This is a genomic window from Nostoc sp. JL31 (assembly GCF_017114965.1).
GTDB lineage: Bacteria > Cyanobacteriota > Cyanobacteriia > Cyanobacteriales > Nostocaceae > Nostoc > Nostoc punctiforme_A.
Genome location: NZ_JABXKO010000109.1, coordinates 1 through 41441 on the forward strand (window position 1 = coordinate 1; position 41441 = coordinate 41441).

General features: G+C 42.4%; 36 protein-coding genes. 16 read left to right on the forward strand and 20 right to left on the reverse strand.

From position 1 onward, the window contains the following. The first annotated feature begins 112 nt into the window (after positions 1 to 112). Positions 113 to 1150, forward strand: coding sequence for an isochorismatase (locus tag HWQ43_RS27330; RefSeq protein ID WP_292739504.1), 1038 nt, complete (start codon positions 113 to 115; stop codon positions 1148 to 1150). Positions 1151 to 1224: 74 nt separating this feature from the next. Here the strand turns inward: HWQ43_RS27330 and HWQ43_RS27335 are convergent, their stop codons facing one another. Further along, complete coding sequence (locus HWQ43_RS27335) at positions 1225 to 2124, reverse strand: M23 family metallopeptidase (RefSeq protein ID WP_292739506.1); 900 nt, start codon at positions 2122 to 2124, stop codon at positions 1225 to 1227. A gap of 419 nt (positions 2125 to 2543) precedes the next feature. Here HWQ43_RS27335 and HWQ43_RS27340 point away from each other — a divergent pair, with 419 nt between their 5' ends. Next, positions 2544 to 3752, forward strand: coding sequence for an HhoA/HhoB/HtrA family serine endopeptidase (locus tag HWQ43_RS27340; RefSeq protein ID WP_292739508.1), 1209 nt, complete (start codon positions 2544 to 2546; stop codon positions 3750 to 3752). Between the two features lie 97 nt (positions 3753 to 3849). Here HWQ43_RS27340 and HWQ43_RS27345 read toward each other — a convergent pair whose 3' ends face one another. From HWQ43_RS27345 to ispD, 3 genes are all read right to left on the reverse strand, one after another. Then, entirely contained in the window at positions 3850 to 4197 is a 348-nt protein-coding gene (locus HWQ43_RS27345) for a DUF760 domain-containing protein (RefSeq protein ID WP_094347414.1), read from the reverse strand. A gap of 170 nt (positions 4198 to 4367) precedes the next feature. Further along, positions 4368 to 4910 carry an SMC-Scp complex subunit ScpB gene (gene scpB, locus HWQ43_RS27350; RefSeq protein ID WP_094347413.1) on the reverse strand — a complete coding sequence of 181 codons (543 nt, stop codon included), beginning with the start codon at positions 4908 to 4910 and terminating at the stop codon, positions 4368 to 4370. A gap of 186 nt (positions 4911 to 5096) precedes the next feature. Continuing rightward, a complete protein-coding gene (ispD, locus tag HWQ43_RS27355; protein ID WP_292739511.1) occupies positions 5097 to 5780 on the reverse strand; it encodes a 2-C-methyl-D-erythritol 4-phosphate cytidylyltransferase in 684 nt (227 codons plus the stop codon). Positions 5781 to 5849: 69 nt separating this feature from the next. Between ispD and HWQ43_RS27360 the strand changes: the two genes are divergently transcribed. Next, positions 5850 to 6809: a glycosyltransferase family 9 protein gene (locus tag HWQ43_RS27360; RefSeq protein WP_292739513.1), complete on the forward strand. Its 960-nt coding sequence runs from the start codon at positions 5850 to 5852 to the stop codon at positions 6807 to 6809. 321 nt (positions 6810 to 7130) lie between these two features. Here the strand turns inward: HWQ43_RS27360 and HWQ43_RS27365 are convergent, their stop codons facing one another. Next, positions 7131 to 7601, reverse strand: a complete 471-nt coding sequence (locus HWQ43_RS27365; protein ID WP_292739561.1) for a CRR6 family NdhI maturation factor — start codon at positions 7599 to 7601, stop codon at positions 7131 to 7133. Positions 7602 to 8276: 675 nt separating this feature from the next. On the opposite strand from HWQ43_RS27365, the gene HWQ43_RS27370 reads away from it, so the two are divergent. Then, entirely contained in the window at positions 8277 to 8723 is a 447-nt protein-coding gene (locus tag HWQ43_RS27370; RefSeq protein ID WP_292739515.1) for a Fur family transcriptional regulator, read from the forward strand. 141 nt (positions 8724 to 8864) lie between these two features. Here the strand turns inward: HWQ43_RS27370 and HWQ43_RS27375 are convergent, their stop codons facing one another. Next, positions 8865 to 11864: a pentapeptide repeat-containing protein gene (locus tag HWQ43_RS27375; RefSeq protein ID WP_292739517.1), complete on the reverse strand. Its 3000-nt coding sequence runs from the start codon at positions 11862 to 11864 to the stop codon at positions 8865 to 8867. Positions 11865 to 12006: 142 nt separating this feature from the next. Here HWQ43_RS27375 and HWQ43_RS27380 point away from each other — a divergent pair, with 142 nt between their 5' ends. From HWQ43_RS27380 to HWQ43_RS27395, 4 genes are all read left to right on the forward strand, one after another. After that, complete coding sequence (locus HWQ43_RS27380; RefSeq protein ID WP_292739563.1) at positions 12007 to 13758, forward strand: DUF3685 domain-containing protein; 1752 nt, start codon at positions 12007 to 12009, stop codon at positions 13756 to 13758. Positions 13759 to 14006: 248 nt separating this feature from the next. Beyond that, complete coding sequence (locus HWQ43_RS27385) at positions 14007 to 14714, forward strand: phosphatidate cytidylyltransferase (RefSeq protein ID WP_292739519.1); 708 nt, start codon at positions 14007 to 14009, stop codon at positions 14712 to 14714. Positions 14715 to 15400: 686 nt separating this feature from the next. Further along, positions 15401 to 15994 (forward strand): DUF4360 domain-containing protein, encoded by a 594-nt coding sequence (locus tag HWQ43_RS27390; protein WP_292739521.1) that lies wholly within the window; start codon positions 15401 to 15403, stop codon positions 15992 to 15994. A 158-nt stretch (positions 15995 to 16152) separates the two neighbouring features. Further along, on the forward strand, positions 16153 to 16674 hold the full coding sequence (locus HWQ43_RS27395) for a hypothetical protein (protein WP_292739523.1): 522 nt from the start codon (positions 16153 to 16155) through the stop codon (positions 16672 to 16674). 275 nt (positions 16675 to 16949) lie between these two features. On the opposite strand, the gene HWQ43_RS27400 is transcribed toward HWQ43_RS27395, so the two are convergent. The 10 genes from HWQ43_RS27400 to HWQ43_RS27445 all read right to left on the reverse strand — a co-directional run bounded on the left by HWQ43_RS27400 (position 16950) and on the right by HWQ43_RS27445 (position 27426). Then, the gene (locus HWQ43_RS27400) at positions 16950 to 18401 is read right to left on the reverse strand and encodes an NAD(P)/FAD-dependent oxidoreductase (RefSeq protein WP_292739525.1); all 1452 of its coding nucleotides are present in this window, start codon (positions 18399 to 18401) and stop codon (positions 16950 to 16952) included. A 102-nt stretch (positions 18402 to 18503) separates the two neighbouring features. Next, the gene (gene cobD, locus HWQ43_RS27405) at positions 18504 to 19562 is read right to left on the reverse strand and encodes a threonine-phosphate decarboxylase CobD (protein ID WP_292739527.1); all 1059 of its coding nucleotides are present in this window, start codon (positions 19560 to 19562) and stop codon (positions 18504 to 18506) included. 26 nt (positions 19563 to 19588) lie between these two features. After that, entirely contained in the window at positions 19589 to 19873 is a 285-nt protein-coding gene (locus tag HWQ43_RS27410) for an HU family DNA-binding protein (RefSeq protein ID WP_010998076.1), read from the reverse strand. Between the two features lie 753 nt (positions 19874 to 20626). Further along, complete coding sequence (locus tag HWQ43_RS27415) at positions 20627 to 21268, reverse strand: Uma2 family endonuclease (protein ID WP_292739529.1); 642 nt, start codon at positions 21266 to 21268, stop codon at positions 20627 to 20629. A gap of 246 nt (positions 21269 to 21514) precedes the next feature. Then, positions 21515 to 21919 (reverse strand): PIN domain-containing protein, encoded by a 405-nt coding sequence (locus HWQ43_RS27420; RefSeq protein ID WP_292739531.1) that lies wholly within the window; start codon positions 21917 to 21919, stop codon positions 21515 to 21517. After that, positions 21916 to 22158: a hypothetical protein gene (locus tag HWQ43_RS27425; protein WP_292739533.1), complete on the reverse strand. Its 243-nt coding sequence runs from the start codon at positions 22156 to 22158 to the stop codon at positions 21916 to 21918. Before HWQ43_RS27425 ends, HWQ43_RS27420 begins: the two co-directional genes overlap by 4 nt. Before the next feature lie 163 nt (positions 22159 to 22321). Continuing rightward, positions 22322 to 24499, reverse strand: coding sequence for an AMIN domain-containing protein (locus tag HWQ43_RS27430; protein ID WP_292739535.1), 2178 nt, complete (start codon positions 24497 to 24499; stop codon positions 22322 to 22324). A gap of 275 nt (positions 24500 to 24774) precedes the next feature. Further along, entirely contained in the window at positions 24775 to 25542 is a 768-nt protein-coding gene (locus HWQ43_RS27435; RefSeq protein ID WP_292739537.1) for a pilus assembly protein PilO, read from the reverse strand. Beyond that, positions 25539 to 26315: a PilN domain-containing protein gene (locus HWQ43_RS27440; protein WP_292739539.1), complete on the reverse strand. Its 777-nt coding sequence runs from the start codon at positions 26313 to 26315 to the stop codon at positions 25539 to 25541. Before HWQ43_RS27440 ends, HWQ43_RS27435 begins: the two co-directional genes overlap by 4 nt. Before the next feature lie 4 nt (positions 26316 to 26319). Beyond that, positions 26320 to 27426 (reverse strand): type IV pilus assembly protein PilM, encoded by a 1107-nt coding sequence (locus tag HWQ43_RS27445; protein WP_292739541.1) that lies wholly within the window; start codon positions 27424 to 27426, stop codon positions 26320 to 26322. Between the two features lie 152 nt (positions 27427 to 27578). On the opposite strand from HWQ43_RS27445, the gene HWQ43_RS27450 reads away from it, so the two are divergent. Then, positions 27579 to 28877, forward strand: coding sequence for a sugar ABC transporter substrate-binding protein (locus HWQ43_RS27450; RefSeq protein WP_292739543.1), 1299 nt, complete (start codon positions 27579 to 27581; stop codon positions 28875 to 28877). A 29-nt stretch (positions 28878 to 28906) separates the two neighbouring features. Here the strand turns inward: HWQ43_RS27450 and HWQ43_RS27455 are convergent, their stop codons facing one another. The 3 genes from HWQ43_RS27455 to HWQ43_RS27465 all read right to left on the reverse strand — a co-directional run bounded on the left by HWQ43_RS27455 (position 28907) and on the right by HWQ43_RS27465 (position 31288). After that, positions 28907 to 30226 carry a folylpolyglutamate synthase/dihydrofolate synthase family protein gene (locus tag HWQ43_RS27455; RefSeq protein ID WP_292739565.1) on the reverse strand — a complete coding sequence of 440 codons (1320 nt, stop codon included), beginning with the start codon at positions 30224 to 30226 and terminating at the stop codon, positions 28907 to 28909. A gap of 175 nt (positions 30227 to 30401) precedes the next feature. Then, positions 30402 to 30527 (reverse strand): photosystem II protein Y, encoded by a 126-nt coding sequence (locus HWQ43_RS27460; RefSeq protein ID WP_099101230.1) that lies wholly within the window; start codon positions 30525 to 30527, stop codon positions 30402 to 30404. 233 nt (positions 30528 to 30760) lie between these two features. Further along, positions 30761 to 31288, reverse strand: a complete 528-nt coding sequence (locus tag HWQ43_RS27465) for a gamma carbonic anhydrase family protein (protein ID WP_292739545.1) — start codon at positions 31286 to 31288, stop codon at positions 30761 to 30763. Positions 31289 to 31527: 239 nt separating this feature from the next. Between HWQ43_RS27465 and HWQ43_RS27470 the strand changes: the two genes are divergently transcribed. From HWQ43_RS27470 to map, 5 genes are all read left to right on the forward strand, one after another. Then, positions 31528 to 32040, forward strand: coding sequence for a TIGR02652 family protein (locus HWQ43_RS27470; protein WP_094347390.1), 513 nt, complete (start codon positions 31528 to 31530; stop codon positions 32038 to 32040). A 78-nt stretch (positions 32041 to 32118) separates the two neighbouring features. Further along, on the forward strand, positions 32119 to 32562 hold the full coding sequence (locus HWQ43_RS27475) for a VOC family protein (RefSeq protein ID WP_292739547.1): 444 nt from the start codon (positions 32119 to 32121) through the stop codon (positions 32560 to 32562). Positions 32563 to 32704: 142 nt separating this feature from the next. Then, on the forward strand, positions 32705 to 35593 hold the full coding sequence (locus tag HWQ43_RS27480; protein ID WP_292739549.1) for a pitrilysin family protein: 2889 nt from the start codon (positions 32705 to 32707) through the stop codon (positions 35591 to 35593). 104 nt (positions 35594 to 35697) lie between these two features. Then, on the forward strand, positions 35698 to 36222 hold the full coding sequence (locus HWQ43_RS27485) for a plastocyanin/azurin family copper-binding protein (RefSeq protein WP_292739551.1): 525 nt from the start codon (positions 35698 to 35700) through the stop codon (positions 36220 to 36222). Positions 36223 to 36440: 218 nt separating this feature from the next. Beyond that, positions 36441 to 37268, forward strand: a complete 828-nt coding sequence (gene map / locus HWQ43_RS27490) for a type I methionyl aminopeptidase (protein ID WP_292739553.1) — start codon at positions 36441 to 36443, stop codon at positions 37266 to 37268. A gap of 114 nt (positions 37269 to 37382) precedes the next feature. On the opposite strand, the gene HWQ43_RS27495 is transcribed toward map, so the two are convergent. After that, positions 37383 to 38837: a hypothetical protein gene (locus HWQ43_RS27495; protein WP_292739555.1), complete on the reverse strand. Its 1455-nt coding sequence runs from the start codon at positions 38835 to 38837 to the stop codon at positions 37383 to 37385. Positions 38838 to 39045: 208 nt separating this feature from the next. On the opposite strand from HWQ43_RS27495, the gene HWQ43_RS27500 reads away from it, so the two are divergent. Together HWQ43_RS27500 and HWQ43_RS27505 are read left to right on the forward strand one after the other, a co-directional pair. Further along, entirely contained in the window at positions 39046 to 40449 is a 1404-nt protein-coding gene (locus tag HWQ43_RS27500; RefSeq protein ID WP_292739557.1) for an amidase, read from the forward strand. 2 nt (positions 40450 to 40451) lie between these two features. After that, positions 40452 to 41162, forward strand: a complete 711-nt coding sequence (locus HWQ43_RS27505) for a Crp/Fnr family transcriptional regulator (RefSeq protein ID WP_292739559.1) — start codon at positions 40452 to 40454, stop codon at positions 41160 to 41162. Positions 41163 to 41441 lie beyond the last annotated feature (279 nt).

Genomic DNA, 41441 nt, shown 5'->3' on the forward strand with positions numbered 1-41441 from the left:
AGTTTACTTTGACGCATTCATTGACCTTGCTACAATTCATATCTGGATTAACAAACTATTATTAGTGGGATAGGTTCATAGATGTTATTACAGAATAAAAGCGGCTGTAATTATGAACACCCAAGTAACACCTCAACTACCAATTCCCCCACATTTTAATCCTGAAGAAGTCGGCGAAGTCTGGCGCGTACCTTATCAAGAACGTGCCGCTGAAGCTGAAATGTGGGCAAAACAACACGATATCAAACCTGCATCTTTAGATAAAACTCGTATTTGCCTACTGTTAATTGATGTCCAAAACACCTTCTGCATCCCTGGATTTGAATTATTTGTAAGTGGTAAATCTGGTAATGCGGCGGTGGATGATAACGTCAGATTATCTGAGTTTATCTATCGAAACTTGGGAATAATCACGAAAATTGTACCAACTCTAGATACTCACACAGCAACGCAAATCTTCCATCCGATATTTTGGGTAAATGCTGCGGGAGAACATCCTACCCCAGCCGCGACTAGCATTACACCAGCAGATATTCAACAAGGTATTTGGAAAGTTAACCCAGCAGTTGCTAACAGTGTTACTAATGGGGATTATGAATTATTAGAAAAACACGCTTACCATTACATTAAGCAACTCAGTCAAGACGGTAAATATCCACTCACTGTTTGGCCTTATCATTCTATGTTGGGTGGTATTGGTCATGCTCTAGTTTCATCGGTAGAAGAAGCGATATTTTTCCACGGCATTGCGCGTCAGAGTCAAACGCAATTTGAAATCAAAGGTGAAAATCCTTTAACAGAAAACTATTCCATCTTACGTCCAGAAGTGTTGGAAGATTTTGAGCAACGTCCACTTGCTCAAAAGAACACGCGTCTGATTAAACAACTTTTAGAATATGATGCAGTAATTATTGGTGGTCAAGCTAAAAGTCACTGTGTCGCTTGGACAATTGACGATTTATTAACAGAAATTAAACAGGTAGATGCCACCCTTGCTCAAAAAATCTATCTGTTAGAAGATTCCACTTCCCCCGTTGTTGTCCCCGGTGTTGTGGACTACACAGAACAGGCAGATGCAGCATTTGCAAGGTTTGCAGAGGCAGGAATGCACATTGTAAAATCTAGCGAAAATATAGCATCCTTTATTTAACGCAAAGGATCGCAAAGGTTTCGCAGAGGAACACAGAGATTTCCTTTGCGTTCCTCTGCGTTTCAAAACAAACCTCATTTCTTCAAATAACCCTTTGGATCTTCTGCTACCCAACCCAGAGATGAGCTAGAACGCACTTCAAAATGGAGATGCGGTTGAGTGGATGTTGGTTTTCCACTAGTGCCTACTGTTCCCAGTAAGTCTCCTTTTTTTACCTGCTGTCCGACAGTAACTTTGATACTGTCAAGCTGGGCGTAGCGGCTTTGAAGTCCGCCACTGTGGTTAATAATGACCAACTTGCCATAAGAACCTTGATCACTGGCAAAGGCTACGGTTCCAGGTGCGATCGCTAGCACATTAGTACCAACTGGTGCTAATAAGTCAACACCACTGTGGAAGAAAACTTCACTTGTACCGGGATTAATTTGCCAGCCGTAAGCTAATCCTACAGTTGCCACTTCTCCCAAAGGATATCCAGACAAAGATGCACGGTTTGGTGTACCTGCATCAGTAGGTAAAGGCGACTTAGTTACAACACCATTAGGCGACCAATTTACCCCCGGAACAAACACGATTCTGGGGTTTTGTTGGCAGCCATTCACCTCAAACAGGCTATCAGCACGAACTTTGTATTGTGCCGCCACTTGTCGCCAAGTTTGACCGCGAGGCACTTCGACTACAATCCCATTGTAGGGAGGAATCTGAAGCACACTACCAACGGCGGCAGCTGCACCATTCTGCAAAGCTGGATTCATGCCAATAATAGTTGTCGGAATGAGATTGTAGCGCTGCGCTATGCTCTCCAAAGTTTCGCCACGAACAACTTTATGGCGTTGGAAGCGAGATAAGGCTGGAGTTGAGCAACCACCCACAGCAGCGTTAGCACTGTTTGAGCTTGAGTATGGCAGTATGCTTACTAGGCCCAAGGCGCTAACTAAGCTACAGAGAAACAGTTGACGAAATGGTAAAGTCATGTACACAGGTCAAGAGCGCATTAACTTTAAATTTTAGATGGGAAAAGTAGGGAGTTGCGAGGAAGTCGGGGAGCAGGGGCAGATTAACAATTCAAAATTCAAAATGACGCTCTCTACGAGACGCTGCGCGTAGCTTGCTTCTCTGTAAGAGTACGCGGACTCGCTAACAAAATTCAAAATTAAAGACATTTCAGACGGGGATTTAAACCCCGACTGAAATGGGTGCTACATATTAGATTGCAGGTTCTGAAACCCTTGAATTTACGATAGAAACTGCCCCTTTCCCCTCTGCTCCCTGCTTTGCGCCCCCTGCCTCTTTGCCCATTCCCTAATTTCTCGTAAATTGATCTGTCCACTTGCCGTTAGCTTGACTACACTTAGAAATTAGCAACTGCATTGCTGTTCTTGAGCAAAAGATTATGAAGTTATCCTTAAAGCAATTGGCGGTTTATGTGTTTTTACTGGTAATTGGCGGTGGTGCAGGTTTGTTTGGCAGTCGCTATTTCCTGCCACAAAATCGCTCGTTCCAACAGTTAAGAAATGTAACAATGGCTTCGCCTCCAGAATCCGTAGTTCCGAATTCTCCTAACGGAGCTATTGGGGCTACTGGTGGCGATAACGTGAATTTTATTGCGACGGCAGTGCAAAAAGTTGGCCCAGCTGTAGTGCGAATTAATGCCACTCGTAAAGTAGCTAATCCCATCTCTGACGCTTTGAAAAATCCCCTCTTGCGGCGATTCTTTGGAGAAGATGACCAACCAATTCCTCAAGAACGCATTGAGCGCGGTACAGGATCGGGATTTATCTTGAGCGAAGATGGGGAATTACTCACCAACGCTCATGTAGTGGCAGATACAGATACAGTACAAGTTACCCTCAAAGATGGTCGGAGTCTAGAGGGTAAGGTGGTAGGAGTTGATTCAGTAACAGATGTGGCGGTAGTGAAAATAAAAGCGAATGATTTGCCGACGGTAAAACTGGGCAATTCGCAAAACCTGATCCCAGGACAATGGGCGATCGCTATTGGCAATCCTCTAGGTTTAGATAATACTGTCACTATCGGCATCATCAGCGCTACCGATCGCACTAGCACTCAAGTTGGTGTCCCAGATAAGCGAGTCAGCTTTATCCAAACTGATGCCGCAATTAATCCTGGGAATTCTGGTGGTCCCTTATTAAACGCCCAAGGCGAAGTGATTGGTATTAACACTGCTATCCGCGCTGATGCTCAAGGACTCGGTTTCGCCATCCCCATTGAAACCGCCGCCCGCATCGCTAATGAACTTTTTACTAAAGGGCGCGTGGAACATCCCTTCTTGGGTGTTGAAATGGCAGACCTTTCTCCCATCAGGAAACAGCAGATTAATCAAGAAAATCAACTAAACATTCAGCAGGATGCTGGAATTGTGATTAAAGGAGTCACAGATGATTCTCCAGCCAAGCGTGGAGGACTGCTTCCTGGAGACGTGATTCAAAAATTTAACGGTAAACCGGTCAAAACTTCGGCCCAAGTTCAGAGGCTGGTAGAGTCTAGCAAAGTTGGAGACATAATAGCTCTCGAAGTCAACCGCAGCGGTAAAGTTCAAACCTTCAAAGTGCAATCAGGAGCTTATCCTGAAAAGAAGTAGTCAAAATAATTCGTAATTCCTAGAAAGCGTCATTCCGAATTACGAATTAGTAATTATTTGGTCAATAGTTCCAGAATGTTTGACTACTGACTATTAATTATTGGCCATTAGACAAATGCTCTAACTGCATTCTTTGTTCCATCTGGCGCAGAAAATACCCTGTCATCATGGCTGATGCTAGAAGCCCAGCTAAGTTTTCCCTATCTGTTGTGATTTGCACGTTGAAATTTTCCGCGGGGAGCATTCCCACTAGCCCTTGGACATTTTGCGAGATGATTTGTTTAATTTCGGGGCTAGCGGACTGAGCAACCCTAGCTAAAACATCAGGAGACTGATGCTGTAGATATTTGAGTAACTGATTAGGGTATTCCTCAGAGTGGTCGGAAAGAAGTTGATTAGGGTGTTCCTCAGAGTTGTCATTCAAAAAGTCAGGATTAAACACCATTGGCAGTTTTATTTAGCTTAATTGCTAACTCTACTCTAAACCATAGTACAAGGCTAGCGCATTCACCACAGGTATAAGTCAAGAGGAAGGGAGTGTGATTAGGGGAGAGATGACAGATGACAGGTTATAGGGAATAATCTGCACCTGTAACCTGTACCCTATTCCCTTCTTTACTCCCCACTCGCCACTGCCTTTAGTTCTAGTTCTAGTTCTAATTGTTCTTCCTTCTGACTGGTAGAAAGTATTTGCGGGAGTTGTTCGATTTGGAAATACTGATGGAATTTTGGGGTTACTTGGAGTGAGTAGGAGCGAGAATCGCTGTCTCGGCGCTTGCGAATGAAACCAAGTTCAACGAGTTCTGGAACGTGTTGATATACTCCCGAACCGCGCAGGTTAATCAGGTCGCTTTGGAGTATCGGACTATTAAGAGCGATCGCGGCCAAAGTCCGTAATGCACCTACACCCAATTCCACTGGTATCATCGTTTGCACTAAATCATGAAAATCAGACCGTAGTTGCAAACTATAACCATCTGGGGTTTCTATTACCTCTAGGGCACTATCTCGATGGGCATAATTGTCCATGAGTTCAATTATGCCTTCTTTGACAGTGGCGCGATCGCACGCGGCATACTCGGCGATTTCGCCGAGCGACAAGGGTTTACCCTTTAAATAGAGAATTGCTTCTATCTTCGTCGCTGTGGCTGTAATCATTTAGTCATTAGTCGTTAGTCATTGGTCATTAGTCATTGGTCATTAGTACATGACAACTAACAATCAACAAGTGTGTGGCATTATATCGTAAATTGTCAAAGTATTTTTTTAAACTTTCAAATTTTGGCTGGGGATTAGGGGAGAGGTGACAGGTTACAGGAAATATATCTGTACCCTATTCCCTTCTTAAAAGCCTCTACTCGTAAGAATAAATTCTGCGATCGCTAAATCTTGTGGAGTGGTCACTTTTAAATTTGTCTCCTCTCCTTCGACAATTCGGACTTCGATGCCGCACTTTTCAAATAAAGCAGCATCGTCTGTTACTTCCCAACCTTGACGGACTCCTTCAGCATGGCACTGTTTCAACAACTTGACATCAAATCCTTGGGGAGTTTGTGCCGCCCATAGTTGTCGTCTGTCGGGTGTATCTTGAATTATGCCTTGTTCATCAACAACTTTGATGGTGTCTTTGACGGGTACACCAGCAATTAAACCAGGACAGTGGCGAATGGCCTCGGCACAAGAGTTAAATAAATCTGGTGTGGCCAGGCATCTAGCACCATCGTGAATCAACACTTGTTCTGCGGCTATTGGCAGAGATTGCAAGCCATTGTAAACAGATTCTTGGCGGGTGGAGCCACCTTGAATCAATTCCACTGGTTTAGTCAGCTTCAGATCGGCGATAATTGCTTTGAACTCTGGCCAATCGGTAGACTGAGAAATAATCCCGATCCAACTGATTGTACTGGCGGCTTCTGCGGCTAATAAAGTCCAAGCAATAATTGGTTGCGATCGCACGACTAGCAGGAGTTTATTGCGGTTACTCCCCATTCTTTTTCCGATTCCCGCAGCTGGAATTAGTAAATACACAGAATTCCTCAATCTTTAAGCTATATATTTTCCCCTAAAATAGGGAGCGAGTAAGCGTCAATAAATATTATGCGAGTAGTAGCCCTTGTACCTGGCGGAATTGGCGACCAAGTTCTCTTCTTTCCGACTCTAGATGACCTGAAGCGCCATTACCCTAACGCTCAGATAGATGTCTTTGTTGAACCCCGGTCAAAGGCTGCCTACCGAGTGAGCAAGTCAGTTCACGAGGTGCTGAACTTTGATTTTAATGACCGTAACAGTCTGGCAGATTGGGGTAATTTAGTGGGAACTATTCGCGATCGCGAATACGATGTTGCCATTGCTGTTAAGCAAAATTGGTTGGTGGGTCTTTTACTCTGGTTGACGGGAATTCCTATACGTATTGGCTATCAAGGCAAAGGATCGGGTTTTCTTACCCATGCTGTGCCTTTCAAACCATCCCAGTATGCGGCGGCAGCTTACCATGACTTGCTGCAACCGTTGGAAATAAATAGCCCTGTCCCAGAGTTAGCAGTAAATGTGCCAAAACCAGATATTGAATGGGCACAAAAGGAACAAAAACGTTTAGGGGTTCATGAAACAGGCTATATCTTGATTCATGGCGGTTCTGGCCAGTTATCCCAGGCTAAAGAACTAGATAAAATCTACCCTGTCGAAAATTGGCAGCAAATTATTCAAGCCTTCCAACAAAAACAGCCGGATTTACCTGTGGTTGTTATTAAGGGAGTTGATGATGAGCAGTTTGTGCGATCGCTTCTGGAGTCTTCTCCAGATATCAAGGTGACTGCCCCAGATGATATTGGTAAGTTAACTGCCATAATTGCCGGGGCAAATTTGATGTTATCGACTGATAGTGCGGCACTACAACTAAGTGTTGCAGTTCAAACCTATACCATTGCTATCTTTGGCCCCAGCGTTCCAGCTAAGTTGTTGCCGAAAAACGATAAATTCCTGGCTATTGAATCCCTCACAGGAAAAACGGCGGATATTTCACCAAACGCAGTTTTAGAGAAAATTTGGGGTGGCTAAACCAGTAATTTTTTGAAGAAGTCAGAAGTCAGAATTCAGAATCAGAAAGTGGGAGATTCAGACCCGCTATTACGAAAGTTGACCATAAAATCATAGATTTATACGGGGGTGCAATAAATGCCGTTGATTTAGCGTTCGACTGAGCGCTCATGCCGAAGTCCGCTTTTTAGTTCAGAATTCATACTGAAACCAATTTGAAAAATGATTGCGACAGATGGAAAACTGAAACACTTATCCAATGGATGTTTCACAATCCAAAATCTAAAATCTAAAATCCAAAATGGTATGAATTCTGGCTCCTGACTCCTGAATTCTTTCTTGTTAAAATATCCCAAAAAAAGCATCATCTAATTCATAACCCAGCATTTGGGCCATGGACTTTAGGCGCGAGAGGCTAGGGATGTCTTGTTGTGTGAGCCAATCGCCTAAGACAAAGATTTTATGCATCAAAAATATCTCTAAGGCTTCAGGATTGTACTGAATACCTTCTTGGGAACTAAACTGGTGTGGTACAAGCATGGCGGCATAACGAGCAAATTCTCCAGCTTTCCAATCTAGTAAAAATGGCAACCAGGGGTATTTGGCATCTAGGCGCACAAACCACAGGCGCACCTCTGGAATTTCTGAGAGTTCCCGTGGATCGCCAGGTTCGAGATTGTAATTGATATCAAAGCGTAGCTGCTGTTCATGGGATATAACCCCATCTTGCAGCAGTTTTTCAATCACCGTTGACGCAGGCGACAGATCCAGATTGTTAATGAAGTCATTATTGAGTGCGATCGCAATTGTCATTGATTCAGCAGCCACTTTCTTGATGCTCAACTGTAGGATCGAGAATATACAGTAGCAGCTTTCAGGGATTGACGCTACATTGACTTTTAATAGCACAAAGTTTTCTTCACAAATCAACTAGTATTTACTGATACTTTTTTGCTAATAATTTCGTCAACCTATACAAGGTTTAGACATAAGTCTGACCCGATCAAATTTATTTGATAATTTTGCTTAATTTTTGCTAGTTATAACAAATATACATCCAGTTACTAGCCTTGATATTATGAGCCGCTGGCGCTGCCTATGGCGGCTACTCACTTCACCGATTCTTGCTCAAGTTAAATGCTACTTTTATCATTGCTATAATTACTCCCCTTTAACTAAATAATTACTACACGATTAATATGGTACGCCATTAGAATTAGCCTACTTGGGTAAGGCAATGCCTGCCCCAAGGTGGACATTTACGGCAATTTTAAGTTAAAGTTGTAATGAGTTTGTTTTAGATTAAGGTCTGACAAAGTAGCCGTCAACAAGCAAAAAAAAATCATTATCGCCACCTGTCACTTCCACAGCATCAAAAGCCAAAACATAAGTGCAGGTAAAACAGCAGCGTGCAATATGATTGCATATATTAAATAACCAATAAACATTTAGATGGGAATATTCCCTCAACAGTTAACAAGCTGTAATATGCAAAAACAAACAATTACTACAAGACCAATTCGTTCTCTAGAAGATGCACTTGAGCGCTGCCAAATCCTGGGTATGCGCGTCAGTCGTCAGCGTCGCTTTATTCTGGAATTACTTTGGCAAGCAAATGAACATCTTGCAGCAAGAGAGATTTACGATCGCTTGAACCACCAAGGCAAAGAGATCGGTCATACTTCTGTTTATCAAAATTTAGAAGCATTATCCAGTCAAGGCATCATTGAGTGTATTGAACGCTGTGATGGGCGTTTGTACGGCAATATCAGTGACTCTCACAGTCATATAAACTGTGTGGATACAAATCAAATTCTTGATGTTCATGTGGAACTACCAGAAGATTTGATCCGCAAAATTGAAGAAGAAACAGGAGTGCGGATTACTGACTACAGTATTAACTTTTTTGGCTACCGCAATCCGGAGGAGGGATAGGGAGCAGGGAGCAGGGGAGCAGGGGAGTAAAGAAAAAGAAGTTGCAGTAAGTTTTCCCCTCTGCCCCTCCGCACCTCTGCCTCTTGTGCCCAATGTCCAATGCCCAATGCCCAATGCCCAATTCCCTATTCCTCAATCGAATTAATTACCAAAAACTGTCTCATCATCGACATCATCATCATATAAATCTACTGACAAAATTGCGCCTTCACAGCTTTCAATTAGTCCGATGGCAGGGGTTTTGTTCCAATTAACGTTTGTGTTTGGCGTAATTTTCACGGTGTTTAAGAAGGGTTGCTGCGATCGCAAATGTTTCAGCTTTTGAAACATTTCTTTAGAAAACAAAGCACCATTATCAGCGGCTAATTTTTTGTCAGTCGCAGCAAGGATAGCGTCAAATAAGCAGGTGTTGGTGAGATCGGCAGAATTAAGATTTGTCCCCATCAGGTTTGCCTGTTGTAGGTTTGCGCCTGTGAGATTTGCCTGTTGCAGGTTTGCGCCTGTGAGGTTGGCGTTTTCTAAGTTCGCGCCTGCGAGGTTCGCCTGTTGCAAATTGGCTCCAGCCAAATTCGCCCCCATTAACTCCGCATTAGATAAATTTGTTTGCTCAAGGTTTACCCCACTTAACACCACTTGCGATAAAGAGGCTCCCGATAAATTGAGTCCAGACAAAGACTTGATTCGGGTTGCAAAGGTGCTTTTATGCAAAACCGTTGTCCTAGCAATTAGCACACTCAGCACTTCTGGGTTGAATTCTGTCAAATTGACTGGATTTCCACAAGGCCAAAAGGGAACTTTTGTTTCTCGGTAGCAAGCACAAAGCAATAAAAATACATTCAATCCCACCGCAGCATTCACCTGTTCAACATTCACAGGGTTTTGCAGTACGTGAAAATTAGTCAAAGCGTTGTGGGCTATCCCCTCATCTAACCAACGTCCTTGACAGTAAGCACGCCAGAAAGATAAAAGACGTTGAAATAAAACTTCAAACGAAAATTTGTGCTTTTGCTTGCGGCGTAATCCGGCGATCGCCAGTTCTTCAATTTCTTGGCTAAGTATCCCGTAACCTAGTAAATTATAAATATTCTGGGCTACGCTACTGGGATCAAGTACAAAAGTAGGCGTGCCATAAACCTCATCTTGGTACTGAGTCAGAAACTTAAGTTGGGCAGCTATAGCATCTGCACAAAGAGATTCTCCTAATTTGAGATGCGAAAACTCAATTAAACTACTTTTTGCTGTGCTTTCACCTGAGCTTTCTACATCCCAAATTTTAAAATAAAACCCTGGTAAACTATTAAATTCACCAGCTAGATTAATTTGATGACGTTGCGAATGTAAAATTTTGAGAGCGATCGCTTGCATCTGCTCAAATAAATCTTGGGGATGACGGTTAGCGAGTAAATTAGCGATCGCTTCTGGAGTCCGGTGGATATGAGCCGATCCTGAACGCAATAGCATCGTCTTGATCCCACCAATCAGCGGATAACCCAACAACCATCGACTCAGGCGATGATGAATTTCCCATAACAGAAAAGACTTTTGGGTATTAGCCGCTAACTGCAATAGTTCATCATCTAGCAATCCCTCGCGGTGCAAGATGCCCAACAAATGCAGCATTAGGGGTTGACGGACAAGGGCAGATAATTCTTTTAACCTTGATTGGCTGGCAAATAATCCTGCCTGTTTTAACAATGTAAAGAAATTTTGAGCAATGGGTAAAGATTGCACTTTTGCCCACTGCTGAAACCATTGTTTAAGTTCGTCCCCATCCAATGGCTGAATAATAATTCGCCTCAACAATAGCGGTAGTTCCGAGACGATTTCTGGTAAAGTTGTTGAGCGACTTGTCAACACAATTTTGTGGCGGTGCTGAGATTGAAAGTTCAGTAATTGCTGAATAAAAATTGCTTGTGCCCTGATACCCTGAGCAGAATGGGGCAATTCATCCAAACCATCCAGCAGCAATAGACAAGGGAGATTTTCTTGCTCTAACCAAGTTGAAAGATTAACACCAAAGGCAGAATTTAGAGTTTCGATTAAAGTTTTACCATATTTTACATCTCGCAACCTAATTACTATAGGCATCCAAGTAGGGTACAATTCCTGTGCTACCTGTGCTGCCCAAAGTTGGCAAAAACTAGTTTTTCCATAACCCGGTTCTGACTCAATAACAGCGATCGTTTCTAAATCAGTTAGCTGTTGCTGTGCCCATGTTTTTAAATCAACTGGTTTAACAGCTTTTTTATCCTGCTCAGAAAAATTTTCCTCTATTGGTAAGCCTTTTTGTGGCACATAGATATCCTTAAGAGCAAAGGATTCCATCAGCAAAGGGATACTGAGGTTTTTAATCAAACTTGCACGGTAATGTTCTCGGTACAAATCAATTTTTTCACTGACTGTAGAACCAATTTCTGGGGTGATGAAACCGGGAGATAATGAAATCCCCAAACGGAAAAATTTTTGCAGTTGGGCTAAAGGTGCAGCATTCTCAGTGACGACTACCAGTATGTCACCAGGAAGTGAGTTGATCAAACGCTGTGTTAGAAGTTTCGCTTCTGCTTCCTCTGCACCATTGGCAATTAACCAAGCGATAGCAGCGTTATTTATTTGTTGCACTAGTAATGAATCTGCAACCGAAGACAGCGCTTGTTCAGCTTGCGTATCAGTCAATTTACCTGGGCTGAGAGTTTTCAACAATCCTTGTAGTTGCGAATCTTGGAGGATGAATTTACTCACGTCCTCTTTAAGTATGTGTGCTTGTATGGGTATAATTGCCCGGTCTAACCACGGTTTTTGTAAGCTTGCTTCCTGCTCTAGAATTGCTTGCAAAGCTTGAAGATAGGCAATTTGAAACGCTAGCCATGTGCCTTCGTTACGTTTTAACGGTTTTTTTTGGCTGAGGCTACGCAACAGTTTTTCTGTCAACAGGGAAATGACACTGATTTCTTCCCAAACAATACTTAAGGGCAGTTCTAAAATCTCTACCAAGGTACAGATATCAAAAGGCATCAGGCTTTTGAGTTCCATATCCTGAACAATACGGTAGGCAATACCTGCCAATTGCCCCTCAGAAAAGCCTCTGATTTGATTGATTGCGATATGGCGTTCTGCCAACCAGTGCCGAATACTCAGGTTCATTTAATTACACAGTGAGGCTGCACAAGGCAATTATGATCGATTTATCAGTTTGCGAAAACAGGTGACAATGGGGAAGACAAAGTTTTGTATCAAAGTTGTTTTCTGATTGGTAAAAAACACTGCCGATCTAATTGAGTGGACTATGAGCGATCGCCCTTTAAAATTATTGTTAATCGACCAAGACCCGATTTTTCGTCTGGGATTACGGGTAGCTTTAGAAGCGATTCCTAACCTAGAAGCGATCGCAGTTGTAGAAACTGACACCGTTTCCTTGCAGATTTTAGCAGAAATTGCCGAAAAAGACCCTAACCAGGTAAATTTGGTAGTTTTAGAATTCGGTAATAGTCGCTCCACCACCAGTCAACAGCTAGGTTTACAATTCTGTCGGCAACTCAGAGCCTTATATCCCAACCTACCAATCCTACTCCTCAGTTCTATTCAAGAACAAGGACTGCTATTAGCTGCGAAATCTATTGGTGTAAATGGCTACTGCCCCAAAGGTACACCACTTCCTGAGTTAGTCGCCGCCATGCAAGAAGTTGCAGATGGTGGTTCTTGCTGGTTCCAGGACAGAGAAGCAATAATAACTGCTAACTCCTCACTCCTAACTCCTAACTCCTCATTCCCCTTCTCTAAACTGCGAAATAATTTACGTTTGTCAGGAATCGCTAACATTGATGCTACCCTAGCCGCAGTCACAACACAATTACAAACTCCTGGACTACCAGTATTAGATCGAGCCATTCTAGCTGGACAGCGGCGAGAACTGCTAGCGGCTCGTTGGTTGCTAAATCAGTTGTTAGTTTCACCACAAGAAAGGCAAAAAGAACAGATTCCGGTTGCTGATGAGCCGCCTTTGACTCCTTTATTCAGTAGTGCCATTCAGCAAAGACAAACCGTATCACCTTTACTTAGTCCGGGAACCCTACAATCTGCCTTGTTTACATCTTGTGTAACTAAACTTCAATTGCCTTTACGAAATGTCACCGATATTCCTTTAGAAATTGACATCTTTCGTGAAGATAAAAAACGGGAATTACTTTATCTGATCCTACAGAAATTGGCTGAACAGTTGGATGAACTGCGTACTTCTCAAATAGAGATAAATCAATTACATGAACTAAAAAATACTTTAATACGTGATTTATGGCAAGCAGCAATTATAGATTTTTTTGGGAAGTTTTCTCGGATAAAAATAGTTAATCAAAATATAGAAATAGTTAATTTATTGCTGCAAAATATAGAGGTTGTACAAAGAGATATTCTGAATATAATCCCGCTAGTTGATGAGTTGTATTCTTATCTCTTATTTCAAACAGAATTGAACATTGATAATAACTCCTATCCAGTAGTGAGCGCTGAAGCTAATTCCCAAGCATTGATGATTTTAGAAAACTTATTGATTCAGGTAGCGAATGGAGTAGTGCAACCACTGTTAAATTATTTAGCAGATGTAGAAGAGATTAAGCAAAACTTTTATGGACGTCAATTTATTTCTACAAGAGAAATTGAACGATTTAGAAATGATTTGTCGTGGAAATATAGATTAAAAAATTATATAAATGAGCCAAAAGCAGTTTTTGAAAGTCGCTATGATTTATTTGTAATTGCACCTCGTGGTATTGCCAACACTTCAGTTTACGCTCCTCGAAATCAGGAGTTAGTAAAACTTTCTAATATTCCCTTAGTAGTGACATTGCTCCTAGAATTTAGTGATGCGATCGCACCGCGTTTAAAATCACTATTAGCTGTTTTCGGTAGCGGTATAGTTTTTATCCTTACCCAAATAGTTGGTCGTGGTTTAGGTTTAATCGGTCGTGGTATTCTTCAAGGTATTGGTAGCGTTTCGTCAGTAGAAAAGAACTTTAGAAGAAATAGCGATCGACCGAAGTAAAGCACCAATGCCCAATGCCCGAATGGCACTAAGAAAAGCTAAAATCTCCTTGCTGGCAGGGTGTTGGGGGTAGGTGTGGGGTGTAGTGTTTAAGAAAATTGAGTTTTAGTGCGTCAAAGAGAATAACATCTTCTTAATTCCCTACATCGCACACCCCACACCCCACACCCAAAAGCCTTATAAATAATAGGTTTGCCGTTATCTTAGTGCCATTTGCCCAATCCCCAATCCCCAATCCCCAATCCCCAATGACAAATGATTTTATCGGGCTAGCAATTTCGTATGTTTACGCTATCAGTCTGCTTGTGATTGGCGAGGGATTGCGTAAGCTGTTTGGTGTAAAGCCGGATTTGACCCGCAAGGTAATCCATATTGGTGCAGGGATGTGGGCTTTCGGAGTCCTGCTACTGTTTAAGAATTGGGAAATCGGAATTATACCTTTTGCTACCTTTATCGGACTGAACTACTTGTTTTACCGCTACCGAATCATCGGCGCAATGGATACCCAGGATAGCTCACCTGGTACGGTTTATTTCGCTATCTCAGTGACACTGCTGTTCGGGCTACTGTGGCGACCAGATGGACCAGTAGATAGCGTTGCGATCGCCGTAGCAGGAATAATGGCGATGACCTGGGGTGACGCACTAGCAGCATTAATCGGTAGACGTTTTGGGCAGCATAAATACCAAGTAGGAAGTTCTGTGCGTTCCTGGGAAGGTTCAGCAGCAATGTTTATAGCAAGTACAGTAGTGATTTTCTTGGTGCTGTTACTGCTACCTGGTTCATCGCTGAGTCCCCTAGCAAGTCCTTTAAGTTTAGGATGGGCATTGTTGACGGCGGTGGTAACTGCTACTTTTGCAACCTTAGCAGAGGCAGTCTCGCCCCACGGCACAGATAACCTCAGCGTACCTCTAACAGCGGCGGGAGTAGTTTGGATTTTCATGCAGGGTTTTTAAGGCACTCCCAATTACCTCGTTCCCAGTCTACGACTAGAATTTCAGCCACTTATAATATAGATTCTCAATAAAAACAGCTATTTCACTGCGATATCTGCGGCGGGCTATGACGCTCGACGGCTCACTAACGCTGTCTATCGGTATCGCACTATTAAATCGGTGATTTATACCCCTAATTTTTAGCACCTAACTTTGGAGTACTGCTCTTCCATACTACTTCCATACTACTATTTTGAAGTTCGCAGTGTTCGGAAACACAATATGTCTGTGATCAAGAACACATATTTATTGACTGAGACAACTATATGATCTTCCCCACATGGACGTACAGCAAGAATGCATCTTACACCTTGATGTCCATCTTCTTTCTGTTAACTCCAGCGATACACAGTTATGCTTCATTTTCTGATTGAGCAGAAATTGTCAAAGCATACTTGAAAGGATTTCCCACAATTGAAGAAGGCAGAAGCCTGTAAGTATCAATCGAAACTTTAGTTGTGGGTGATTGCCCACAACTAGAACCAAATTGTGTCGAGATATATAACACCAGACACAAAGCATCCTTGCTTCAATCTCATGCTTTTAAACCTGGGATTAAAGCAAAAATGCCCTCATACCTCGTACCTTCTGGCTTCTGAATGCATTTTTCATCAAAAAACAACTCTAGCAACATAAGTACAATCAATATGAACTTTAAACAATTTGGTGTATTACTTTCTATATCTACAATTCTTGGACTCAACGTGATTGCGACCAAGGCTTTGGCTGAAGAGGCTAGTATTACTTTTGGAGATGCAATCGGGTCTGGCGGATGTATTGTTGACGATCAGCTTCCTGGAGAGGATGGTAGAAGCTTATCGATCATCTTGGATAACTTTAGTGCATTCAGTGGTGACCGTAAAAAGTGTATTTTACGTGTTCAAACTTTTATTCCAAGTGGTTTCATCGTCCAAGAGGTACAAGTACTGTACCAAGGAACTACTGATATTGATAGAGGGAGTAAAGGTACCAGCTTAAACAGAACTTATAGCTTTAGTGGTGGTGCTCTTGGTCAAGCCGTAGCTCCCCCTAAAACTACTAATTTTAAATCTAGTAAGGCATTTGCGGAGCAAGATGAGATTACTGTTGTAGCTGCTACAGGTTTATGTAGTGGTGGTGGGCAAGGACTATTAGGTATTAATCTGATTGCACAATCCTCACGAGGAAGTTCTATTTTCGTTGATACAGCCGATATCAATGCTGGGGATGTAATACTTCGTTTTGACCTAAAGCGTTGCTAGTAGTTGCTTTTAGCGATTCTGCGGATAGATGGTGATACACCGCACCAAATTTCAAATTTAGTGGTCTTCAATGAGTGGTGGGTCTAAATCCCGCACTCATTGAATCTACCGAATGTATTCTTCTTTAAAATTAAAAATTTCTGTTGATGGAGAATAAGATGATGTTGAGATTGAGTGATGCACGTAATTTTTTCATATTAATGTGCTTGTTTTTTTTCTATTCTTATGATGCCAATTCATCTAGCGCTGCTGCTCCAATAAACAGCCAGCTAAGATTTTCGGTTAATAGGGGATGTAATATAAGTTTCGATCCGCAAATAAGTCAATTTACACTTCGCTCTCCTATAACTGTAAAGGCACAATCGTCAAGGGCTAGATGTATTATTAGAATTGATACCTCTAATACTCAAAAGCAATTTAGGCTCGTACCTTTAGCTGTAAAAGGTGTAGTCAAGAAAGCACCAGCACAAGTAGCTATCACATCATTTTTACTTGGCGATAAACCAACTCCATATCAAATAAGATATGGAAATGCTATAAATTTTGATTTGACCAAGCAAATACTTCCAACTAACTATACAACTAAAGGAAAAAGTGTTTTAGGCATTAATTTAGTATTAACAACAACCGGAGGAGAATTAGAGTTGACAGATTTAAAATTTGCAATTCAACAAAAATAATAAGCTCAATTTTGAGGGATGCTCCCCAATTCTGATGACGTTGCGTTTGCAATCAAGGTGCTGTCAATATTGGCAAAGGTAGCGAGAACTGCAAAGTCAGTATCCTTGTGGAAGTCAGTAATGATATAGGACTCATATCTGATTTTTGAACGAGATTTTAGATAAAACCCTGAGAAAACGGGCTTTTCAGTCTCAAGATGTTTTCAGAAATCAAATCGGAGTCCTATATCAATACCTTGTTTAAGTTATTATAGTGACAACTCCGTGCGTAAGTGCTAATTCCAATTGCGGCGGAAATGGAAGAAGCCTTCTAAAAACTCTTGCAAAGGAATATTGGTATTTAACTTTTGCTTACTCCACTCTCTTGCACTTCGTTCCAGAATTTCTGAGAAACTGGGATAGGTAGGAGATAAATTTGCTAGATGTTTGACTTTAATTTTTTGTGATATTGCCAAGGCAATCAAATTAATTAATTCTCCAGCTTCTGCCCCCAATATAGAAGCTCCCAAAATTTCCCCATTGCGTAGCACAATTAATTTACACATACCAGTGGTTTCATCCCGAAGTTGGGCTGCTGCCACTGTTTTAAAATATTGTCGCAATACTAAAATTTTATCTCGGCTAAATAGGCGTTTTGCCTGTGTCTCTGTCAAACCCACTTGCGCCAGCATCGGCACAGAAAACATCGCCCAAGGAATGGAACGATAATCTGCTCGTAACCTGGGGAAAAAGAGTGCATTGTTCAGCGCAATTTTTGCTTCATAATTAGCGATATTGGCAAAGTCGTAACCACCAATTACATCACCACAAGCATAAATACGGTGGTTAGTGGTTTGCAATTTATCATTTACCACTAAGCTACGCTGATGCCATTTCACACCTACTGTTGCCAAATTTAGGGATTCAAGATTCGGCTGTTGGCCAGTCGCCACTAAAATTTCATCAGTTTCAATGGCCTTATCTCCTGCTTGAATCCACTTTTTATTTTCAATTAGCCTTACCTGAGTTACTGGTTTTCCGGTGAGGACGCGCACACCTTCTACTTCCAAGTGCGCCTGAAGCAATATGGCTATCTCAGGGTCTAGATATGGAAGAACATAAGGATGCTTGACTACCAGCGTCACACTGCAACCAAACCTTACTAAAGTTTGAGCAATTTCAATGCTTTGGGGAATTCCACCGATAATTACCCAATTTTTGGGTAATGTCCCTCCCTGGAAAGATTGCCAAATATTAGAAAGAGTTAGATAGCCAGTGCCTTGTAATCCTTCAATCTCTGGAATTTCTGGAAGCGAACCACTGGCCAGCAAATAAGTACGGGCGCGTAGTAGGCGATTGTTAACGGCAAAAGCCAATTGGGGTGAAGATTGAAATTGACCACTGCCAACGATCACATCGACTCCCTGCGCGGCTAGGATGGCTGGGGAATGATGTTCTTGGAGATTTGAGGCGACGCATTGAGCATATAGGATCGCTTCTTGCCATGCCATAGATATATGGCATTCTTCTGAGGTATCGGTGTGTGTGGCATGAATACCAAAACCAGCGGCATCATTCAACTTCTGCGCTAGTTTACCAATTTCGGTCAGAGCATGGTGACGAGTAAACCCGTAGTCTACTTTGGGTTGTACCAGGGCAACTGTAGCACGTAGTTGGGTTGCAGCAAGGGCAGCATAGTATCCAGCAAAACTGCCGCCAATAATTACAACATCGTAGTCAACGGTCACGTGAATTAAGAGTTAGGAGTTAGGAATTAAGAGTTAAGAGTTAAGAGTTAAGAGTTAAGAATTAGGAGTTAAGAATTAAAACCCTTCTTTAACTTATAACTCCTAACTCTCTTTTAGCGCTGTTAGTAAGCGTTGGTTATCGGACTCTTCACGTACAGCAACCCGGAAAAAGCGATCGCCTAGTTCTTTAAAACTAAGGCAATCGCGGATTAAAATCTGGTGATACTTGAGTAATTGTTGCTGTAACTGGGAAGTAGATTCTTGGGACTCAACCAGTAAAAAGTTAGCAGCACTTGCTTGGGGTTGCAATCCTGGGATTTCAGCTAAACCCTGAAACAGTTGGTTTCGTGCAGGTGGTAGCCATGCCCAGGTTTGTTGCTGAAACTCCGTATCTTGGAGTGCTGCAATTGCCGCTACTGCCGCTAGCGTGTTTACAGGCCAAGGATCTCGCCATAGCTGCCATTTAGCTAGGCAGTCAGGATGTGCGATCGCATATCCTAATCGCAGTCCTGGGAGACTGTAAAATTTGGTCAGCGATCGCAATACTACTAAATTCGGATATTCCTGCACCACCGGAATCAGGCTTTGTTCCTCATTAGGCGGCACGAAATCCATAAATGCTTCATCCACCACAACAAAAGCAAATTGCTCCAGGTAGGGCAAAATAGAGTCCCGTGTAAATAGTTTTCCGGTTGGGTTGTGGGGATTATTCAGCAATAGTCCTTTGTCCTTTGTCCTCTGTCCTTTGTCAAGGAATAATGACCAATGACCAGTGACTAATGACAAAGGACACTCCAGCACATTAGCGTTGTACGCTGCCAAGGTTCGGTAGTAGTCGCCAAAGGCTGGAGTGATTAAAATTGTCGCGGCTAATTGAGCTAATTCCCTACCGATTAAAGTGAGTAATTCTGCGGAGCCGTTACCCGGCAGAATCCACTCAGACGGCAATTGATGGAAGTGACTGAGAGCTAGTCTCAGTTCACTATAGTTTGGGTCTGGATAGTGCTTAAGATTACCAATTTGGGACTTAATAGCAGCGATCGCGCTATTTGGAGGCCCCAACGGGTTGATGCTAGCAGAAAAATCCAGAATAGCATCAGGGGGACAGCCAGCCAGTGCTGCTGCCCAGGCTAAATTTCCCCCGTGTGCAGGTTGCCGCATTAAAAAAGGGTTCCCGAAGACAGAACCTATGCTTTTGGGGGTGCTACCTTTTCTCTAAACAGTTTTCCTGCGGAGAAAGCAGGAACTCTTGTGGCTGGAATTTCCATTTTTTCATTTGTTTTCGGGTTACGACCTTCACGGGCTTTACGTTCCCGTGATTCAAATGAGCCAAATCCCACCAACGTTACCTTATCACCAGAGGAAACCGCTTCAATAATCGTTTCCAAAGCGGCAGTTAAGACTGCATCCGCTTGTTTCTTGGTAACACTAGCCTTTTCAGCTACGGCATCAACTAATTCACCCTTGTTCATATCAAACTCCTGAAGGTTTACTTGAGATTTCAGTACGGATGCACATTAATACATTTATACTGAAATCTTTGCTTGCGGAAATACAAAAATCATCCTTTGGGAGTATTTTTACTCAAAACGGCTGTACATCCCATCGGCTCGACTTTTCAATGAATCATTCTAAGGTGTTGTAGCCTGATGTGGATAGATGAAACCATTAATTTATATAGATTTCAGGATTTTTTGTAATTTTAGGTTACTTGTTTCACTAAAAACCACCACAAAAGTAGGAAAAAATACTTAGTAAATCCCGCAATTGCCAAGAAAACAGGGGAGAGATGGTTAATGTTTGTTGGCATTCATTACCGATGTTAAAGAGTTATTGCTGAGATTAATCAATTTTTATGGAAATTGAAGGCTCAGATTCCCGATTTCTCTAAAAATTCGGGGATTTTGCTCACTTTTCATTTCATCTGGAAAATCCAACGTAAAAATTAACCCCCTAGCAAGCTTTTTTAGTGGGGAAAGGGTAAAAATTAAAGCTTCTCCCCTCCAAGGCTATCCATTAGTCACATCTTTCTTAACATTTGTGGTAGCGATGCCTACGGCGGTAAACTACGCTGCGACAACTTCTCCTCTGCAAGACGTTACGCGTAGCTTGCTTCGACCTAGTATGATGACGAACACAGGCACTCAACAAACCCTTGTAAGAATAAATGCTGAAAGCCCCTGAGTATGTGGCTGTTGAATATCCGCGCATTCATGCCGAGTGAGTCAATCCCTAGCAGAAATTTTTTGTTGCACCCAAGCCCGAAAAGCACGGGTAGTAGAAATTTCCCCATTCTTTTTAGCTTCTTGAATAAACCGAGGAATCTCCTTCACCGACACAGACGCAAAAGTAGGGCTGGTTTTAACTTCTGAATATTGTCCACCTGCAAGCGTGTAAACTCTCAACACACTGCCGTTATAACGCCAAAATTCGGGAACTCCCATTGCAGCATAAAGCCTCAGCTTGTCTATTGCAGACCTGGAATATTCGACTTCCAGCACCAGATCAGGGGGTAGGTCGGTGGCGAGGTCAATATTTTCTTTATCTCGAACTAGGGCTTCATTTTGAATATAGTAGCTACTATCTGGCTCGGCTCCCTTCTCTAAATCATCTCGCGTTAAAGTTAATGAACCAGCGCGTCTAATTTCCCAGCCCAACTCTTCGCACAGGACAACAACAAAACCTTCAATTACACGGTTTGAGTTCTCGTGTGGCATTTGTGGGGTCATAATTTCTATCGTCCCATTGTCATAAGCAAATCGGGAATTATGCTCTGAACCCATTTCAGCCAGCATGGTTTTAAATGTCTGCCAGCTGATGTTTTGCAGTAAAACCCTATTTTCTGCGGATGTTTTTATTGCCACCATAATTCAATTCTTTGCAACAAACCTTTTCCAGTACTGTATCCCTTAATATTACTATTAAGAGAATGTTTGAAAAGTATGGGGAGAATAGAATTCGCTACTACACAAAACTTAGTCCACGGAGGTGGACTAATACAAAATCAAGGGTTCTTAACCTGCGGAGGCAGGTTTTGTCTGTATAGCCGCGACTTCTAGTCGCCCGGTGAGTAATAAATTAGACTTTTCAAACAACCTCTAAGAAATAGTAATTCAATCAAAAATAGAAACTACATTAATACTAGTTACTCGATGCATGGGCTTTGTTCTTTTCTCGGTTGTGACTAATTCCTCTGCACCAACTGACAACGCCGCAGCTACATGAAGCGCGTCCCTAGCTGCTAAACCATACTGAGAAGCAATTTGGTAAGCCTCCTCAACAATATGAGTCAAATCACTCGCCCAGTAGGTAACATCACTAAAAAACTCTTCATAGAATTGAGCTTCTTCGGTTTGCTTGTTAAAAACCGCTTTTGGACTTACCTCGAATTTTACAAACTCACTACAAGCAAATTCCCGTTGGGAATCTCCTAATATTTCAAGGGCTTTATCGGCAATTCTACCAACACCATCTGTTGCGCTGATTAATACCCCTGAATCAATATAAGTTATTTTCATTCTTCTCTACCCTGTAGCCCACCTCTGCGACTGGCGAGTTCTTTTTCGATTTCATCTTCATCTAATAAATGTTTACCAGAAGCAACAATCCTAGTGCGAATTTGCTGCAAACGTTCTCCCAATGGGACTTTATTTGCAGAGTTTTTCAAACCAAGAAATTCAACAAAATCTAAAATTTCCTCTTGTTTTTCTTGTGGAAGAGAACGCCACTTTGTTAATAACTCTTGTTCTGAACTCATTAGTATTTACCCACTACTGCTACTTCTATTGTGATTGGGTATTTTTATTGTAGAATGACATTTAAGCTTAAACCTACTCGTAAAAAAGAAGATCCCCAACTTCTTTAAGAAGTTGGGGATCTGAGCCTTTAGCAGAGGTGATTCACCTACTGATTATCTTTAATTACCTACCAGGACTCTTCAACCCACGACGCTCAAGGATTTGCCGCACTTCAGGGCTAGGGGCATAATTATAGCCGTAGGAGGAGTTCTCAGAGTCGTCCATAATCTGAGGTGTGAGCAACACAATTACCTCTTGACGCTGGTTCTGTCTGTTTGTACTTCTAAATAGCGAACCAATCAGTGGAAGATCGCCTAAGATAGGAATTTTGGAGACAGCCGTCCGATCTTGGTCTTGAATTATACCACTTAGAATCAGTGTCTGACCATCCCGTAAGCGAATTAAGCCAGAAGTAAGAGAGCGCTCAGACACTAAAACAATTTGTCCATTTCCTGTATCTTGTGATGCGGAAGGAGCGCTGACAGTAGGGGCAACCGATAAAGAAACGAACCCATTATCGTCAATCCGCTCAATTTTTACACTCAAGGTTAAGCCAACTTTTTGTTTCTCAATTGTTCTTTCTGTCCTAGAACCACCAGAAGTATCCGTTGTTTCCAGGGTTATATTTCCCACTACTTCTTGAGTCAGATTCACCAGAGCCTGTTGACCTTCTTGCACAATTAAGGTTGGGTCGGTCAAAATTTTGGCATTGCCATTTGTAACCTGAGCTTTCAAACTAGCGAGAAGACTTTTGGTAAACCGATATGGTGATGCAATAGTGCTAGCAACATTATTGATGATCGGTGTACTAGTCAAGCTATTTCTTGATTCATCACTAGTCGCTGGTCTAGCACCGCCAAAATTCAGAGAGGCGACACCACCATCATTGCTAAAGTAGTTGTTACCAACCCCAAAAGAAAAGCTAGTGTTGTAGTCCTGAATATTCGAGAGGTTGACATCAATAATCTTGACATTTACTACCACCTGACGACGGCGGATATCAAGCTGAGTTAGTTGAGCCATCGCAATCTCAATGAGTCTAGGAGGACCAATTAAGGTCAGGGAATTGGTGCGCTCGTCTCCTAATGCCTGTAAACCTCTTAGTAATGGACTAGAGTCTTGAAAACTAGCGCGCTGGGTTTCTAGTCTGGTTTCCGTGGTCGTTTGAGTTTGGGTGATGGGAGCAGCCGTATTACCCACGGCTACGGCACTAACACTGGTAACTTGTCGTTCGCGGCTGACGGCACTTTCTGCTCCTAAGCCAACCAAAAAATTTAATGCGGTTCCCACCGTTACCTGATTTAGTCGCATACTACGCATAACCATATCACGCGTTGCATTAGGTAATTTAGCCCCGACAAAAACTGTACGACCACTACGGTTAGCTTCTAAACCACTCAGGCGCAAAACGTAGTTAAATACATCTTGCACTGGCTCATTTTCTATATCTAGCGAGATTGTTTGAGAAACTGCTGGTGCATTAGCACCGCCACCTGGCTGACCTCCACCACCTTGCTCACCTCCGACGTAAGCTAAGTTCAAACCAGCAGCACGAGCAAGCAATGACAAAACCTCACGTACTGGGGCATCTCTGAGTACTAAACGAGGTACACGTTCCTGAGTTGCTAAGTCAACGGTGCTAGGAGAAGCATCGGTAGCGGAAATAGCAATATCTCCCACTGGTGGGGCGACGGCTCTAGGTAAGAACGGTGGAGCCTGACTCAGAGGTTGACCTGGCCCAGCAGCTTGTGCAGGTTGTCCGTCAATGGTGACTTCCGGGTTAGGAACGAGAACACCTGAATTTTGACCAGGTTGGGCTGGAGTAGTAACGGGTGGTGCTGTGGATATTGGGGCTGTTGGCGCTGTTGGCGTTGGCACTGATGCTGTAGTGCCTGTTGAAGGGCTAAAGCTGAGTGTAATTCCATTTGGCGATCGCATCACAGGTTGACTGCCAGGGGCATCGTTGCTGCCAGTTACTGTCACCCGAACACTATTAGCATCAAGCTGACTAACCTCAACAGAGGCAATTCCTGGTGCTGGGTTATCTTGACGAAAACTATTACCTTGTGGTAATCGTAATTGAGTGTTGATAACATCAGCGACTAAAGCCTTGCCTCTTTTTGTAGTGAAAACTTGAGGGCGCGACCCAGAAGAAGTTTTCAAAGCAACGCTAATTCCACCATTAACGGGATTTAACTTGACATCAGTAACTTGACTAATTTGTGCCCAAACTGGTTGAGCCGCCAAAAATACAAAAGCGGCAGTACCTAAAATAAAACTATTACCGTGAAGCTGTTTCACAGTTCATTCCTCACCTTATAAAACCCTGTTTACATACAATTTTGATTAGGCGGTTAGAAACCGCACGCCAATTGCTTATGGGGAAACCCCACTGGCGCTAGCTCTTCCTGTAGGAGAAGACTGCGCTTTGACTACATGAGACTTTACCCACCTACCCTGCAAGAACGCCAACGGCGAACGTGAGTTTCAAAACCCTCAATTATTTCCTTAGTCTGCGGGAAGGTTTGTCTACGCTTGTGTAGCCGCCAATTCTATTCGTCCTAGCTCTAATTTGACTACTTTTTCGGGGCAGCTGTAGCTGCTGCTGCGGCTATTTCTTCTGGACTAAGTGGCATCAATACCTGTAACTGGAATGATGTATTAATCGCTGCTGGCCCTACCTGCATCGGCGTTTTATCTAATGGGGATCTTGACTCTGCTGGAGCCAAAGTTGCTTGATAATCTTTAACTATTAACAAAGGCTGTAACCGCTCAATGTTACGAATTATCGATTGTGTTTGTTCATAAGTTGCTGTAATCTCAGCGCTGATAGTACTGCGTTGCAACTTGCCGTTAACCCCTAGTCCTAGACTTCCATCGGTAATCGGTTCTGGTTTTTGGGAAATTGGCACATATCTCTTCAGTTTGGCTCTTACTGCATTAATAGAAGTTGCACTATTGCCAGACTCAATTAAGCGGTTCAAATCCAACAGTAATGTATCTAAGGTTTTTTCGTTAGCAAATAAACTTAAAACCTGAACTTTTTGCTGCTTTGCCTGTGCTAGTTCGTCTTTAACTTTGTCAATCTGTTTGATATTGGCTTTTTTTTGCTCAATTTGCCCTTGCAGTTCAGTGCTTTTGGCTTGCTGCTGCTGATAGCTTTCCCAAGCTGGCATCAGCAGGTTTAACAATATATAACCTGCTCCCGCTAAACCAATTACCCCCACCAAGATCCCAATAATTTTTGGTGTGAAGGCAATACCAAATACTACAGGTGCGGCTGACGTAGCCTGATCGAATTCTCCACCTTGTTCGGCAAAATTTAAATCATCACTCAGCGTCATTTTGAAATGACTCCTGTTTGTTGCATATTACGAATTCGAGTTACTAACCCCACTGTGCCTTTTTTTTCTAACTCTCGAATTAATTCCGACGCTGGAACGTCGTTCATGCTCGATTGAATAGTGTATTTAACTACTTGAGGTGGCTTAATTATTACATCAGTAGAAGATTGACTCGCACTTGGTGTTAAGGGAGCATCTACTAACGTTGCTGTGAGAATTCTGGTTTCTGTGGGCTTTAAAAACTGAGACTGTTGTAAACTCAATAAGAAATCATTGACATCATTAAAAGAACGAGCCAATCCGTTAATTTCTAATCCCCCTGCGGGATTATTTGGTGGCTGACCTGCCGCTACCGCAATAGGTGGGATTTGCTTGATGTTCTCGATTTGTACTGCGCTTGGAATGCGATCGCGCAAATCTTGCAGCATTGCTGACCAAGGACGAATCTGGTCAAATACAGTTACTAAAGCTTGGGTTTCCCCTTTAATTGCGTTTGTCTCGGCTTTGATTTTGTTAATATTTCCTATTTCTGTATCTAACCTCTTGCTTTCTTGGTCTAGTTGTGCAATCTGACCATCTAATTCAACAATCTTTCCTTGCAGCAACCACCAAGCAGTTCCCAATAAAGCTGGAAGACCTATACCTACTGCAACTCCCACATACAGTAGTGTCAAATCCCCCGTGGGAAATTTTAGGGCTATTCCTCCTTGTCTCTCTGGCTTTTTCTGGTATGCTGGACGGTCTTTAAGAAAGTTAACATCTAGGCTATACATTTTATTACACCTCCCGCATTCCCAGACCGAGTACGATCGCCAAGCCAGAGCGTTGTACCTGTGGATATTTATCAGTGTCCACTTCCAAAGATAAAGACCCGATTGGATCTATTTGGGTAGTTGGCAAGCTCAATCGTTGGGTAAAAAATTCGTCTAGCTGTTGAAGTCCACCTCCTGGCCCAGCTAATAAAATCTGCGCTACCTCCAAATTTTCACTTTGATTCAGGTAAAAATCGATGGAACGGCGCAGTTCATCCGTCAGTTCTCCCAAGACTCTCAAGATGGCAGCCATACCAGGATCGAGTTCGGTAACGCCAGTTTTTCCGCCGTCTATGGGAGTTGCAGGAATAACCATTCCGTGTAACAGTTCCATATCTCGTGATGTAGGTAAGCTCATTGCCCTTGCTAAGGCAGTTTGCATTTGATAAGTCCCGATTGGGACTGTGCGCGAAAATTGCGGCACTCCGTTAACGATGATGGCGATTTCTGTACTGTCGAACTCGATATCAACTAGTACTGCTGCTTCTTGCGGTCCAAATTGTCGCAGTTGTTCGCGAATAGTCCGAATCAGAGCAAAACTGTTAATTTCTAAAACATCAATTTGTAATCCTGCCTGCTCGAATGTACTTATATAGGTATCCGTGATCTCCTTGCGGGTGGCAACTAGGAGTACATGTACTTTTTCAATGCCATCTTCATCTACAAAATACCCAAGTTTCTGATAATCTACATCAGCCTCTTCACGAGGATAAGGTAAATACAAACCTGCTTCATGGTTCAGCACCATTTCTCGCAGTTCTTTATCATCTAACTCTGCTGGCACTGGTATAATCCGAACGATAGAATCTCGTCCTGGTACACCAGTAGCAACATGAGAAGTTTTGATTTTGCTTTCAGCTAGCGCTTGCTGGATTAATTGCGCCATTGCTGGAGGGTCGCTGATTTGACCATCGATAACTATCCCTTGTGGAACTGCTACCGATGTATAGATTTCTAGTTTCAAGCCTTGACCCTGCTTGCGTAGCTGAACAACATTCACCCGTTCGGGAGCAAGTTCAATGCCTACCCCTTTTTTCGATTTGCCAAACAGACTATTGAAGCTTTTTACCACAGTTGTGCCCGCTGGACTGCTAAATTGAAAATTTAAATTTGTTGCAGTAAAGGCGTTATATATTACGTCTTTACGGGTAATTTATTTAACCTATAGTCTCAACAATTCTGTCTAAGCTTTTCACACTGATCAAGCGTAAAAATACTGGGAAAATGATTCAATTGCGAAAATTTAAACAACTTGTTGCTTTGGTACTGCTTGGCTTATTAACCAGTTGGATTGTAAGTTGCAGCACAGGTAATGTTAATACAAGTACAAAACAAGCTACTTCAGGAGTGGGAACTGTTGAGTTTTGGACAATGCAACTCCAACCTCAATTTACCGACTACTTCAAAAGCCTAATTGCGAATTTTGAATCGCAAAATCCAGGTATAAAGATTAACTGGGTTGATGTACCTTGGGCAGCAATGGAGAACAAAATATTAACAGCTGTCTCCGCAAAAACGCCACCTGATGTAGTCAACTTAAATCCGGGTTTTGCTTCCCAACTTGCCGGACGAAATGCCTGGTTAGATTTAGATGCGAAAGTCCCAAATGATGTACGTTCCTCCTATCTGCCAAATATCTGGAAAGCAAGCACGCTTAATGGTAAGAGTTTTGGGATTCCCTGGTATCTCACCACACGGTTAACCATTTATAACACTGATTTATTAAAACAGGCAGGTATCAATAAAGTCCCTGCAACCTACGCAGAATTGGCACAAGCCGCGCAACAAATTAAAGACAAGACGGGTAAATATGCCTTTTTTGTGACTTTCGTACCGCAAGATTCTGGTGAAGTGCTGGAATCTTTCGTGCAAATGGGAGTCACCTTAATAGATGCTGAGGGTAAAGCGGCGTTTAATTCAGCACAAGGAAAAGCCGCGTTTCAATATTGGGTAGACTTGTATAAAAAAGGGTTGCTTCCTAAAGAGGCTTTAACCCAAGGACATCGCCACGCGATCGATTTATACCAATCTGGAGAAACTGCGTTTCTAGCTTCTGGACCAGAGTTTCTGAAAACGATCGCAAATAATGCCCCAAAAATTGCTCAAGCTTCAGAAATAGCACCTCAACTCACTGGTGACACAGGTAAGAAAAATGTCGCGGTGATGAACATAGTTATTCCCCGCGATAGCAAACAACCAGATGGCGCTGTGAAGTTTGCTTTATTTGTCACCAATGACGAAAATCAGTTAGCTTTTGCGAAAGCTGCAAATGTCCTACCTTCTACAATCAAAGCATTGTCTAATACTTACTTTAAAGATGTTCCAGCTAATGCTTCAACAATAGAAAAAGCACGAGTTATGAGTGCTCAAGAACTGCCAAAGGCAGAAATATTGACCCCTACCTTGAAGGATTTTAATAAACTGCAAAAGGCAGTTTACGAGAACTTGCAAGCAGCAATGTTAGGCGAGAAGACTGTAGATAAAGCTGTTGAAGATGCGGCGCAAGAGTGGAATCAGAGGTAAATTCGTAATTCGTAATTCGTAATTCGTAATTATGATTTACGAATTATATTGGTGGTTGCTAAAAAGTCACCTACTAAATAAAGGGAACCACACAAAACGATTAAATCGTCTGTGGTAGCGGTTGAGATTGCGGCTGCTAGTGCAGTGAATAAATCTGGATGGATTTGGCGATCGCTTAATTCGGCACAGAGGCTGTAAGCTAGGTTTGATAAGTAGTCTAGATTAGCGGAAGTTCTACCGGCCCAAGGTTCTACTGGTATTGGTACTAAATAAAGGCGATCGCCTGGTCGCAGTAAGGCGGTAAAAATATCAGTATGATCCTTATCGGCAAACATTCCCATAACCCAATTGACAGGCTTGTGGTTAACTGCGTCTAAGCTATCAACATACTGGCGGAGAACTTGGGCGGCGGCGGTATTATGAGCGCCATCAAGTAATAATTTATGGTTGTTCCAAGTAGTCCATTGCATTCGCCCCGGCCATTTAGTTTTGGCCATACCGTTAGTTATGGCTTCTTCTGAAATCTGCCAACCCTGTTGTTGGAGAATTTCTAAAGCAGCTAAAGCCAAAGCTGAATTAGTTAACTGAATTTGTCCCGCTAACGGCAAAGGGTATTTAATTAATTTTAAATTTTGAATTTTGAATTTTGAATTTTGAATTGTTTCATACTCTGCCCATCCTGTAGCGATTTGACGGGCAGGTTGAGGTGTAAAAATTGGGCATTGTAATTCTAAGGCACGCGATCGCACCACTTTGTCTGCCTCTGGTGGTAATGGCCCAACCACAACGGGACATCCAGTTTTGAGAATACCTGCTTTTTCTCTAGCAATATCAGCAAGGGTAGGGCCAAGTTGCTGCCAGTGTTCGCGGCTAATGGAAGTAATGAGCGTAACTAAAGGTTCCAAGCAGATATTGGTTGCATCTAAGCGCCCTCCTAGTCCGACTTCTACCACAGCTACATCAACTTGCTGCTGGGCAAAATATAACCAAGCGGCCGCCGTAATTACTTCAAACTGAGTTGCCGATTCGTCATTAGGACGAATAACCGCTTGGACTTTTTCTAATAATTGACTCAATTCCTCAGAGGAAATTGGCTGTTCATTCAGACAAATGCGTTCCGTCCAATCAACTAAATGGGGCGAAGTGTAGCGTCCTGTACGATAACCAGCCTCAGTGAGTACCGAGGAAAGATAGGCACAGACTGAACCTTTGCCATTAGTGCCAGCAACATGAATTACCGGAACTTGGTGATGGGGATTGCCGAGATTTGCCAATAGATTGACAATGCGATCGAGTCCCAAATGGACACCAAAGCGTTGCAGGGGTTGTATTACAGAATCGATATCCAAGGAATGGGAGTAGGGAGAAATCAATTCAAAATTCAAAATTCAAAATTCAAAATTCAAAATTCAAAAAAAAAGACTGGGGATGATATACCTTTAGCTTCCCGCTGAGTTGGAGACAAAGGGGACAGGGGGACAAGGAAGACTACTAAGCCCCGTGCCCCATACCCGATTAATGAATTTAAGCTTCTCTATCCAAAAAGCCTTGAATTTGTCTTAAAGCCGCAGCACCAATATTGAACACTGCCCAGCTAGCGGCAATAACAACTGGTGCTAAAACGATCGCTATACGAAAATCGATATCCATATCTAGAACCCCTCTCTTAAGTAGAAATTAAAGTTTTGTCAACAGCTCTCATTTTTATTTTTAGCTGAAGTGGGCAATTTTTCCAAATACAAATGTAAAGAATGTTTAATTTCTGGGGCATTGGGCATTGAAAAGAGGCAGAGGGGCGGGGTGCGGGGGGCAGAGGGGAAAATACTTACTGCAACTTCTCCTCTGCTCCCTGCTCCCCTGCTTCCATGATTCTTCCCCACTCTCTAAGCCTTGCTAAAACCAATATCATTACCCTTACCAGCATGAACTAAAGCTAACTTTTGGTAACGTTTAGCGTGTTCAATCAGTTCTGCGGCTTCAACATCTGTTACTTGGCGAAACACTTTACCTGGAATACCGACAACTAGGGATAAAGGCGGTACATTTTTAGTTACCACTGCACCAGCACCAATAATGCTACCAGCGCCCACTCGTACCCCATCTAAAATCACTGCGCCAATGCCAATCAAACTTCCACGCTCAATGTAAGCAGAATGTACTACAGCACGATGCCCTACGGTAACATGATCTTCTAAAATTGTTGGAAAACCAGCATCACCATGTAAAATTGCACCATCCTGAATATTTGTGCATTCGCCAATTTCAATCCGTTCTACATCTCCTCTCACCACTGCTCCATACCAAATGCTCACTCCTGTTGCTATATTTACTGAACCCATAACAACAGCATTGTCCGCAATGAAGGCAGCTTGAGAAAAATCAGGAGATGTCCAGTAAGAAGCGGTAGACACGATAGAATATGAATATGGTACCCAGGAACACTGGAGAAACTCCAACCTTTGAGGCTGGTTGCACAACCAGGATATCACAGCGTCAAGCCTCTACGCTGAGGAAAACACTAGTGAACAATGTTCCTGCCGCAACACCGTGTCTATGCAGCAGTGAGCAAGTAACCCAAAGTGGTTGAGCCGAAGTGTATAATCCAACCCACTAGTGCTGGTGAAGACAAAATTATGTTTGTACGCACTTCATGATGAATCCAGGTTTGCAGTACCCGATGTTTGGGCCGGAAATACAGTGTCCCCATTGTCGCCAGACTATTCCGGCGCTGACACTCACAGATACCTATTTGTGTCCGCGTCATGGCGCGTTTGAAGCTAATCCTAAAAATGGAGAGTTAATCCATTTGCAATCGGGGCGTCATTGGCGGAGGTGGAATAATGAATGGTATAGACAACATACTCATCCTGATGGTATTCGCTTTGAAATTCACGAAGCATTAGATAAGCTCTATACCCAAGGCTTTCGAGCAACACGAGTAATTATTGCTCGACGCTATCAGGAATTGATGAGTGGCTATTTAGAACGCAGCACGCCTTGGCGTTCTGGACAACCAGAAGCTACTGCGGCGCGTTTGTACGGTTTACCCGTGGAGTTTAGCCCCGATACTTCAGAAGATGACTGTTGGGAAGTGATTAATTTTGACTTGGAAAAAGAGCCTGGTGTCCCTGTACGCTACCCTTATTTCAGGTTGTTTGAGTAATGGTCATTTGTCATTAGTCATTTGTCATTAGTTAATAACAAAGGACAAATGACTAAGGACTAAAGACTAAGGATTAATATGCACCACGCTTCTATTCGGACTGCGAATATTCATCGAGCGATCGCTTTTTACGAACTTTTAGGGTTTACAATCTCAGAACGCTTTACCACAGGCTACACCCTAGCTTGCTGGATGGAAGGATTGGGCGGCAGAATTGAACTGATCCAAATTCCCGAACCGAAGCCAGCCCCAGATGCCTTTGCTGACGAACATTATGTGGGGTACTATCATCTCTCGTTCGATTTAACTGAGATTACACCAGATTTACCTAGCTGGTTGACAAGTTTACAAGAACGTGTATTAGTAGCTGCCGAGAGCCAAACTGAAGGATTAGAACCGTTGAAGGTGCTTTTAGAACCGACACAACAGCAAATAGGCGATCGCATTTACGAAGTAGCTTTCATCGCCGATACTGATGGCTTGCCTCTGGAATTCATTCGGATTTTAGCAAAAATCTCATAATTTAGCTTTTTTATTACCTTTGTTGCTAATATATTGTTTTTCTGTATTGTTACTGAAGTCACAGATTTTTTTGCCAGATTAAAGTGTAGTCACTCATAAGAATAATTATGTAACTTAATTTACAGATAAATCTGCTAAATACATGTACGGATTGTCCAAATTTTATTCCAAATTTTATAAATATCCCTTGCTGTTATTACTTTTAAGTTTATGGCTAGTAGCTGTTTTTTTGTTGAGCGATCGACCTGCTCATAGCCAACATCCAGTTATATCTACTAACAAAGAAAAATATCAGTCAACCTTGCTAGCAAAAAGAATAATGCCCTCAACACTGACAGAAAATGTCCGCAAGACAGTGCTGGAGAATGGTCTAACTGTCCTGACAAAGGAAGTGCATACTGCGCCAGTAGTGACGGTGCAGGTGTGGTACAAGGTTGGCTCGCGTAACGAAGAACCGGGTGTGAATGGCATTGCCCACCAGTTGGAACACATGATGTTTAAAGGTACAAAAAACCGTCCAATTCAATTTGGACGTTTGTTTAGTGCTTTAGGTAGTGATTCTAATGCTTTCACCAGCTATGACCAAACTGCATATTACGGTACTGTGGAACGAAATAAGCTGAAAGCGCTCTTGGTGCTGGAAGCAGACAGAATGCGAAATTCCCAGATTGAGCCAGAGCAATTAGCTAGTGAAAAGCGGGTAGTAATTTCGGAGTTGCAAGGTTACGAAAATAGTCCAGAATATCGTCTCAACCGCGCTGTCATGCAAGCGGTGTTTCCCAATCATGCTTATGGGTTGCCAGTAGGTGGCACTAAAGCTGATGTCGAGAAGTTTGAAGTTGAGCAGGTAGAAAAATATTACCGCAATTTTTACAGTCCCGATAATGCCGTCTTAGTGATTGTTGGAGACTTTCAAACTGCAAATACTCTTGAAACAATTAAAGAAGTATTTGGCAAATTACCCAGGCAGGATAGCGTAGCGTTAGCGAGTCCGCGTTCGCGCAGCGTCTCGCAGAGCGCGTCGGCAGGGAGCAGGGGAGCAGAGGAGCAGAGGAGCAGAGGGGAAAGTCTTTACTCCTCGTCTCCCATAGTATTGCGAGAACCCGGAGCAGGGCGGCTATTACAAGTTGTGTATCCGTTACCGGATGCAAATCAACCGGATGTGCCGGCGCTGGATGTGATGGATTACATCTTGACAGAGGGACGGAATTCTAGACTTTATCAGGTATTGGTGGAATCAGGTTTAGCTAGTGAAGTTACAGCATCCGTCACCAGTTTGCGAGAATCTGGCTGGTATGAAGTGTTGGTAACGGCTGGAGCTAAACAAGATTTGAAAAAAATTGACTCAATGTTGAGTAGTGCGATCGCTAATGTAGCAGAAAAAGGTGTGACATCTGAGGAAGTAGAACGAGCCAAAATTCAATTAGCAGCAGATGTAATTTTGAGTAACCGTGATATCACCTCTCAAGCAATGCGATTGGGCACTGATGAGACAACTGTTGGTGATTATGGCTACACAGATCGCTATTTGGCAGCTGTTAGTTTGGTGAAGCCGACGGATGTTGTTGCTGTCATTAACAAATACTTGACAAAAGAAGCGCGGACAGTAGGCTTTTTTGAACCAACCCAGAAGCGGATAACAGAAGTTGCTGACAAACCAGACTCAGCCCAAACTACAGAAAATTTCTCTCCTGGCGCACCTGTACTTTTTTCTGAGGTGATGAAGTACTTACCGCCTGTGGATTTGGCTACAGATGCGATTGCCCAAGTCTTACCTCAGGAATTTAAATTGACTAACGGATTGCGGTTATTACTGTTACCCGATCGGAGTACTCCCACCGTTACCTTGAGCGGTTATATTCAAGCTGGGACGGAATTTGATCCAGAGAAGAAAGCTGGATTGGCTGCTTTTGTGGCAGATAATTTGCTAAATGGTACTAAGAGCAAAGATGTTTTAACTATTGCTAAAGTCTTAGGAGAACGAGGGGCAAGTCTAGACTTTCAAACCTACCGCGAAGGTGTGCATATCGAAGGTGATAGTTTAGCAGATGATTTGCCGATACTCCTGGAGATATTGGCAGATGTTGTGAAAAATAGTACCTTTCCTAGCAAAGAGTTGGAACTGCATCGCCAACAAACTTTAACTGATTTGCAACAGGAATTAGATGAGCCATCAGAAGTAGCCAGAAGAGTATTCGTTCAGTCAATTTATCCGAAAAAACACCCCTTACATACCTTCCCCACAGAGGAGAGTTTACAGCAGATTCAGCGTCAGGATGTGATTGATTTCAAAACTAAACATTATCGTCCAGATACAACAGTGCTAGCGCTGGTGGGAGATTTTGATCTAGACAAAGTGCGATCGCTGATTAAAAATAAGTTTGGAGACTGGGAAGTTAGCGGAAAAGCACCCACATTAAAATATCCCCCGGTGGCAATGCCGGAGAAAATCGTCAGTGTCAACCCAGTTTTACCAGATAAGGCCCAAGCTGTAACTTATATGGGTTACACAGGCATTAACCGTTACGATCCTCGGTTTCATTCAGCCTTAGTATTGAACCAGATTTTGGGAGGCGATACTTTATCTAGTAGACTGGGTGCAGAAGTGCGCGATCGCCAAGGTTTGAGTTATGGAATTTATAGCTCCTTCCAGGCTGGGAAGAATGTAGGGACATTTTTGATTGAGATGCAGACTAGTCCTGAAGATAGCAGTAAAGCGATCGCTAGTACCCGCCAGATGCTACAGCAAATCCATCAACAAGGCGTAACTGCACTAGAAGTAGAAACAGCTAAACGCACCCTCATCAGCAACTACAACGTTTCCCTGGCAAACCCAGAGGAATTAACAGATAGAATTCTGATGAATGAGGTGTATGGACTAGATAAAGTAGAATTGCACTCCTTCACTGATAAAATCCAGAAAGTCACTCTTGCCCAAGTTAATCAAGCGGCTCGTGAGTTACTTCACCCAGATCAAATCGTAGTCGTTACTGCTGGGCCATCTGTGTTAGCAGAGAAAAGTATTAGGTAGAGATAAGGCACTGGGCATGGATAATATAAAGAATAGGTAAAGTGGTTTTTCCCGCTACCTATTCATTTTTCCTGCTCATCAGCATTGCCTTTTGAGAATTAGTGATGAAAATTTATAACTGTTTTTACGAAATTGTAATTAAATCCCTTAGTTTCACAATTCCTACTTGGGTACAAATATTACGGCGTAACTACGTGATATTAACGTTACTCCTCGCTCTAAATTTCATCGCTGCTACTCCAGCAATGGCGGCGAATTTATCTGGCGATTTGCTCAAGCAACCAGCCACAGAAATTCCGGTTAGCTTGGGTAATTCAGCTAACGAACTCAAGTTTGAGCCAAATCATTTGGAATTTGAGGTTGGTAAACGCTATCAACTACGGCTTAATAATCCCAGCCAACTGAAGCACTATTTTACCGCTAAAGATTTTGCCGATGGCATCTGGACACAAAAAGTTGAAGCAGGCAAAGTAGAAATCAAAGGAGCCATTCACGAACTAGAACTCAAACCCGATGCTGAAGCCGAATGGGTATTTGTGCCCCTAAAATCTGGTACTTATGGCTTACGTTGTACAATACCGGGACATACAGAAGCAGGTATGACTGGAGAGATTGCCATCAAAAATTAAAAATAATTGAGCTAAATACAACATTTACTTAAGGTGATTAAATTCTCTGCGTAACTTTGCGCCCCTCTGGGTTTAAATTTCAACCCTCAATTCATCACAATTTTAGACCAAACTGTACTAACTCGCATAGTGTTAAATTATAGATATTATTTCTCAATTAATCTAGAGAAAGCATTCATACTTCTGCGATCAGAGCCACCAGTAATTATTACTTTCCCATGAACATTTTCAGTAACTTACTTTCTCAAGCGACTCAACCTGCACCTGCGAAAAAACAGCGCCGAGGAATTGAAATTAAATCGCCGCGTGAAATTGAAATCATGCGGCAATCATCGGCAATTGTCGCAACTGTCCTAAAAGAAATTTCCGAGCTAGTAAAGCCGGGAATGACAACAGCTGATTTGGATGCTTATGCAGAAAAGCGCATCCGCGAAATGGGTGCAACACCGAGTTTTAAAGGATATCACGGTTTTCCAGGTTCTATTTGCTCCAGCATTAATAATGAAGCAGTACATGGCATTCCTAGTCCCAAGAAAGTGATTCGCGTCGGAGATGTATTAAAAGTAGATACAGGCGCTTATTTCCAAGGCTTTCATGGTGATTCTTGCATTTCAATTGCTGTCGGTGAAGTGACAGAAGAAGCTGCTAAATTAATTCGCGTAGCAGAAGAAGCTTTATATAAAGGCATTGAGCAAGTAAAGGCTGGTGTATACCTCCTTGACTTAGCTGGAGCAATTGAAGACCATGTGAAAGCTAACGGCTTTAGTATAGTTGAGGAGTTTACTGGACACGGTGTCGGTCGTAACCTGCATGAAGAACCTTCAGTATTCAACTATCGTACTCGTGAGATGCCAAATGTTAAACTCCGGGCGGGGATGACGCTGGCAATTGAGCCAATTTTAAATGCAGGTTCCAGACACACTCGGACATTATCTGACCGTTGGACAGCAGTCACAATGGATAATTCTTTATCGGCTCAGTTTGAACATACAGTTTTGGTAACGGAGACTGGTTATGAGATTTTGACTGACCGTTCTAAGGTGTAATTGTTAGTTGTAATTATCTGTTGTTGAGAGGTGAAGCGTTGAAAAAGGACGATTTACCTCTTTATTTATTCAATAACTGCTATATAGTAATTTTATCTAATTTTCATCAATGATTTAGGATTGCTGATTAGTCGCCGCATAGTTAGTTTTATAAATAGAAAGCATTTCTTTAGCTTGTACAGAGACAGACGTACTCTCTGGAATAGCTTCTAATAAATTAATTGCTTGTTGCCATTTATCTTGTGCTTGCTGACGACTTAATTGTGAATGAGGTGAATTTTGAACAAATAAATTAGCTTCTGTTGCTAGGTTATGAGCTGATTCTAAATTTGCTACAGCTTTCTTTTCAATTAGTACTCTTTGACTGATAGATTTATAGTTAATTTGATAGTAAGCTAATTTCTTCTTTGCTCGGTCATAAACTGATGTTTTATCAGGAATGCTATCTAACAAAATTATTGCCTGATACCATTTGATTTCTGCTTGTTGCCAGACTTTTAGAGGATGCGGTGGCTTTTGAACCAAAGAAGCAGCCTCCATACCAAGTTTTTGAGCAGATTTAAAGTTGGCGTTCGCACTTCTTTCTTGAGTTAAACTTAGACTTTGTTCTCTAATTTTCAAACTACCAAAAGTTAAGATTAATAAACTTGAAGCGATAATCAAAGCTAAACGTACTATTTTTGGTGTTGAAAACTTTGGTACTATTCCTAATTTCTCGTTACTAATTGCTTCTTTACTACTTTCCTGTTCAATCTTTTTCAGGGCTTGTTCTCCCTGTTGAGTTAAAGTATTACCCTGAATAATTAAAGCAGTAATTTGTTCTTGGAAATAATCACAATCATTGAGAATATCTGTCAATTCTTGAAATTTTCCCTCACTCGATATGATTAATTCGTGGTCATCATCTAACCACTCTAAAGCAAAACCAGATTTACCATAAAAAGCTGAGACACCTAATAAAATATTTAATAAACTGCGACTATTTTTAATAGTCTCAAAAATATAATTTAATTTTTTCTGTAACTGTAATAGTTGTTTTTGATAATCTGTAGCTCTTTCAATTTTATCTCGTAAAATATTAGCTTTACCCAAGGCTAAATCAATTTTTAAGCTGTCATTAAATGTTTTAAATTCATTGAATATACTTAAATTAATAATATCAGAATTTAGTTGATTTACTAACTGACTATCACTGAGAATATCAGCGGCTATTGCTTGCAAAAAATAACCCCATTCAATCCAATCATCAATTTTTGATTGTAAATCAGTTAATGAAATTTTAGTTTCTGAGTTTCCAAACTTTTCCGCGAGCGCTGGATCTACTAATCCAAAATTAGGTATAAATAAAGTAGTTCCTGCGATTAATCGAGGAAGTGTAGCGATCGCAGAATTATTGATCCGATCAAATCTCAATTCTTGAACGATTAATTTTTTAATATTCCGTAGCTGTTCCTGAGCATTATTGATTAGGATAATTTGTTCCATGATTTGATTAGAATCGCCAATAGTCAGTCTTAAATTCTGAATTAGTGTTGGCAATTCACTAACAAGTATTTCTAGGTTAGCCATAAATACCCCTTGGGGATTTGTCGAAAGTTTATGCGGAACAATTAAAATGGCTTGAGTAAGAATACAACCACGCCTATTGCATCTGAGCATCCTAAATGAGTCACAAATCTTAGGAGCTATAAAATGTATAGTTCCCGGAAATCCTGCTAAAGTAACAATTTCAGTTTAAAAATCCCAGAGAAAGACAAAATTACCCATTCACTAACCTATGAATGAAGTTGATTTAGCATTTACCCCAGCACTAGAGTTGGCGCAATTAATTCGTCGCCGGGAAATATCACCACTAGAGTTGGTAGAAATATATTTAGAACGGATTGGGCAATTAAATCCCCAATTAGGAAGTTATTTTACGGTGACGGCAGAATTAGCGATCGCAGATGCCAAAGCCAAAACAGAATTATTAACAACTACCTCAGAACTACCGCCATTTTTTGGCGTGCCGATTTCCATTAAAGACCTCAATGCTGTAGCAGGTGTCACCTGTACTTATGGAAACCCGGCGTTACTGAACAATACCCCTAACTATGATGATGGTGTTGTAACAAAGATTAAGCAAACTGGATTTACTATTCTTGGTAAAACAGCCACTTCCGAATTAGGTTCTTTTCCCTACAGTGAACCTACGGGTTTTCCCCCAGCCAGAAATCCGTGGAATTTAGAATACACTCCTGGCGGTTCCAGTGGTGGCGCAGCAGCGGCGGTAGCAGCGGGATTGTGTGCGATCGCTCAAGGTTCTGATGGCGGTGGTTCGATTCGGGGGCCTGCGGCTTGTTGTGGTTTGGTGGGAATTAAACCATCTAGAGGCAGAGTGAGTAAAGCACCCGTAGGCGAACGCCTCGCTGGAATTGCCGTCAACGGGCCGATCGCCCGCACTGTTGCTGATGCTGCTGCCCTTTTGGATGCCATATCTGGTTACATGACAGGCGATCCTTACTGGTTGCCAGATCCCGAACCATCATTTCTCGCCGCCACTCAGACAAAACTCGGTGCTTTGCGAATTGCCTTTGACACTAGTATTTCTCCTTTGGGAGAAGCTGACGCCAACTGTCAGCAAGGTGTCCGCCAAACAGTCCAGCTGTTAGAACAACTCGGCCACCACGTTGAACAAAAATCCCCAGATTTTAGTGGTTTAGTTGAACCATTTCAAATCGTTTGGCAAGCTGGAGTAGCGGCGGCGGGACTTCCTGTTGAAGCTTTGCAGCCATTGAATCGCTGGCTATTTGCACGCACAGGTTCCGTTGGAGAATACCTGCAAGCAGTTTCCCAAATGCAGATAGTGGCACGGCAGATTGTGGCGTTTTTCGATACTGTGGATGTGCTGGTATTGCCAGTTTATCTACATTCACCTATCCGCGTTGGGGAATGGGCTTCGCTGAGTCCAGAAGATACATTCCAAAATATTATTGAGTGGGTTGCCCCTTGTCCGCCCGCGAATGCAACTGGACAACCTGCGATCGCCATTCCTGTAGGCTTTGATAGTAAGGGTTTACCCATCAGTGTGCAGCTAATTGGTAAACCTGCTGCTGAAGCTACAATCATCAGCCTAGCAGCACAATTAGAAGCGGCTAACCCTTGGATTCATCATCGTCCAGCCTGGGCAATATCGGGTTAATCATGCAGGCATCCCTGGAACAACTTTCGCAAATTATCGTGTTTGCAGGTTTAGAAACAGCAGAGAAGATCGGTTTGCAACCTTACACTCAGGTGCAACGCCATCGCCAAGGAGAGATTATTCTCCATGAAGGCGATCGCTTACCAGCAAAACTCTATGCTGTTGTCAGTGGATCGATTCAAGTTACCAAAACAGCAACAACGGGGAAAGAAACAATTCTCCGTGCCTTAGCTGCTGGGGAAATTTTTGCGGCTCCTGCTTTGTTGGGAAATGGAATTTCTCCGGCAACTGTCACTGCTGAATCTGATTGTGAAATCCTCACTGTAAAGCGAGATGCTTTATTAAAAGCTATTGGGGGAAATCCCGAAATCGCCTTACGAATGCTGATGGTTTTTAACAGTCGGATTCAGCAATTACATGAAACAGTCCACGGATTAGTTTCTGAAAGAGCGATTGTTCGCCTTGCGAGATTAATTCAATATTTTGCTGCTGAATCGGGAACTGAATCTAGTTCACAAGGCGAATGTTTAAAAGTCAAATTATCTTATTATCGGATGGCTCGAAGTAGCGGCATTACTTACGAAGAATGTGTGCGATTAATTAAAAGTCTCAAACCAGTAATTGCTTATCGCCGGGGTGGGACGATTACGATCCTTGATGCTGATAAATTAGATGCGATCGCATCTGGAGATATAGTGCGATTCGTTGCTTAGTGAATCTCGGTATCCAGTCCGTACATAACTAAGCCAGCCCGACAGCAGATTACTGTCACTAAAGGCTGAACTCTCGGTCAGATGTAGGTGAAAGCCCTACCATTCAGACTCAGAATTGACTCCTTATCTGCCCACACCGAACAAGCTCGGTTCTTGTAGAGTGAAGCTGGGAACAGGGCGCAATCAGACGACCGTTGCGGGTTGACACTGGCGCTAACAGGGAGTTCCTATGATGAAACAGAGCCTAGAAAAATGACCTAATGAAGAGCAGGGCGTAAC

Excerpts from the sequence above, each read along its gene's own strand:
- HWQ43_RS27330 (WP_292739504.1), top strand. The coding sequence starts at position 113 with ATGAACACCCAAGTAACACCTCAACTACCAATTCCCCCACATTTTAAT.
- HWQ43_RS27335 (WP_292739506.1), bottom strand. The coding sequence starts at position 2,124 with ATGACTTTACCATTTCGTCAACTGTTTCTCTGTAGCTTAGTTAGCGCC.
- HWQ43_RS27340 (WP_292739508.1), top strand. The coding sequence starts at position 2,544 with ATGAAGTTATCCTTAAAGCAATTGGCGGTTTATGTGTTTTTACTGGTA.
- HWQ43_RS27345 (WP_094347414.1), bottom strand. The coding sequence starts at position 4,197 with ATGGTGTTTAATCCTGACTTTTTGAATGACAACTCTGAGGAACACCCT.
- scpB (WP_094347413.1), bottom strand. The coding sequence starts at position 4,910 with ATGATTACAGCCACAGCGACGAAGATAGAAGCAATTCTCTATTTAAAG.
- HWQ43_RS27360 (WP_292739513.1), top strand. The coding sequence starts at position 5,850 with ATGCGAGTAGTAGCCCTTGTACCTGGCGGAATTGGCGACCAAGTTCTC.
- HWQ43_RS27365 (WP_292739561.1), bottom strand. The coding sequence starts at position 7,601 with ATGACAATTGCGATCGCACTCAATAATGACTTCATTAACAATCTGGAT.
- HWQ43_RS27370 (WP_292739515.1), top strand. The coding sequence starts at position 8,277 with ATGCAAAAACAAACAATTACTACAAGACCAATTCGTTCTCTAGAAGAT.
- HWQ43_RS27375 (WP_292739517.1), bottom strand. The coding sequence starts at position 11,864 with ATGAACCTGAGTATTCGGCACTGGTTGGCAGAACGCCATATCGCAATC.
- HWQ43_RS27380 (WP_292739563.1), top strand. The coding sequence starts at position 12,007 with ATGAGCGATCGCCCTTTAAAATTATTGTTAATCGACCAAGACCCGATT.
- HWQ43_RS27385 (WP_292739519.1), top strand. The coding sequence starts at position 14,007 with ATGACAAATGATTTTATCGGGCTAGCAATTTCGTATGTTTACGCTATC.
- HWQ43_RS27390 (WP_292739521.1), top strand. The coding sequence starts at position 15,401 with ATGAACTTTAAACAATTTGGTGTATTACTTTCTATATCTACAATTCTT.
- HWQ43_RS27395 (WP_292739523.1), top strand. The coding sequence starts at position 16,153 with ATGATGTTGAGATTGAGTGATGCACGTAATTTTTTCATATTAATGTGC.
- cobD (WP_292739527.1), bottom strand. The coding sequence starts at position 19,562 with ATGCGGCAACCTGCACACGGGGGAAATTTAGCCTGGGCAGCAGCACTG.
- HWQ43_RS27410 (WP_010998076.1), bottom strand. The coding sequence starts at position 19,873 with ATGAACAAGGGTGAATTAGTTGATGCCGTAGCTGAAAAGGCTAGTGTT.
- HWQ43_RS27415 (WP_292739529.1), bottom strand. The coding sequence starts at position 21,268 with ATGGTGGCAATAAAAACATCCGCAGAAAATAGGGTTTTACTGCAAAAC.
- HWQ43_RS27420 (WP_292739531.1), bottom strand. The coding sequence starts at position 21,919 with ATGAAAATAACTTATATTGATTCAGGGGTATTAATCAGCGCAACAGAT.
- HWQ43_RS27425 (WP_292739533.1), bottom strand. The coding sequence starts at position 22,158 with ATGAGTTCAGAACAAGAGTTATTAACAAAGTGGCGTTCTCTTCCACAA.
- HWQ43_RS27435 (WP_292739537.1), bottom strand. The coding sequence starts at position 25,542 with ATGACGCTGAGTGATGATTTAAATTTTGCCGAACAAGGTGGAGAATTC.
- HWQ43_RS27440 (WP_292739539.1), bottom strand. The coding sequence starts at position 26,315 with ATGTATAGCCTAGATGTTAACTTTCTTAAAGACCGTCCAGCATACCAG.
- HWQ43_RS27450 (WP_292739543.1), top strand. The coding sequence starts at position 27,579 with ATGATTCAATTGCGAAAATTTAAACAACTTGTTGCTTTGGTACTGCTT.
- HWQ43_RS27460 (WP_099101230.1), bottom strand. The coding sequence starts at position 30,527 with ATGGATATCGATTTTCGTATAGCGATCGTTTTAGCACCAGTTGTTATT.
- HWQ43_RS27470 (WP_094347390.1), top strand. The coding sequence starts at position 31,528 with ATGATGAATCCAGGTTTGCAGTACCCGATGTTTGGGCCGGAAATACAG.
- HWQ43_RS27475 (WP_292739547.1), top strand. The coding sequence starts at position 32,119 with ATGCACCACGCTTCTATTCGGACTGCGAATATTCATCGAGCGATCGCT.
- HWQ43_RS27480 (WP_292739549.1), top strand. The coding sequence starts at position 32,705 with ATGTACGGATTGTCCAAATTTTATTCCAAATTTTATAAATATCCCTTG.
- HWQ43_RS27485 (WP_292739551.1), top strand. The coding sequence starts at position 35,698 with ATGAAAATTTATAACTGTTTTTACGAAATTGTAATTAAATCCCTTAGT.
- map (WP_292739553.1), top strand. The coding sequence starts at position 36,441 with ATGAACATTTTCAGTAACTTACTTTCTCAAGCGACTCAACCTGCACCT.
- HWQ43_RS27495 (WP_292739555.1), bottom strand. The coding sequence starts at position 38,837 with ATGGCTAACCTAGAAATACTTGTTAGTGAATTGCCAACACTAATTCAG.
- HWQ43_RS27500 (WP_292739557.1), top strand. The coding sequence starts at position 39,046 with ATGAATGAAGTTGATTTAGCATTTACCCCAGCACTAGAGTTGGCGCAA.
- HWQ43_RS27505 (WP_292739559.1), top strand. The coding sequence starts at position 40,452 with ATGCAGGCATCCCTGGAACAACTTTCGCAAATTATCGTGTTTGCAGGT.